The following is a 56,143-nucleotide window of genomic DNA, read 5'->3' as shown; positions in this document are numbered from 1 at the left end:
AGCTCGGACATATGCGAGATTTCGGCCTGCGCCACTTCTAACGCGGCTTCAACCGAAGGCGCGCCGTAGAATTGCACGAAATGCTCGGCCAGATATTGCGTGATCTGGTTAATCTCGGCCTGCTCGACCCGCGTAACGGCAACAAATGTAACGCGCCCGAAGGTTTCAAGCCCCAGCCATCCATTGGCAAAGGCCTGACGCGCCTTACCTTCCAGATCAGCCTCACTCCAGTTCGAAAACTCGAATCCGCCCGAGATGCACCATTCACCGGTTCTTGCGGGTGAATGAAACACGTTCATATCGCTTTCATCAAAATGGATAGCACGGGCGAGTTTCATCTGGCGGTCTCCAATAATTCTGTCAGCGGGCGTATATGTGTGTCCGCGCCGTCGCGGATCAGCATACCGAAGCGCTCATCGGTGCCCAGAAAGACACCCCCTTCTCCAATAGGTTCTCCGACACCGCGCAGCAGCCCCATCCACTCAGCGTGAAGCGGCGCGTTACCGTCCTCGTTCCAGCGGTTCAACCAGGTCAACATGTGACGCGACCAGCTCTCGACCAACTGCGTCGCAGAAACCTCGGCGCATCCTTCATCATAGAGCGAGGTAACATCCGGTGTTTCCCCCGGTGCATCGCTGGTTTGAAGCAAGGCCAGTTCCCAACCAACGATCAGCCAATCGGGAACCTCATCCACCTCGGCAGACGAGGCTGAGACTTTTATTGTCCCACATTTTGCACCGTTTACACAGATCAGCCCATCCCAACCAAAGTGCACCGCGACCTCGGGCGGGGCCAGCGCGCCCAGCGCATTCTGGAACCCAACAACACAAAGCGGCAGCATCGCCATAGCATCCTGCAACGGAACCTCGGGCGCGAATACAATCGCAACGCGCAGACGATCCGCCTGAATATTGTGGACCACAGTTCCCGCGTCACAGCCCAGCGCTGCCATCGCCTGGGCACGCTCGAACGGGTCTTCGCCAGCCTTGGCAGGTTGCCCTTTGAGCAATGGGGGAAAGACCGGCTGGGTCACGCGTTGCCCTTGGCAATCATGTCGCGGGCGATCTTGCGGAAGGCTTCGGCTTGCGGGCTGTCAGGTTTGCTGACAACGATGGGGGCACCCCCGTCGGCGGCAACTCGGATATCCAGATGCAGCGGAATTTCCCCTAGCAATGGCACGCCCAGCGCCTCGGCTTCTGAGGCAACACCGCCATGGCCAAAGACATGTTCTTCGTGTCCGCAATTCGAGCAAATATGCGTCGACATATTTTCGATCATCCCAACAATGGGCGTCTTGAGCTGGTTGAACATATCGATCCCCTTGCGGGCGTCGATCAAAGCAACATCCTGTGGGGTTGAGACGACAATGGCTCCATCCACCTGAAACTTTTGGCTCAGCGTCAGTTGCACATCGCCGGTTCCGGGGGGCAGATCAACGATCAACACATCCAATGCGCCCCATTGCACCTGACTCATCATCTGCTGCAAGGCGCCCATCAGCATGGGGCCGCGCCAGACAACCGCCTGCCCTTCGTTGGTCATTAACCCCATCGACATCATGGTGACACCGTGATTGCGCAGCGGCAGGATCGTCTTGCCATCTGGGCTGGCCGGTCGCCCCGACACACCCAGCATCCGGGGTTGTGAAGGGCCATATACGTCTGCGTCCAACAGGCCTACGCGGCGGCCTTCAGCGGCCAGCGCGCAGGCAAGGTTGGCCGACACTGTGGACTTGCCCACTCCACCCTTGCCCGACGCAACCGCGATGATCCGGTCCACACCGGGAACGGCCTGCGGTCCGGTTTGCGAGGGCTTTGGCTTGGGCTTCAAATCAGGCGGTGCCTTGTCCGAATGCGCGGTCAACATTGCCGAGACCTTTGAAACACCATCAACCATCTGTGCCGCCTGTTCGGCTGTGGCGCGTACGGGCTCCATCTTCTCGGCCTGTTTGGGATCGATCTCCAGCACAAACCGAACGGTATCGCCTTCAACATTCAATGCACGCACGATACCCGCGCTCACAATATCCTGACCAGAAACCGGGTCGGTAATCTTCTTCAAGTTCGCTAGAACTGTATCACGGATGCTCATGCCGTATTCCCCTTGATCCGCCCCACGCTGGGCGCCTTGCGTATCGACAGAATATAGTCGCCGCTCATTGCATGTGTCTCCGTCTCATTTTGTACATTTGACGCATCGGGTCAGCCACCGTTAGGCTTAACCATGCGCTTTGTCCTGTTGTGCCTGAGCCTGACGCTCACCGCCACCCCCTCTTGGTCGCAAGAGGCATTGGGCCTTGCCGCCCCGGATGAGGTGACAAACTCAGGTCTTTTGCAACATATTCTTCCGCGCTTTTCTCTCAAGACCGGAATACGTGTTGTTGCGGATGAAAGCGGCGTCATGTCACTGGCCCCGAGTTCGCCCGGCGATCCGGTCTTTGCCCGTGACGGGGTGGTCTATCATCTAAGAATCGACGACAGCGCCAAGCAGGTAAGGTTTCGTGAATGGCTACTTTCCGACATTGGCAGACGGACGGTTGAAAACTTCATCCCCGACGAGGGCACGCCCTTTAGCGCAAGTTTCGAAACTGCCACTGTTACCAAAGAGGTCGTGGTCGACGGAAACGCGCTGCTTGGCGAAGATCTGTCGATGACCCATTGTGGCCGGTGCCACGTAATCGGCCCAAAGAATCGGATGAACGGGCTGGGTTCGACCCCGTCTTTCGCAGTGCTGCGCGCAATGCCCGACTGGTCGGAACGGTTTCAGGCGTTCTTTGCCCTGAACCCACACCCAGCTTTCACGCAGATCGAGGGCGTCACCGAACCTTTCCCGCCCGAGCGCCCCTCGCCGATCCATCCGGTCGAGATGAGCCTGGATGACCTCGAAGCAATTCTGGCTTTCGTGACCGCCATGCGCGCCGCCGATCTGGGCGCGCCACTGCAACTTCAGTGATCCTTGCGCTTTGAAAGGTAATCATCCGTTGTGACAACCCGTGGTCTGGGGGCGGATTGAAATGGATTGTCAGCGCTATGGAACTGGGCGTTCACCCGGCAATTGTCGCACATCTGGATCATCCGCGCCTGATCCGAGGTCGCGAACATCGGATGTGTGCCCGACAACTTTTCCATGATCCGCTCAACCGTTGATTTAACGCCAAACGCTGCGCCGCATTCGACGCATTCAAAGGGTTCCTCTTCATTCAGCACCTGTTGTGACAGCGCTTGGTCGCTCAGATCAAGCTGGGGCACTAGTGTGATCGCCTGTTCTGGGCAGATCGTTCGGCAAATCCCGCATTGCAGGCAGGCGTCCTGCTGGAAATTCAACTGCGGCTTGTCCGGGTTATCGATCAGCGCCCCCGATGGGCAAAGGGACACGCAACTCAGGCACAATGTACAGGTGTCGGTATTCACTGCAATCGCGCCATAAGGCGCGCCCTCGGGCAAGGCCAGCGGCACCTCGACCTCCGGGTTCAAAGCTTGCCCCGCCAGACGCGCTATTTGACGACGATTACCCAGTGGAAGCACCGGATCAATCAATGGCTGCGGAACATCTTGCGCATAAAGCAGATCTGCCAGCGCATCCGGGTCGGTTTCATCGATCAGACTCAGTGCGTCTTGCACTGCGATAGCCCGAGCCAGCTCTAATTCACGATCAAGCGCGTCCCGTTCGGTCTTAGGGCTAATCAGGATATCGGCGCGCGCAAAGCCATGCGCCAGCGCTGCGAGCATCTCGGCATGTCCAAAGCCCGAAACCACGTTCAGCTCCAGCGGAATGACATCCGCTGGCAGTCCTCGTCCAAACCGGGCCGCCATCCGGATCATCTGCGCCCCATGGGCGTCGTGCACCAGCAGTCGCGGTGCAACGCCGCCCGCGCGCCGGAAGGTCCGGGCCAGTATGTGCATCCGCGACAATACCGCCGAGACCGGAGGATCTTCATATGTGATGGCAGTCGACGGGCACAACGCCGAACACTCACCGCACCCGGCGCAAATCATCGGATCAATGGCTACATGATCGCCAGCCGGTGTGATCGCACCGGTCGGGCAGACGTCCAGACAGTTTGAACACCCCGTTTGTTCCGCTCGCGAATGGGCGCAAAGCGTCTCATCCAATCGGACATAGAGCGGTTTTTCAAAGGTCCCGACCAGTTGCACCGCTTCAAAAGCAAGACGCGCGACGGCCACCGCATCTCGGGGATCAGCGCGCAAGTACCCCTCGCGCTTTTCGGGGGCATTAACCAAAGGTGTTGCTCCGGTCAGATCAACAACAATGTCGCAACGCGACGTTGCACCGTCACGGGGTGCGCTCCAACCAAATTCTCCGCGTCCGCCGGGATCCAGTTGCTGCACTTCATCCAGATGCCAAACAAATCCACCCAGCGCGCCGGTCAGTCTGCGTATTCGTGCGCGCGCAACGTCATAGTTGCGGCTTAGCGGTTCTGCATCGTCAACCAAAAGCACAGTCACGGCCAACACAGCGGACAGCTGTTCGGCCAACGGAAAGACAACCTCTCCGGGCCCCACAATACAGCAGGTACCTTCACTGATGACATCGAAACTTGGGGTCACTGGCTGCGGCAGTAATGCCTCAGCCGCGAGCGCAGCCATTTTGGGGGTTGCATTGGTCCCCTGTTCGGACCAGCCAGCTCGGTCGCGCAGATCGACAAATCCGGGGGCTTCAACACCCAGTTCCTCGGCAAGCTCGCTAAAAACTGCACTTTCCTGAGCGCAAGCAAACACCACCTGCTCATCGCCCGTCATAAACTCGGCGGCAGTTTGAATCTGGCGCGTACAAAGAGCGGTATGCACCTTCGAGCACTCCGTATCGCAGGCTGCAGTAATACCATCTGCGTCCAGGGGCTGCGTCCCCTCGCAATCACACAATATGAGCTTGCTGGCCATTTCCCCTCCCGACGCTGCGTTCTGCCCCATCAGCAGCTTAGACCCAATCCGCGCCGAGGCAATGCGAAGCATCAGAGAAAATCCGGATATGTGCATTATTTTTCATCACAAATCGCCATCAAAACCTGAAGTTGGAAATAAACTCTAAGTGAATGTCTCATATTAGGCGAAACTAGACTTGGCAGGTCGCCAATTTATGTAACATAGTACATCAATGGAAGGCAGGGGAGAGCCTTCCGGGGAGGAGCCAGTGGCCAAGGCCGCAAGCCGGACTGAAATGACAATTGGCGTCGTCGTGCGCAGAACACCCGGGGTGACACGCTGGGCGCGTTGGAACTGGCGCGCGGTCGCTGTTTTGCCAGGTGCAGGGCCTGCCGACTGGCAAGAGTTGCGACGTGAAGGTGAGGCCATCGAATACCATGCAGCCACCCTGCCCCTCACCCTCTGGGCCGATGAAACCGAAGCCTACATGGTCAACCTGTCGGACGGTCAACCTTCGCTGTACCTGGTTTTGCGGGATGAGCTGAAAGGCGAAACACCCCTGAATGCCGTATTGATCACCGCCTCACCGTTCGAGGGGCAAGATTATGCGGATACCGGCGAAGAGATCGTTGAGAAGATTCCGATGACCGAAGGGTTGATTGCATGGCTCCGCGATTTCACCCTGCAGCATCATCAGGACGAGGTGTTCATAAAACGTAAACGGGACAAGAAACGCACCGATCTGGTGGAAGACGGCAAGGGCGATGCACGAATCCGGCAGGATTCAGATGTCTACCGGGCTCCGCGTCGGGTGCTGCAATGACCCAGGCCCGCGATTTCTGGTCCCGCCGCAAGGCCGCCGTTCAGGCCGAGACCGAAGCAGAAGCTTTGGCCGCAGAGGAACAGATTATCACAACGCGGCAAGCTGAGCTGGAGGAAAAAAGCGACGCCGAAATTCTGGCCGAGTTTGATCTGCCCGATCCCGACACGCTGGAAGCCGGCGATGATGTCTCGGGCTTCATGGCCAAAGCTGTACCTAACCGTTTGCGCCGCCGCGCCTTGCGGCGCCTATGGCGGTTGAATCCTGTTCTGGCCAATGTCGACGGGCTGGTCGATTACGGCGAGGATTATACCGATGCGGCCTGCGTGATTGAGAACATCCAGACCGCGTATCAGGTTGGCAAGGGTATGTTGGCGCATGTCGAAGCGCTCGCTGCCGAGGCAGAAGTGTCCGAAGCAGAAACAGAAGCTGACATGCCCGAGGCGATCGAGTCAGGTGAAGAACCGATCAACGCCGTCGAACCAGAACCGAAAGCCCCACAGATGGTTGAAATGGAAGAGCCAGAGGAAATCGAACTCACCCCTGCTCCACGCCGTATGAAATTCGAGTTCGAAGGATAACTCTATGACCGCAGACAACGCGCAAACATTGGATATCTCAACTGAGGATCGTCTGCGTGCGGATTTCTATAATTTTCTTGGCCTGCTATTGGCCGGTCCACCCGATCAGTTGCTTTTGGATCAGATGGCCGGGCTAAGCGGTGATGACTCGGATCTAGGTCAGGCCATTCAGGCAATGGCACGGGTGGCCAAGGTGACCAAGCCTGCCGCCGCAGAGCGCGAATTCAACGCACTTTTCATCGGATTGGGCCGAGGCGAACTGCTGCCTTATGCCTCTTTCTACCTGACGGGATTTCTGAACGAAAAACCCCTGGCGCAGCTGCGCAATGACATGGCCGCGCGGGGCATCACCCGGGCGCAGAATGTTTATGAACCCGAAGACAACATCGCCTCGCTAATGGAAATGATGGCGGGCATGATCGTCGGTCGGTTCGGCGCGCCCGCCGCGCTGGAAGATCAAAAGGCGTTCTGGAGCAAACATATCGGGCCCTGGGCCGCGCATTTCTATTCGGATTTGGAAGGTGCCGAGAACTCGGTTCTCTACGCCTCGGTCGGCACGGCTGGTCGGGTGTTCATGGAGATCGAACGTGAAGCCTTTCGAATGACGGCGGCCTAGCCCGCCACTCGCCGGTGCCATTAGGCACCAAACCGCAATTGGGACAGGAGGAGCCCATGAGCAAGACCAAGGAAGAAGGCGCAACCCGCCGCGACTTCCTGAAACTGGCCGGTACCGCAGCGCCCGCTGCTGTAGCCGCCGCCAGCCTGTCTGGGAAAGCCGAAGCAGCCGAACTGCCGACGGACGAAACCCGGATGCAGGACACCGCGCACACGCGCGCATACCTCGACAGCGCCCGGTTCTGACCCGGACGTAGTCATACCCGACTGACGGTTGCGATTGGCCCTGAAGTCGGTTTCGCGAAGTACCAAGCCAGCCATGGGTTACATGGCCAGCAAGGGAGGAAAGAAATGCTTAGGAAAAAGACCAACGGGGTTGCGAGACGCCCCCAGCGGACAAGTATCCTGTCCCAGGTCGGCGAGAAAACCGTCGATCGCCGCGCATTCTTGCGTGGCTCGGGCCTGACGATCGGCGGCCTTGCCGCGATCAGCGCCACGGGTGGAACCGTGACGCCCGCCAGTGCCCAGACAGCGGCAAACACCGCCGTTGAGAATATCAAATCCGTATGCACTCACTGCTCGGTCGGCTGCACGGTCGTTGCCGAGGTACAGAACGGAGTCTGGATCGGGCAAGAACCCGGCTGGGACAGCCCATTCAATCTGGGTGCACACTGCGCCAAGGGGGCCTCGGTCCGCGAGCACGCCCATGGCGAGCGCCGCCTGAAATATCCGATGAAAAAGGAAGGTGGCGAGTGGAAGCGCATCAGCTGGGAAGAGGCGATCAACGAGATCGGCGATGGCATGATGAGCATCCGCGAAGAATCCGGGCCGGACAGCGTGTACTGGCTGGGGTCTGCGAAGCACAATAACGAACAGGCCTATCTGTTCCGCAAGTTCGCCGCCTATTGGGGCACGAACAACGTGGACCATCAGGCCCGTATCTGCCACTCGACCACTGTCGCGGGTGTTGCGAATACATGGGGCTACGGCGCCATGACCAATTCGTACAACGACATGCACAACAGCCGGGCCATCTTCATCATCGGTGGTAACCCGGCCGAGGCGCACCCCGTCTCGCTGCTGCATATCCTGCGTGCGAAAGAGCAGAACAATGCGCCTTTAATCGTCTGCGACCCGCGCTTTACGCGCACCGCGGCCCATGCGGATGAATATGTCCGCTTCCGCCCCGGCACAGACGTTGCGCTGATCTGGGGTATCCTGTGGCATATCTTCGACAATGGCTGGGAGGACAAAGAGTTTATCCGCACCCGTGTCTGGGGGATGGACCAAATCCGTGAAGAGGTTGCCAAGTGGAACCCGGATGAGGTTGAGCGCGTCACCGGTACGCCCGGCTCGCAGCTGCGCCGCGTCGCACGGACCATGGTGAACAACCGCCCCGGTACCGTTGTATGGTGCATGGGTGGTACGCAGCACACCAACGGCAACAACAACACTCGCGCCTACTGCGTGCTTCAGCTTGCGCTTGGCAACATGGGCACCTCGGGTGGTGGCACCAACATCTTCCGCGGCCATGACAACGTGCAAGGCGCGACAGACCTTGGTGTTCTGTCCCATACCCTGCCCGGCTACTATGGCTTGTCAAAAGGCGCATGGGGTCACTGGGCCCGTGTCTGGGGTGAAGAGCCCGAGTGGCTTGCAGGCCAGTTCGCCACGATCAAAGACAAGGAAGGCAAGGATAAACCGCTGCAGAATGAGCGCGGCATCCCGGTCTCCCGCTGGATCGACGGTGTTCTCGAAGATCCGGCCAACATGGATCAGGACAACAATGTCCGCGCCATGGTTCTGTGGGGCCACGCGCCCAACTCGCAGACCCGGATGACGGAAATGAAGACGGCGATGGAGAAGCTGGACATGCTGGTCGTGATCGACCCGTATCCCACCGTCTCGGCCGTGCTGCATGACCGCACCGATGGCGTCTATCTGCTGCCCGCCTGTACGCAGTTCGAAACCCGTGGCTCGGTCACGGCCTCGAACCGATCGCTGCAGTGGCGGGACCGCGTGGTCGAACCTCTGTTCGAAAGCCTGCCGGACGAGGTCATCATGGCCAAGTTCGCCAACAAGTTCGGCTGGGCGGATCGGTTCTTCCGCAATATCGAGATGGAAGATCCCGAAACCCCGAATGTTGAAAGCATCACGCGTGAGTTCAACAGCGGCCTTTGGACAATTGGCTATACCGGTCAGTCGCCGGAACGTCTGAAAAGCCATATGGCCAACCAGCACACGTTCGACAGAACCACGCTGCAAGCCATTGGTGGCCCCAACGACGGCGAGTATTACGGTCTGCCCTGGCCTTGCTGGGGAACGGCTGAGATGGGTCATACGGGGACACCAAACCTGTATGATATGTCCAAACCGGTGGCCGAAGGCGGCCTGACCTTCCGCGCCCGTTTCGGCGTGGAACGGGATGGTGACAACCTGCTGGCCGAAGGGGTCTATAGCGTTGGGTCGGAAATTCAGGATGGTTATCCGGAATTCACGATGCAAATGCTGATGGACCTTGGCTGGGACGGTGACCTGACGGCTGAGGAACGTGCGGCCATCGACGCCGTTGCGGGACCAGAGACCAACTGGAAAACCGACCTTAGCGGCGGTATCCAGCGGGTCGCGATTGCCCATGGCTGTGCGCCCTTCGGGAACGCAAAGGCACGCGCGGTCGTATGGACCTTCCCGGATCCGATCCCACTGCACCGCGAGCCGCTCTATACAAACCGGCGCGATCTGGTGGAGGACTATCCAACCTACGATGACCGTCAGGCCTATCGTCTACCTACCCTTTATGCGTCGATCCAAAAGAACGACTTTTCAAAGGATTACCCGATAATCCTCACGTCTGGTCGTCTGGTCGAGTATGAGGGTGGCGGCGATGAGACGCGGTCGAACCCGTGGCTGGCTGAACTCCAGCAGGACATGTTCGTCGAGATCAATCCGCGCGATGCCAACAACCTTGGTATTCGGGACGGATCACAGGTCTGGGTCGAAGGTCCTGAGGGCGGCAAGGTCAAGGTGATGGCGATGCTGACTAACAGAGTCGGCGCCGGTGTCGCCTTCATGCCCTTCCACTTTGGCGGCCATTTCCAGGGCGAAGACCAGCGGCACAAGTATCCTGCTGGTGCAGACCCCTATGTGCTGGGTGAAAGTACCAACACCGCCCAGACCTATGGCTATGATTCAGTGACCCAGATGCAAGAGACCAAAGCGACTCTCTGCAAAATCTGGTCAGCGTAAGGAGGACGATAATGGCTAGAGCAAAGTTTCTCTGCGACGCTGAACGCTGCATCGAGTGTAATGCCTGCGTAACCGCGTGTAAGAACGAGCACGAGGTGCCGTGGGGCATCAACCGCCGCAGGGTGGTGACGATCAATGACGGCAATCCGGGTGAACGCTCGATCTCGGTGGCCTGTATGCATTGTTCGGATGCGCCCTGTATGGCGGTGTGCCCGGTCGACTGCTTCTATCAGAACGAAGAAGGGGTCGTCCTGCACTCCAAGGACCTGTGCATTGGCTGCGGCTATTGCTTCTATGCGTGCCCCTTCGGCGCGCCGCAATACCCGCAGGCGGGCAACTTCGGATCGCGCGGCAAGATGGACAAATGTACCTTCTGTGCTGGCGGCCCCGAGGAAACGCACTCGACGGCAGAGTTCGCCAAATACGGTCGCAACCGGATCGCAGAGGGCAAATTGCCCATCTGCGCCGAGATGTGTTCTACCAAGGCCCTGCTCGCCGGCGATGGCGATGTGGTCTCGGCTATTTACCGCGAGCGTGTCGTCGCGCGCGGATTTGGTTCGGGCGCTTGGGGTTGGGGCACGGCCTACGATCAGAAAGACGGCTGACCCCGTCTACCAAAGCAAAACGGATGACCCGCAGATGTGGGTCATCCTGCATTGGATTTTTATTGAGGTTCCGATGTTGCGCTTATTCATCGCTTTCCTGCTTTCGCTAACGCTGACCCAAGTTGCGGGCGCTCAAACCAGTGAGGGGGCCGCCCGTGCGGATCTCGACCGACCGGTCTACAACCGGCGGTGCGACCACGCTTGAGGACATTCTGGCCCGCCAGCGTGGCGAGAAGGTCGACAACAGCTACAGGTCTGAAAACACCGGTCAGGGCAATGTTGAAGGCCTACTGGGACAGTTCGGCACCCGCGGTGTTGCCTCTGACAGTGACGTCTACCGCGCGCTGCGTTACGGATCTGCGGACGTCACCGTTTCATCCCAGGGACCTGCGGACAGCGTGCTGATTCAAGACGGCGGCATGTGGTGGTTGAACTTCCGAACTGGCCCGTTGCGTGAATATGGAACCTACATTCTGGGCGGAATGCTTGCGATCATTGTGCTTTTCTTTCTGATCCGAGGAAAAATCCGCATCGACGGAGAAAAAACCGGCCGCACGGTCCTTCGTTTCAACAGTTTCGAACGTTTCGGTCACTGGCTCTTTGCCGGGTCGTTCCTTGTGCTCGGCATCACAGGCCTGCTGACCCTTTATGGCCGCGATTTCTTGATCCCGGTCTTTGGCAAAGAAGGGTTCGCCACTTTCGCGCAAGGGTGCAAGTGGCTTCACAACAACCTCGCATGGGCCTTCATGTTGGGTCTGATAATCATCACCATAAATTGGATTGCCCATAACATCCCCAACAAGACCGACCTGAAATGGTTGGCCGCCGGAGGGGGCTTGTTCACCAAAGACAGCCATCCACCAGCCAAGAAATTCAATGCGGGTCAAAAGATAATCTTCTGGGCTTGCATTCTACTGGGTGTCTCTATCAGCCTGTCAGGCCTGTCGCTGCTATTCCCGTTCGAGCTGCCGATGTTCGCCAAAACCTTCTCAATCGCCAACTCGACAGGTATTCCGCAGGCGTTGGGTCTGAACCTGCCAGTGCAGATGTCACCGCAGGAAGAGATGCAATATGCCCAAGTCTGGCATGTCATGGTCGCCTACGTGTTCATCGCCATCATCATCGCCCATATCTACCTTGGCTCGGTTGGCATGGAGGGTGCGTTTGACGCCATGGGCACCGGTGAAGTCGAAGAACAATGGGCACGCGAGCACCACTCGCTGTGGCTGGAAGAGGTGCAAAAAAAGAGGCGGGCAAGGCAGCGGCCTCACCTGCAGAATAGATGCGCTGGCTCGCTCTTGCGCTTGTTTTGACCCCCCTGCCCGCCTGGTCCGAGTTTTTCACGCTCAAAGGCCATGGCGGGCCGATCATGGGGATCGCTTCGGCACCGGATGGGCGCATCGCAACGGCCAGTTTCGACAATTCGGTCGGTCTCTGGACCGGACAGACACCGGAATGGCTGGAGGGGCACGAAGCGGCAGTGAACTCGGTCGTTTTCAATGGCACTGCAATCTATTCTGCCGGGGATGACTTCACCCTCCGCCGCTGGCCCGGCGGGGATGTAGTCGGGCAGCACAAAGGCAAGATTATCGGCATTGCAGCGTCGAAAACTCATATCGCGACGGCCAGCTGGGATGGCACCATCGGCCTGTGGCCGGTGGACGGGTCCGAGCCGACCCTGCTTGGGCCAATCGGCAGCGGGGTGAATGCAGTTGTTTTTACGCCGGACGGAAAGCAGCTTTATTCGGCAGGTGTCGACGGAGCATTGCGTATCTGGGATGTCGCCAGCGGTCAGGAAACAAATCGCCTGATCGAGCATGGTTTTGGCATCAATGAATTGGTCCTGAACGCACAAGACAACTGGATCGCCTACGGTACCGTCGATGGAGTGACACGCATCCTGAGCCTCACCACCGAAGAAGAACATGACTTTACGTTGGATCGGCGCCCGATCCTCGCCATGGCACTGAGCCCCGATCGCAAGCTGTTGGCTGTCGGCGATGGTGAAGGCTTTATAATGGTCATCAACACTTTCGAATGGCGCATTGCACAAGATTTCCGTGCCACCCTGCGCGGTCCGGTTTGGGCGCTCGCTTTTTCTGCAGATGGTCAAAATCTTCACGCAGGCGGCATTGATGAGGCAATGTACAGCTGGCCCGTTTCAGCGCTGGGCGATCGCGAACAGATGGCCGCTGCCGAACCCAGCTTTCTGAAAGACCCAAGCGAGATGGGCAACGGAGAACGGCAATTTGCGCGCAAATGTTCGATCTGTCACAGCCTGACGCCGGATGGGGGTCGACGTGCAGGCCCTACCTTGCACGACATCTTTGGGCGGAAAGCGGGCACATCGCCCGGTTATTTGTACTCGGATACGCTGCAAGACTCTGATATTATTTGGAATGAAGAGACAATAAATGCTCTTTTCGACGAAGGCCCGGACCACTACATTCCGGGGTCAAAGATGCCAATGCAGCGGATCACGCAAGCACAGGACCGGTTAGATCTGGTCGCGTTCCTGCGCAGCGCCACCGCACCGCAGGATTGAGCCGGAGGAGAACATGAAAGCCTTTCTGACCGCCGTCGCCGCGATGGTCGTGATCACTGTCGCCGCTCCTTACACGCTGGATCAATTCGGTTTCAGCGCCGCCGACAAGACGTCCGGTTCGGCTGTACGCCTCGACTGAATGCCGCAATACCTGACCACCCGCGAATTGGCGGATCTGCTGCGCATTGGCGAGCGGAAGGCCTATGATCTGGCATCCTCGGGCGAAATCCCGTGTGTACGCGCCATGGGCAAGCTGTTGTTCCCAAAAGCCGAGATCATAGCGTGGCTCAACGCCTCACGCTCTGGCCCCGATGTCGTCGAACCACCCCTGCCGCCGATCGTGGCAGGTAGCCACGATCCCCTGTTGGACTGGGCTTTGCGGGAAAGCGGCTCTGGGCTTGCGACTTACTATGATGGGTCTTTCGACGGGCTGAATCGTCTTGCGGAGCGCAGCGCACAGGCGGCGGCCTTGCATATCCACGAACCAGAAGGCTTCAACACTCAGACCCTGCGCGACACGATGGGCGAAGCACCTGTGATCCTCTACCAGATTGCCAACCGGCAGCGCGGCCTGTTGCTGGCACCCGGCACTTCGGACATCTCGGGGTTTCAGGATCTGAAAGGCAGACGGATCATTCTGCGGCAAGACAGCGCCGCCAGCCAGCGTCTGTTCGATACACTGCTCGACGCCCACGGTCTGGGTCGTGATGATCTGAACACCCTGCCTGTTTGTGCCCGCACCGAAGAAGAGCTGGCCACCGCCCTGCGTGACGGCAAGGCAGAGGTTGGTTTTGGCCTCGGTGCACTGGCGCGCCCGTACGGGCTAAGTTTTGTGCCCACCCATTCCGAGCGTCTGGACCTTGCAATCTGGCGCCGCGCCTTCTTCGAGGCCCCCATGCAGACGCTGACCCAGTTTTTGAAATCCGAGCGTTTTATCGAACGCGCTGATGAACTAGGCGGCTATGATCTCGCAAATCTGGGTCGGATCCACCACAACGGCGCCAGTGGCTGATCCGTCGTCCATTCCTTGTTGCGCCAACCCAAGGCGAACTTACTGTGCGTTTGGAAAAAACAACTGCTCACCATCCAGCGTGTAAGACGCAATCGCCGCCTGTCCATCAGGGCCGATAAGCCAGTCGATAAACCTTTGCCCGGCAGCGGCGCGAACGCCGGAGTGCTTTTCAGGGTTCACGAGGATTACACCATATTGGTTAAACAGGCGCGGATCGCCCTCGACCAAGACCTCCAGATTGCCCCGGTTTCCGAAAGACAACCAGGTTGCCCGGTCGGTCAGAGCATACGCGTCCATGCCGCTGGCCACGTTCAGCGTTGCCCCCATCCCCGATCCGGTCTCGCGATACCAAGTCCCCGAGGCCTCCGTCGGGTCAACGCCGGTCGCCTCCCAATAGCGCATCTCGGCTTTGTGAGTGCCGCTGTCATCACCGCGCGAGGCAAACGGCAGTTTCGCTTCGGCCAAAGCGGTCAAAGCGGTTAAAATGTCGTTGCCACCGGCAATTTCGGCTGGATCAGATTTCGGGCCAACCAATACAAAATCATTGTACATGACATCGAACCGTTCGACGCCCCAACCGTCTGCCACAAACTGCTCTTCGGCGGGCTTGGAATGAACCAGAAGAACATCGCCATCCCCGTTGATTGCATTCCTGATTGCCTGACCGGTCCCGACGGCTACAACGCGTACATCGATACCTGTTTCAGCCTCAAACCCTGGCAGGATATAGTCCAGCAGACCCGAGTTCTGCGTCGAGGTCGTTGATTGCACAACGATAAAGGGTTCTTCGGCCAAACCTGCGCCTGCGGTCAGCCCAAGCGCGACAATTGATGCCCGAACGAAATCAGGGATCATTCGAAGTCTCCATCTCTGTTAATCAGGTTACCAGACCGCCAGCCAGATACCGGCGCGACTCGTTGCTTTTTGGGGTTTCCAGCACCTGCTGTGCCCCCCCATGTTCAACCACATGCCCTGCCTGCATCATCACGATGTCAGATGCCAGGCGCCGCGCCTGCCCGATGTCATGCGTCACCATCACGATGCGCACACCCCGGGCCGAGGCACGCAGGACCATCCGCTCGATCATCTGCATGGCGCTTGGATCTAAAGCGCTGGTGGGTTCGTCCAGAAACAAGGTCCTGGGGTCTAAGGCCAACGCGCGCAGGATCGCCAACCTTTGCGCCTCGCCACCAGACAGCGAACGCGCGGATTGACGTGCCTTGCCATCCAGTCCACCTTCGGCCAGCAAAGCTTCAATACGATGCCTGCGCAAGGCACGGGGCATCGATTTCCGCTTTAGCACAAAGTCCAGATTGGCCGCGACCGAGCGGCGCAGCAACACGGGGCTTTGAAACACCATCGCCTGCCGCGCTTTGTGGGCTGCATTCAACACAACACCGTCCTGACAGACACGCCCGCTGTCGGGTTGAATCAGACCATGCAGACAACGCAGCAACAGACTTTTGCCAGCGCCGTTTGGACCCAAGATCATGGTCGGACCCGCGCCATCCAGGCACAAATGCGGGACATCGAGCAGCACCTTGCCTTCGCGTGCAATGTGCAACCCTTGGACCTCTAACATGCCTGGCACCTCGGTCACGACATCACGCATGGCGCAGCCCTTCCCGCTCGGCCCGCAGGGTCAATGCGCTGACCATCGCGTTTACAGCCACGGCCAAACCGATCAGGATCACACCCAAGGCCAGCGCCAGCGCCAAGTTCCCCTTCGAAGTCTCAAGCGCAATCGTGGTCGTCATCACGCGCGTCACGTGATTGATATTGCCGCCGACGATGATCACTGCGCCTACCTCGGCGATTGCCCGGCCAAACCCGGCCAGTAATGCGGTGACCAGAGCCAGACGCGCGTCCCACAACAGCACCGGGATCGAAGCCAACCGCGATACGCCGAGCGAGCGAAGCTGTTCAGAATACTCTTCGGCCAGCATCTCGACTACCTGCCGGGTAAGTGCGGCCATGATCGGCGTCACCAGCACCACCTGCGCTATGATCATTGCGGTGGGTGTGTAGAGAAGTTCCAGCACCCCCAGAGGACCGGATCGGGATAACATCAGGTAGACCAGCAAACCGACGACAACTGGTGGGAACCCCATCAGAGCGTTCACAAGGATAATCAGCGCCCGCCGTCCCGGAAACCGCGCGACGGCCAAAGCTGCCCCAATAGGCATCCCGATGACCGCCGAAATCAGAACAGCAAAGATCGAAACACGCAGCGACAACAACACAATTGCCCACAGCTCTGCATCCCCTTCGAGGATCAGCGAGAGCGCCTGAGTGAATTCTGATGCAAATCCCTGCATTTTCTACCATTCATGCCGTATGCTGTGACAAAATGCTATAAATTACAGGGAAATACTAGAGGTTCTGGCCAGCAAGTACAGGCACAAATTCGACATTCAAAACTAAGAACGCGGCCCCGTCAGGGCCGCGTTTGATTGGCACGTCTTTTGCTGTAGCTGGTTCAGTTCAGCGCAGCGTCGGTGATCTGATGTGTCCATGCCCCTTCAGGCTTTTTGGTGATAACCGGATCAGATCCACCCGCCAGCAGGGTATCAACCGTGCGGTCGAAATCGGCTGGATCCAGCGCCCCGTTCGACCCTGCGGTCAGCTTGGCAATCTCGCCCATCATGCGCTTTTGATGCTCTTCGGTCTGGGCACCGGTCGCATCGTTTTCGAGAACGATCTCGGCGGCTTCATCCGGGTTCTCTTCGGCGTATTTCCAACCCTTCATCGAGGCACGGACAAACCGTTCCATCTTGTCGGTGAAGGCCGCATCGCTCAAATTTTCTTCAAGCACATATAGACCATCCTCAAGCGTGGCGACGCCCTGATCTTCGTATTTGAAGGTTACCAGTTCTTCAGGCGTGACACCGGCATCAATGACCTGCCAATACTCATTGTAGGTCATGGTGCTGATGCAATCGGCCTGACGCTGCAGCAGCGGGTCGACGTTAAAGCCTTGTTTCAGCACTTCGACACCGCTGTCGCTTTTGCCATCGGTACCGATTCCCAGCTGACTCATCCAGCTCATGAACGGGAATTCGTTGCCGAAGAACCAGACTCCCAGCGTGCGATTTTTGAGATCTTCGGGCGAGGCAATCCCCGCATCTTTCCAGCAGGTCAGCATCATGCCCGAGCTCTTGAAAGGCTGTGCGATGTTCACCAGAGGCAGACCCTTTTCGCGCGCAGCAAGTGCAGCCGGCATCCATTCCACCGTAACGTCTGCTCCACCACCTGCGATCACCTGTGTAGGCGCAATATCAGGACCGCCGGGCAGAATGGTGACGTCCAGCCCCTCTTCTTCGTAGAACCCTTTATCTTTTGCCACATAATAGCCCGCAAACTGCGCTTGCGTGACCCACTTCAATTGCAGTGTCACCTCATCCGCAGCAAGTGTCGCACTGGCTGCCAGGCTAAAGGCCGCAACCGCCCCACTGAGTAGCTTCTTCATCTTCATATCTCCTAGTTGCTTATGTTTGCCCCGTTTATGGGGTCTGTTGAGTTATTCCTTTATCCTCGCTGCGACGGATGCCAGAAGGTCACCGCCTTTTCGATCATCGCCACTACGCCATAGAAGGCCGTCCCCGCCAGCGCGGCCACCACAATCTCGGCCCACACCATATCCAGCGACAATTGCCCGACGCTGGTCGATATCCGAAAGCCCATGCCCAATGTGGGGGAGCCAAAGAACTCAGCCACGATAGCGCCGATCAGCGCCAGAGTGGTAGAAATCTTTAGCCCGTTGAAAATAAACGGCATCGCGGCGGGGAGGCGAAGTTTCAGGAAGCTCTGCCAATAGGTGGCGGCATAGGTCTCCATCAGATCGCGCTGCATCGTTGTGGCTTCGCGCAGCCCTGCCACCGTGTTCACCAGCATCGGGAAGAACACCATCACTACGACGACCGCCGCCTTGGAATGCCAGTCGAACCCGAACCACATCACTAGAATGGGTGCGGTGCCCACGATCGGCAGCGCTGCAACGAAGTTGCCGACGGGAAGAAGCCCGAGGCGCAGGAAATCCCATCTATCCACGGCAATTGCCATGAGAAAGGCCGAACCGCAGCCGATGATGTAGCCGCTGAGTGCTCCCTTGATGATCGTTTGAACAAAGTCAGCCCAAAGTGTCGGCAAACTGTCCCAGAAACGGTCCCAGATGACTGATGGCGCAGGCAGAATGACCAAGGGCACTTCTAGTCCACGCACCACCAGCTCCCAGATGCCAATCACGGTCAGACCGAAGATCAGGGGCGCAAGAAACCGCACCATCCGTGTGTCAGAATAGGGTCCGCTGGCCAGACGGCTGTTCAACCACCAGCCCAATAACCAGACAGCGATTGCACCAAGAATAGGTATCATTGTGCCATCCCCATTCGCTTCAGGACGGTCCGCTCGATCAGCCCCAGCAACCCGACGAGACAGGCGGCGAGAATGGCCGCAGCAAACAGCGCCGACCAGATCTGTACCGTCTGGCCATAGTAGCTACCGGCCAGCAGCCGTGCACCCAACCCGGCAACAGCCCCGGTCGGCAGTTCTCCAACAATGGCCCCGACCAGCGAAGCAGCGACGCCAATTTTCAGCGATGTGAAGAGATAGGGCATCGAGGCCGGCAGGCGCAGTTTCCAAAACCCCTGCGAACGGCTGGCATTGTAGGTTCGCAGCAAATCCAACTGCATAGCATCCGGGCTGCGCAGCCCTTTTACCATGCCTACGACGACGGGGAAGAAACTCAGATACGCCGAAATGATCGCCTTAGGAATGATCCCCTGAACCCCGACAGAATACAGAACGACAATGATCATCGGAGCCAGCGCAATGATAGGAATGGTCTGGCTGACGATCGCCCAGGGCATCACCGACAGATCCATCACCCGACTGTGCACGATCCCGACCGCCAGTAGGATGCCCAACCCGGTTCCGATAGCAAAACCCAGCATCGTGGCGCTCAGCGTGACCCAGCCATGATAAATCAGAGAGCGTTTCGAGGTGATTTTTTTCTCAATCGTGGTTTCCCACAGCTCAATCCCAACTTGATGCGGTGCAGGCAGCCGCGGGCGGTCCTGCTCCCATGTGGCTGGGATTGCAAACGCGTTGTTCAAGGCCAGACCGATCTCCCCCATGTCCCGGCGATCCTTGGCTGAAGGTGGTTGGACTTCAGCACCCGCGCGCTCCTGTTCAGTCAGAACCCCTTTGATATTCATAGGAATACAGGCCGCGTACCAGACAACGACAATGGCGGCGATCACGGTGAGGACTGCAATGATCTGCTTCATGCGTGCCACTCCATCCGAATGACAGGCACCGTGTCAGGTGGCACCGGAGGCTCTCTTCCCGTCTCAACAAAGCCCTCGCGCCGATAAAACCGTTGCGCGTCGACATTTGGCACATGTGTGGTCAGCCAAAGATGGTCGCGCCCCTCCTTCGCCTTATCCAGCAATTGCTTGCCGATGCCCTGCCCAGTGCGCAAACAATACAGCGCACCAACCTTATGTTCGACCGGATCGACAGACATATAGCAATCAATCGGATCACCTGCGATCCAGATGTCCCTGTTCGGAAACGCCTCAAGGATCAGATCCGCCAGCTTTTCTTCTGGCAATTCCTCGGGTATCCAATCGGTCTGGGCGGCCCAGGTCGCGATGATGCGCGCGCAATCCCCCACATCTTCGCGGGATGCCCGCCTGATGCCTTTACCCGCCATCACACTTCATCCCCATGACCCGCTCGCAATCCTTCTCGCACGCGGTGGGCGACTTCGATAAACTCGGGCGTGTCACGGATATCCAGAGGCCTCTCTTTCGGCAGAGGGCTATCGATCACATCCGTGATCCGGCCAGGCCGAGGGCTCATCACCACGATCTTGGTGCTGAGATACACCGCTTCGGGGATCGAATGTGTTACGAAACCGATGGTCTTCTCGGTGCGCGCCCATAATGCCAGAAGCTGTTCGTTCAGATGGTCGCGCACGATCTCATCCAGCGCACCGAACGGTTCGTCCATCAGCAGAATATCCGCATCAAATGCCAAGGCCCGCGCTATACTGGCCCGCTGTTGCATCCCGCCCGAGAGCTGCCAGGGGAACTTACCGCCAAATCCATCAAGATCAACAAGTTCCATAACCTTTCTAACGCGTTCCTCCTGCTCGGCGGAGGAATAGCCCATGATCTCAAGCGGCAGCTTGATGTTCTTTGCAATGGTCCGCCACGGGTAGAGCCCGGCCGCCTGAAACACATACCCATAAGCGCGCTTTCGCCGTGCTTCGTCAGGCGTCATGCCATTCACGGTCAGGGTCCCGCCGGTCGGTGTTTCCAGCGCTGCGATACAGCGCAGGAACGTCGTCTTGCCGCAGCCCGAGGGGCCGATAAAACTAACGAACTCCCCCTTGCCAATCGACAAGTTCACATCTTTCAGCGCATGAATAGGCCCATCATTCGTCTGAAATGTAAGATCCAGCTGCCTTGCCTCAATAACGGGCTGAGTAGTATTTTCTGTATTCATTCCATTGCCTTGAAGAAGCTCAGACCCGGATCGCCGGAAAGGCGACCCAAGGGGTTTATACACCCGTTGCCGGAATACCCGTCCGCTCAACCGGTCGAGGCGCGGTCAGCTCTTTCCAGGTGCTTAGCGCCTTGTTCACATGGGTGTTGGCCTCGCGCGCAACGAACTTCCCGTGCCCTTCCTGAGTCTGAATCTCGCCATCATGTACAGCCACCGCACCGCGGGTCAGCGTGAACCGGGGCAGCCCTCGCACCTCTTTGCCCTCGAAGACGTTGTAGTCGATCGACGACTGCTGCGTATCAGCCGAGATCACCTTGGCCTTATCCGGATCCCAAACCACCAGATCAGCATCCGCTCCCACGAGAACCGCACCTTTTTTCGGATAACAATTCAATATCTTGGCGATGTTAGTTGAAGTAACAGCCACGAACTCATTCGGCGTCAATCGCCCGGTATTCACCCCATGGGTCCACAGCATCGGCATCCGGTCCTCCAACCCGCCGGTGCCGTTCGGGATCTTGGTGAAATCCCCAACGCCATAGCGTTTCTGCTCGGTCGTAAAGGCACAGTGATCCGTGGCCACCACACTCAGTGTTCCGGACTGCAAACCGTTCCACAAGCTATCCTGATGCTGTTTGTTCCGGAACGGAGGGCTCATGACCCGACGTGCCGCGTGCTCCCAATCGTGGTGGAAGTATTCACTCTCATCCAATGTCAGGTGTTGGATCAAAGGTTCGCCCCAAACCCGCTTGCCCTGCATCTTGGCGCGCCGGATGGCCTCGTGCGCCTCCTCACAGGAAGTATGCACCACATAGAGCGGCACACCCGCCATATCTGCAATCATGATCGCCCGGTTGGTTGCCTCACCTTCCACCTGCGGTGGGCGGGAATAAGCATGTGCCTCTGGTCCAGTATTGCCTTCGGCGAGCAGTTTCGCGCTCAGCTCAGCAACCACATCGCCGTTCTCGGCATGCACCATCGCAGTGCCGCCCAGCTCGGCCAAACGCTTGAACGAGGCAAAAAGCTCATCGTCGTTCACCATCAGTGCGCCTTTATAGGCCATGAAATGCTTGAACGTGTTGATGCCGCGCGTCTCGATGACGGTCTTAATGTCATCAAACACCTGCTCACCCCACCAGGTCACCGCCATGTGGAACGAATAATCACAGTTCGCCCGAGTCGATTTGTTGTCCCACCGCTTCAGCGCATCCAACAGGCTTTCACCCGGATTGGGCAACGCGAAATCCACCACCATCGTGGTTCCGCCCGCCAGCGCCGCCCGGGTACCGCTTTCAAAATCATCGCTGGAGTACGTCCCCATGAACGGCATCTCAAGATGAGTATGAGGATCAATCCCACCCGGCATTACATAACAGCCCGCCGCATCCAGTTCCTTGTCACCTCGCAGGTCCGGCCCAATCTCAGTAATCACACCACCTTCTACCTTCACATCCGCCTTGTAGGTCAGATCAGCGGTCACAACGGTTCCGTTCTTGATTACAGTGCTCATGTTAAACTCCCTGATGCGGTCTGCGCCGCTTGCTTCATCTGGCTAAAAATACCTCGGGGGAGTCGCCCATAGGGCGACGGGGGCAGAGCCCCCTATTCCACGATCCCAGCCGTCTCGACGACCGCATGCAACAGAACATCCGCCCCGGCTGCAGCCCAATCCTTGCTGATCTTCTCAGCTTCATTATGGCTCAACCCATCAACGCATGGGCACATCACCATCGCCGTTGGCGCTACCCGGTTGATCCAGCAGGCATCATGCCCGGCGCCGGAGATGATATCCGTATGCGAATAGCCCAAACGCTCAGCCGCATCGCGCACCGCCGCCACGCAACCTTCATCAAACTTCACCGGATCAAAACCGCCCACTTTCTCGAATTCGATCTGCAGCCCCATCTCTTCGACGATATCTTCAGCTGCGAGTCGCAGACGGTTCTCCATATCAGTGATAACGTCCAACTCGGGCGAGCGAAAATCGACCGTGAACACTGCCTTTCCGGGGATCACATTGCGTGAGTTCGGATAGACATCGATATGTCCCGCCGCACCCACGGCATGAGGTGCATGCGACCATGCAATCTCGTCCACTTTCTCAAGAATACGCGCCATCGCCAGCCCGGCATTCTTGCGCATCGGCATCGGTGTAGACCCAGTATGCGCATCCTTGCCGGTCACGGTAACCTGGGTCCAGCTCAAACCCTGACCATGGGTTACAACGCCAATATCCTTACCTTCAGCTTCCAGAATCGGGCCCTGTTCAATGTGCAACTCAAAGAAAGCGTGCATCTTGCGCGCACCAACCTCTTCATCGCCGCGCCAACCGATGCGGTTCAGTTCATCTCCGAACTTCTTTCCTTCGGCATCCTCACGTGCATAAGCCCAGTCCTGTGTGTGCATTCCGGCAAACACTCCCGAAGACAACATCGCCGGGGCATATCGCGTCCCTTCTTCGTTGGTCCAATTGGTGGCCACAATAGGGTGCTTGGTCTTGATGCCTAGGTCATTCAGCGTGCGAATGATCTCCAGCCCACCAAGCACGCCAAGAACGCCATCATACTTGCCACCTGTGGGCTGCGTATCCAAATGCGACCCTACATAAACCGGCAGAGCCTCGGGGTCCGCTCCCTCTCGTCGGGCAAACATATTGCCCATCTGGTCCAGCCCCATCGAGCAACCGGCATCCTCGCACCATTTCTGAAACAGCGCGCGCCCGTCGGCGTCTTCGTCCGTTAGCGTCTGACGGTTGTTCCCACCCGCGACGCCTGGGCCGATCTTGGCCATCTCCATCAGGCTGTCCCATAACCTGTCGCCATTGATCCTGAGATTCTGCGCCGGAGCTGCCATCTTGTTCTTCCCTGTTGCTTGCGATTTGGCTCGCTTTTGGTGTCTTGATTTGACCATCTGGTCAAACTCACGCTATCACGGGTTCGACATCAGTCAAGAAATTGCAGTGGCCTGCCGGAATTTTCGACATAATTGACGCCCAACTGGCCGAAAAAAGGACAACAGGTGAACATGCCCAAAGACCGCGCCCCAACCCGGATTCAGCAAAAGAACCGAGCAGCGATTCTCGAGGCGGCCCTGAATGTGTTCTCAGCCCACGGTTTTCGCGGCGCAACCGTCGACCAAATTGCAGCTGAGGCGGGGCTGAGCAAGCCCAACCTGCTCTATTATTTTCCATCGAAAGAAGCGATCCATACAGCCCTGTTGTCGGGTCTGCTTGAAGTCTGGCTCGCTCCCCTGCACGCGTTGAATGAGGATGGCGACCCGCTGGAAGAAATACTGTCTTATATCCAACGCAAGCTTGAGATGAGCCGCGACCTGCCGCGCGAGAGCCGCCTCTTTGCCAATGAGCTTGTTCAGGGCGCGCCGCGCATTCATGAAGCTTTGTCCAGCGATCTCAAAAAACTGGTCGATGAAAAAACCACGATTCTGACAAGCTGGATGGCTCAGGGCAAAATTGCACGAGTCCATCCCTATCATCTGATTTTTTCGATCTGGGCGCTGACACAGCATTATGCGGATTTCGATGTTCAAGTCCGGGCAATTCTTGGGGAAGAAGACCCATTCGAAGGCGCGGTTCCGTTCGTGGAAACGCTCTATCGAAAACTGCTTACACCTTAAGAAACGCTTAACCCTATTGAGAAATAGCTCCGGCTATGAAGACGTATCGCCCAGATCCCGAGCCTTGGATCACCCAGCTTTTCTCGTCCCGATCTGCTCGAACGGGAGCTGTTGTGCGACGCCCAGTTGCTTGGGTCGAACGCGAGGTTGGTCACGCGGCTTTTCAGGCAGAAGTGAAACGGCGCGGATACCATTTGATCCGCACCGCCAATCAATATGTCATCATCTGCCACAACGGACCCATCGACATTCTGTTCTGAGAAAATTCGCCGAATTTTCTCCACCAAGATTTTTCGACAAAAAATCTCTGACTACTCCGCCGCTTTCGCCATGGGGTTGTTGGGGTGTGTCGTCCAATTGGCATATTCAGGATCAACAACCTTGCCTGTGCGCGGATCAACCGCTCCGGCGGCCATCGGCTCCATGGAAATACACCCCTCTACAGGGCACACATCCACGCAAAGATTGCAGGCCACGCATTCCTCGTCGATAACCTCGAACACCCGATCCGCCGACATCGAAATCGCCTGATGGCTGGTATCTTCACAGGCTGCAAAACAGCGACCGCATTTGATGCACTGATCCTGATCGATCTTCGCTTTGGCGATGTAGTTGAGGTTCAGATATTGCCAATCCGTCACATTGGGCACTGCGCGTCCGATCACTTCGTCGATATTGGCATAGCCTTTCTCATCCATCCATTCTGATAAGCCAGCCGTCAATTCATCGATGATTTTGAACCCATAGGTCATCGCTGCAGTGCAGACCTGAACATTGCCGCAACCCAGCGAGATAAACTCTGCTGCATCGCGCCAAGTGGTGACGCCACCGATGCCTGAGATCGGTAGCCTATGCGTGGCTTCAGCCCGCGCAATCTCGGACACCATCGACAACGCGATTGGTTTCACCGCCGGTCCGCAGTAGCCACCATGGCTGCCTTTACCGTCAATCGAGGGTTCGGGGCTGAACGTGTCCAGATTGACACTGGTGATCGAGTTGATCGTATTGATCAGCGATACCGCATCCGCGCCCCCATTCTTCGCCGCCGCCGCAGGTTTGCGGATATCCGTAATGTTCGGCGTTAGCTTCACGATAACTGGGCGGTCGTAATACTGTTTGCACCAACGGGTCACCATTTCGATGTATTCCGGCACCTGCCCGACGGCAGACCCCATACCCCGTTCACTCATCCCGTGCGGACAGCCAAAATTCAGCTCGATCCCGTCCGCACCGGTTTCAGCCACACGCGGCAGAATGGCCTTCCAAGCAGCCTCCTCACAGGGCACCATGATCGAGGCGATCAGGGCGCGATCTGGATAATCCGCCTTTACGCGGGCCATTTCCTCAAGGTTCACCTCAAGCGGCCGATCTGTGATCAGTTCGATGTTGTTGAGCCCCAACAACCGGCGGTCCGCGCCATAAATCGCGCCATAGCGTGGGCCGTTCACATTCACGACCGGAGGCCCCTCGGCCCCCAAGGTCTTCCACACTACGCCGCCCCATCCGGCCTCGAAGGCGCGGCGAACATTGTACTCCTTATCCGTCGGTGGCGCGGAGGCCAGCCAATACGGGTTCGGGCTTGATATTCCAATAAAGTTTGATGTTAAATCAACCATTTATCCGGCCTCCCTGATGCAGTTCTGCATCTTTGTCTTTGAGTTTCACGCGCTCAGAGCAGCGTGGATATCCATCGCGGCATCGCGACCTTCGGCTACGGCGGTCACGGTCAGGTCTTCGCCTCCTGCCGCACAGTCTCCGCCAGCCCACACACCGGTCATTGAAGTGCGTCCCGCCCCGGTCACGGCAATCTTATTGCCATCCAGCGTTAGGCCTTCCGGCGCACCGTCAAGCGTCTGACCGATGGCCTTAAAAACCTGATCGGCGGGCACACGGACAGTTTCACCCGTTCCGGTCAGTCGACCATCATGGCTAGCAGTATACTCCAATTCGATCTCTGCTGCGGCACCATTTCCGTGAATAGCCACCGGCTGAACATTGCAGAGAATCCGAACACCATGCGACGCCGCCAAATCCTGTTCGTACCGGCTTGCACCCATCGCGTCGCGACCTCGGCGATAGGCGATGGTGACGTGCTCAGCGCCTAGCAGTTTCGATTTCACTGCCGCATCTACGGCAGTCATACCACCGCCAATCACAACGACATTGCGACCCACAGGTAGATCAACCAGATCGCTGGCCTGTCGCACATCCGAGATAAAGTCGACCGCCGGGCGCACCCCGTCTTTATCGACCCCATCAGCCCGCAGTGCGTTCACCCCCGCAAGTCCTATTGACAGGAAAACAGCGTCATAGTTCTCCTGCAACCCTTCCAGAGAAATCGTCTCTCCCAGAATCGAACCGGTCTCGATCGCGATCCCGCCTATTTTAAGCAGCCAATCGACCTCGGCCTGTGCAAAATCATTGGTAGATTTATACGCCGCAATCCCGTATTCGTTCAGACCGCCTGGCTTGGGCTTGCCTTCGTGGATCACCACATCATGCCCCAGCATCGCCAGACGATGCGCACAGGCCAGACCGGCGGGCCCTGCCCCGACCACAGCGATTGTCTTGCCGGTTGACGTGGCGCGCTCGAACGGATGAACGCCCGAAGCCATCACATCGTCGGTTGCATAACGCTGCAGGCGTCCGATCTCGACCGGCTTGCCTTCTGCCGTCTCACGCACGCAAGCCTCTTCACACAAAGTTTCGGTCGGACAAACCCGGGCACACATGCCGCCCAGAATGTTCTGCTCCAGAATGGTCTGCCCTGCCGCCTGCGGTTGCCCGGCCTGAATCTGGCGAATGAACAACGGAATATCGATATCCGTAGGACAGGCCGTCACACATGGCGCGTCATAGCAGAAATAGCATCGATCGGCGGCCACAGCGGCCTCGTGCGGGGCTAGTGGCGGATGCAGATCGGTGAAATTCGAGGTCAGCTCATCGCTGGAAAGCCGCCCGGAGACGATCCCGGGTGCCATCTGGCCCTGTGCCATCACTCTACTCCCTGTAGATATGTTTGTTATGGACCCTAGCTTGCCACAATCTGATTTTTTATCAATTGGTAAAATTTGCCAAATGGTCAAAAAATGAAAAATCCGGGCGGAATGGCCCGGATTCAGTCAGAAATTGCCTATTTTGTTGGCAGCGGCGGCTCAGACCATCCCGCCCAGGTGGCCGGATTTGATCCAAACACGGGCTCCGCCCTCTCCTGCTACAGCAGCAAAGCGTGATCCAGGCGGCAAGCGCAACCAGTCCCAAGTGCCAAATTCTTCGCCCGCCTCGGCAAAGCCACCTTCGATAACAAAGACCTCAAACCCCTTATCGGCGTCCAATTCAATATGTTCGCCCGCGCCCCAGGTTTGCACCTGGACATCCTCATGCACATCCTTGAACAAATCGATATCTCCGCCCCCGTTGATCGAGCGCCGAACCTCGGTGCGGTCATCGGGGTCGAACTGATGCAATTTGACCAGAATAGTCGCGCCTTCGCTGGCCGAGGGTGTATGGGAGGACGTCGGGGGATTGCGTACATAGCTGCCGACAGGGAAATCTCCGGTTTCATCCTGGAACACTCCGTCCAGCACCAGATATTCCTCACCCCCGTCATGAGTATGCGACGAAAACGCGCTGCCGGGGGCAAAGCGCACGATGGTTGTGGCACGCGCCACTTCCTCGCCAATGCGGTCCAGCATCTTGCGTTCGACGCCAGCAGCCGGTGACGCGACCCATTCGGTCTGATCAAAGTGAACGGCGACCCGCTGTGTGAAATCTGCATTGACCCGCATATGCAATCCTCCTGCGTTGCTGTCACATTAGATGGGAGCACGAGCCGGATTTGCAAACCGGTCATGTTTGGGGTTTTGACGCCCTTCACAGCTTGTTGTACTTCCGATTGAGGCAGCGGCCGAATACCGGCCCGATCAGAAAGCGCAACACGATGCAGGCAAGCCCGGCGACATTCAACATCCTCATCATCGGGCAAAACAACCGGCTGCAATACGAGGCTCTTTTGTTCGCCGCCTCGCTGCGCCACAGCTCACCAGGGTTCAAAGGTCGGCTGTTCGTCGGGGTGCCTCAGCCCGGCCCTCTTTGGCCTCAGAACCCCAGCATTCAGGATGCCGAAGTTCTTGAAGCCCTGCAGCATCTGGGTGCCGAGATTCTGCCTTTTGAATCTCATGCTTTTGGCTCGAGCTATCCCAATGGCAACAAGATCGAAGCTTTGCTGGCGATGCCAGAGGGCGAGCCCTTTGCCTTTTTCGACTCCGACACTCTGATCACCGGCGAAATTTCCGACGTCCCGTTCGATTTCGAACAGCCCGGCGCCTCACTTCGGGTCGAGGGAACATGGCCCAAACCCACGCTCTACGGCCCAGGATATGAGGGTATCTGGCGCGCACTGTATGACCGGTTCGGGCTAGATTTCGAAAGCTCTCTCGATCCCAGCCAGCCCGAGGGCTATTGGCGGCGCTACCTGTATTTTAACGCCGGTTATTTCTTCTACAAATGCCCCCGCCAATTTGGTGAGCGGTTTATGGGCTATGCCCGCACCATTCGCGACGAGGAAATCCCCGAACTGACCGGGCAAGTTCTGAACCCGTGGCTAGATCAGATCGCCTTGCCGCTGGTCATCCATTCCTTCGGTGGCGGACGGGATGCCCTGCCCGAGGGCCTGCTGGATGGGTCGGTCAGCTGCCACTATCGCCTGTTCCCGATGCTCTACGCCCGCGAAAGCGATCATGTGGTCGAGGTATTGGAAACCGTCGTGGCCCCGAACAAGATCAAAAAAGTGCTCAAAGGCTATGATCCACTGAAGAAGCTCGTGATACAGCGCAAGGGTGCGAAGATCCGGGCATTGTTCGACCGAAACAACCTGCCCGCACGCGAACAGGTCATTCGCAAAACGATCAAGTCCAAGGGGCTTTGGCTACGGTGACGCGAACATTGTGCCGGGCGAGCCAATGTCCTAGAGATTCAGCAACACACATTCCAACAGGAGATTTCCTCGATGTCTGACGGACCCACCTACGGTTTTGACACGCTGCAAATTCACGCCGGGGCCCGCCCCGACCCTGCCACAGGCGCGCGCCAGACACCGATCTACCAGACCACCGCTTATGTCTTCCGCGACGCTGACCACGCCGCCGCGCTGTTCAATCTGCAGGAAGTGGGGTTCATCTATTCCCGCCTGACCAACCCGACGGTTGCCGTGCTGCAGGAACGTGTGGCGACGCTTGAGGGCGGCGTTGGCGCGGTGTGCTGTTCCTCGGGTCACGCGGCGCAGATCATGGCGCTGTTCCCGCTGATGGGACCGGGCTGCAACGTGGTGGCTTCGACCCGTCTGTACGGCGGCACGGTCACGCAGTTCAGCCAGACGATCAAACGCTTTGGCTGGTCGGCCAATTTTGTCGACACCGATGATCTGGACGCCGTCAAGGACGCTATCGACGAAAACACCCGCGCGGTGTTCTGCGAATCCATCGCCAACCCGGGCGGTTATGTCACCGATATCCGTGCGCTGGCGGATGTGGCGGACGCAGCAGGCATTCCGCTGATCGTCGACAACACCTCGGCCACGCCCTACCTGTGCCGCCCGATTGAACACGGCGCGACTCTGGTCGTTCACTCGACCACCAAGTACCTGACCGGCAACGGCACCGTGACCGGCGGCTGCATCGTGGATTCGGGCAAGTTCGACTGGTCGGCGAATGACAAGTTCCCCTCGCTCAGCGAACCCGAATCCGCCTATCACGGCCTGAAATTCCACGAGACCTTCGGCCCGCTCGCCTTTACATTCCACGGCATCGCGATCGGTCTACGCGATCTGGGCATGACGATGAACCCTCAGGCGGCGCATTACACACTGATGGGGATAGAAACGCTATCGCTACGGATGGAGCGCCATGTCGAAAACGCGCAGAAAATAGCAGCGTGGCTCGAGGCAGACGACCGTGTGGATTACGTGACATATGCTGGCCTGCCATCCTCGCCTTATAGCGACAGGGTAAAAAAGCACTACCCGCGCGGCGCGGGCGCCCTGTTCACCTTTGCGGTCAAGGGCGGCTATGACGCCTGCGTAAAGCTGGTGAACGCGCTTGAGATCTTCAGCCACGTGGCCAACCTTGGCGACGCACGGTCGCTGATCATCCACTCGGCCTCGACCACACACCGTCAGTTGACGCCCGAGCAGCAGGAAGCTGCAGGCGCAGGCCCTGGAGTGGTGCGCGTGTCCATCGGGATCGAGGATGCAGACGATCTGATCGCTGATCTCGATCAGGCTCTGTCCAAAGCCAGAGCCTGATCCGATGACCGGGCACAACACAAATGAACTGGGTCAACCCATCGGTTTTTCGGTCACGGGCGAGTTCCCTCGCCCCACGCCACCTTACACACCGATGCAGGGCCGGTTCTGTTCCGTTGTGCCATTGGATGTAAACAGGCACGCGCCCGGCTTGTACCGGGCGTTTGCCAATGACATGGACGGCCACAATTGGACTTACCTTCCCTACGGCCCGTTCGACTCTGAGGCGGATTTCACCGCATGGGCGCAGTCAAATTGCATGGATGCGGACCCGATGTTCCATACAGTGTTCGACGCGGATGAGGTACCCGTCGGGATGGCCTCGTACCTTCGAGTCGAACCAGCCGCGGGTGCAATAGAAGTGGGCCACATCCATTTCTCACCCTTGCTGCAGCGTAAACCGCAATCAACCGAAGTGATGTATCTGATGATGCGCCGGGTGTTCGATGAGCTTGGTTATCGCCGCTATGAATGGAAATGCGACGCCCTGAACGCGCCATCAAAACGCGCAGCTGAACGTTTGGGTTTCACGTTCGAGGGCGTCTTCCGGCAGGCGACCCATTACAAAGGGCGCAACCGGGATACGGCGTGGTTTTCGATTATCGACAGCGAGTGGCCGCGCATTCGCGCGGCATTCGAGAACTGGCTTGCGCCGGGGAATTTCGATGCATCGGGCCAGCAGCGCCAACCGCTGCAAGCCCGCGTTGGATCGTAGCTTACTCCGCGATTTCGAACTCCATCGCGATATTGACCGAAACGGAAATCTCTCCGCCTGCGACCGGCACGCCACCGGCGTCCGACATCGCCATCTCGCGCATCTGAGCCATCGGGCGAACACCTCCGCCGTGGTCGTTGATCGATAGGATGGGACCCAGCGTAACCCCGGACGCCTGCGCTAGTTGCTGCGCCTTCTCGGTCGCATCTGCCACAGCTTTGGTCCGTGCTTCAGCCTCAAGCGGTTTGGGCTCTTGCACGCCAAAGCTCAGACCGCCGAAATCATTCGCACCATCCTTGATGACCGCATCCATGATCTGGCCCAGATTATCCAGATCCCGCACGCGAACCGAAACGCGGTTGGACGCGGTGAACCCAGTGATCTTGGGTGGCTCATTGCTGGAATTGCTGCGCCCCGACCAGACCGGTGAAAGCGAAAGATCGCGCGTCTGAACATCGCGCGCCTCCAATCCCATTTCGTCCAGTCGTTTGAGGATCTGCGTCACCGCATCCGAGGTCGCCTGCATCGCTACCGATGCCTGCGCATCCTGATTGGTCACGCCCAGTGTTATCGTTGCCATATCGGGTGCAACCAGAGCCGTACCGGTCCCGCTGACCGAGATGCGACGTTCTTCCGCATGGGCGGGCAGAGTCGCGGTGGCAGCGGCCATGGCGGCCAAAAAAGCAAGTGTCTTCAAGATGATCCCTCCTTGATGCTTGCTCTCAAGATGGGTGGTCGGGCCCGTACACGGCAAGGGGGAAACGTGCCTTTTTCTTTCCCTCGGCGAGTTCCTGCTCTAATCTCGGCGGGCAGACATCTAAGCGTTTGCATAAAAGCCGACAATTATGGTTCATCGCGATTATGAAACCCGCCTTTGCGCTGTCATTTTCTGAAAACGGCATTTCCTTGCATCATCAGTCGGATGGAGACTGGTACTGCATTGGAACCGTTCCGTTAGATGCGTCGGATTTCGCGGACCAGATGCAGGCCCTTCGGGATCAGGGATTCGCGCTGGAAAATGACCTGAGTTGCAAGCTTGTGATTCCATCAGATCAGGTGCGCCTCTTGGTTGTCGATACCGATGGTTTGGACACCGATGCAGCGGCGAAAAAGGTCAAGGATACGTTGGCCGCAGCCACGCCCTGTGAGCTATCAGAGCTGGCCTATGTCGCGGGCGACGTGGGGACTGAGACCCCGGTTGCCGCTGTGGCCCAGCAAACGCTGGACGAAGCCAGCGCATTTGCCACCGATCATGGCTTTATCCCCGAGGCATTCTGGGTCAGCGCAACCAGCAACGATGCTCTGGACGCGCCATTTCTGGAACTGCCGATCATTGTGGATGAGGACACTGTGATTGCGGCCCCCAAACCCGTTGATACGCCGGACATACCGGTTCACGCCATCGCTGAAGATGCAGCCCCCCTGCATTTGAGCCTGCTACCAAAGCACTGCCCTCGTCTGCCAAGACAGGAACGGATCTGAAACGCTTTGCAATTCCTGCGATCGCAGCGTCGGTTGTGTTTGGAATGTTGCTGGGTGTCTGGTCTTACAACAGCTCTGACCCCGAAATTGTCGAAGTGGCCGAACCGTTAGAGCCCGAGCTGCAGCCAGAGCCAGAAACTGCAACTGCAGAACCGCAGGCACAACCCGAACCTCAGGAAACCGAGATCGCAAGCCTCCCACAAGAACCTGAAGTGGCAGAGGAAGAACCGGTGCTCACCCCCACGGACGAGGCCATTCTCGAAGCACTGAAGATTGAACCGGAGCCGGTCGAAGACATCGCTGATCTGCCAGAGAGCAGAACCGAGTTTCGTGAGTTTACCGGCACCGCCCCTGTTGAACCTTCAGATCTGGAGCCAGCGCCTGTGGCTGGCGTGGATAATCAATATCTCACATCGGTCGATCGCTCGGACCTGTCGACCGATTCCGTCGCACTACCCGAACTTGCCAGCCTCGACACAGATGCGTCTTTTGAGTCGATCTCTTTGCCAGGCCAAGCGGGGCAGCGGTTCAACCTGGATGAACGCGGACTTGTGACGCCAAGTGCCGAAGGCACGCTGAACCCGGCCGGCGTGATGGTTTATCTGGGTCGTCCCGCATCCGTGCCCCCCGAACCCCCAACCAGGTTCGAAACAGAACCCGTTTTCATAGAAGAGGTCGATGAGAGACTCGCAGCGTTTCGCCCACGGCCACGCCCGGAAAATCTGGTGGATCAATTCGAACGCCAGCAACTTGGCGGTCGATCCCGGCAAGAGCTGGCCTCGGTCCGGCCTAAGCTGCGGCCCGAGTCTCTGCAAACCCCTCCGCAGGTCGATGAAACCCCGACTGCGCTGGCTGTTGTACGGGTACCCCGTCCAAAAATCAGGCCTGCCAGCATCACGGCGCGCGCGACACGGCAACCTAGTTCTGGGAGTGCAGCGCTGGCCTCGACCGCAAATGTGGCCAGTAATGCCGATGAAGTTGGTTCGTTCCAACCCAGAACGGTCAATCCCAAAATTCCGTCTTCCGCGTCAGTTGCGCGACAAGCAACCATCGACAACGCGATTAACCTGCGCAAGTTGAACCTAATCGGCGTGTACGGCACCCCGGCAAACCGCCGTGCTTTGGTCCGCCTGCCCAGCGGACGCTACAAAAAGCTGAAGGTGGGCGATCGCATCGACGGAGGTAATGTCATCGCCATCGGCGACAGCGAGTTGCGCTATCAGAAGCGCGGCAAGAACATCACGCTCAAGATGCCGCGCGGGTAAAGAAAAAGCGCCATGTCGGTCAGACACGGCGCTCGGTTGATTTCATTGATTCATGTTTAGACTGCCGAGATTTCACCCGACTCGATCTGCTCGCGTTCGATCGATTCAAACAGGGCTTTGAAGTTGCCCTCACCAAACCCGTCATCCCCTTTACGCTGAATGAACTCAAAGAAGATCGGGCCAATGACTGTTTTCGAAAAGATCTGCAGCAGAATCTTGGTCTCACCGCCATCAACTACACCTTCGCCGTCGATCAGAATGCCGTGCTTCATCATCCGATGCTTGGGCTCATCATGGCCGGACACACGGTCGTAAGACATGTCATAATAGGCCTCGTTCGGACCGGGCATGAACTTCAGACCCTTCTCGGCAATGGCATCGGTCGAGGCGTAGATGTCGTCGCTGCCCACCGCGATATGCTGGATGCCTTCGCCATTGTACTTCTTCAGGTAGGAGACGATCTGTCCGGTCTCTCCACGATCTTCATTGATCGGAATGCGGATGCGACCACAAGGTGAAGTCAACGCGCGACTGTAAAGCCCGGTGAACTTACCTTGAATGTCGAAAAAGCGGATTTCACGGAAGTTGAACAGGTCGCCATAGAATTCGAACCACTTGTCCATGTTGCCCTTGAACACGTTGTGGGTCAGGTGATCGAGATAGTAGAACCCATCGCCGCGCGGTTTTGACTGCTCCAGCCATTCAAATTCCTCGTTGTAGGGCGAGGTGTCATAATACTGATCGATGAAGTAGATCAGCGAACCACCAATGCCCTTGATCGCCGGAACATTCATGGTCTTGTCTGCGCCATCATAAGGCTCAGCCCCTTTGGCGATCGCGTGCTCATAGGCCTTCTGAGCATCAACAACGCGCCAGCCCATGGCAGGGGCGCAGGGGCCGTGCTCGGCCACGAATTTGGCTGCAAAACTGTCAGGATCCGCGTTCAGGATGTAGGTTACATCACCCTGTTGCCAAAGCTCGACCTTGGGGGTGTTGCGGTGATAGCCGACATAGTCGAAGCCCATTCGCGCAAACAGGTCTCGCAGCTCTTGCGGCTCGGGGTGTGCGAATTCAACAAACTCAAACCCGTCGGTACCGGCTGGGTTTTCTTCGCTGATGACAGATTTCGGGGCGTTATGCGGGAAAGGACCCATGGCGCGTCTCCTCGGAAAACAGGAATTTCTTTGCTGATTCAAAAATACGCCTTAATGAGTGCTGTTTCTGCGCATTGTTTTCGTATAAACTAAGTTTAGATGCGTACTTTCCGCATATTGATTGCAAATCTTGAGGAAACGCCGCACGTGCTGGATCGGATTGATATCGGAATACTCGCAGCTTTGCAGCGCGACGCGCATCTGACGTCGCAGCAATTGGGTGATGTGCTGAATCTATCCGCCAGTCAGGCGGGCCGTCGCCGACAGCGCCTTGAGGCCGAGGGTTATATCACTGGATACACCGCACGACTGGACCCGCTGAGGCTGGGGCTACAGGTTCAGGGGTTCATTCAGGTGCATCTGGGCACTCATGGCCCCGAACAATCCGCAGGCTTCGCCCGCATGGTCAACACCCGCCCCGAGATCACCAGCGCCTGGACGATGACAGGTGAGGCAGATTACCTGCTTCATGTCTATTGTGAAGACTTATCCGCACTCAATACCTTGCTTCACGAAGTGATCCTGCCGCATCCTGCAGTTGCACGGGTGCAAAGCCAGATCGTGATGGACCAATTGAAACGCGACGCGCCGCTCCCGACCTGAGCGGATTTAAGAGGACAATAATGAACGAGTTCCTTTATCAGGCATCGATCTATCTGGCAGCTGCGGTGATCGCAGTGCCGCTTTCCGCCCGTCTGGGTCTGGGATCGGTGCTGGGTTATCTGGCCGCAGGCATCGCGATTGGTCCCATTTTGGGCCTTGTCGGGGCCGAGACGGAAAGCCTGCAGCATGTGGCCGAATTCGGCGTCGTGATGATGCTGTTCCTGATCGGGCTCGAGCTTGAGCCCCGTGCCTTGTGGGATATGCGGGACAAATTGTTAGGCTTGGGCGGGCTGCAGGTCGGCCTGTCGACCGCCGCAATCGCAGCTGTGGCGTTCTATGCGGGTCATCAGTGGTCGGTGGCGCTGGCGGTTGGATTAACCTTGTCACTTTCTTCCACTGCAATCGTGCTGCAGACCCTATCCGAAAAGGGCCTGATGCAAACCAACGGAGGTCGAGCGACCTTCTCGGTCCTGCTGACGCAGGACATTGCCGTAATCCCGATCCTAGCTTTCCTGCCGCTGCTTGCCCTGCCCGCAAGCATCCACATCGAAGATGACGGCTCCATCAGCCGTGGCGTAGGCATAGCCAAAGACGCGGATTATCACGCCAAACTCTCGCTGGTCGAAGGTCTGCCCGGCTGGGCCGTTACACTTGTCACCATTGGCGCCGTCGCGTTTGTCGTATTGGCCGGCATCTACCTGACCCGCCCACTGTTCCGTTTCATCCACGCCACCCACCTGCGCGAGATGTATACGGCACTGGCGCTAATGATCGTGGTCGGCATCTCGTTCCTGATGACCCTTGTGGGCCTGTCGCCCGCTCTTGGCGCGTTTCTCGCCGGAGTGGTTCTGGCCAGTTCGGAGTTCCGACACGAAATGGAAAGCGACCTTGAGCCGTTCAAGGGGCTGTTGCTGGGCCTGTTCTTCATCACCGTGGGCGCTGGGATCGATATCGGGTATTTCTTCGCCGACCCGTTTGACCTGATCGGTTTGGCCTTGCTGGTCATACTGGCCAAGGGGATCATCCTGTTCATCGTCGGGCGCGCCTTCAAGCTGCGCGGGCGCGATCACTGGCTGTTCACGCTGGGTTTGGCCCAGGCCGGTGAATTCGGCTTTGTCTTGTTGGCGTTTTCTACGCAGCAGAACGTGATTCCGCCGGGTTTGTCGCAAAAACTGTTGATGATCATTGCGCTGACCATGTTGATCACACCGCTTCTGTTTATCGTCTACGACGTACTTTCGCGCTTTCTCGGCGAGAGCAATCCGCAGGTTGAACCCGATCAGATCGACGAAAAAGGCCCTGTCATCATCGCCGGGATCGGTCGCTTTGGGCAGATCGTCAACCGGCTGGTACAGGCAAGTGGGTTTAAAACAGTTGTTCTGGACCACGATATCGAAACGATCCAGCTGATGCGACGGTTCGGTGTCAAAGGCTTCCTTGGCGACCCCACTCGCCCCGAATTGCTGCGTGCTGCTGGAATCGAAAAGGCAGCGGTCCTTGTCGCGGCCATGGATGACTACAAACAGGTCACCCGTCTCGTCGGATATGCCCGCCGCCAGCGGCCCGATCTGCACATCATCGCCCGCGCCCGCGACCGCAACCACGTCTATGAACTCTATCAGGCCGGGGCCAACGACATTGTCCGCGAGATGTTCGACGGATCGCTACGCGCGGGCCGCTATGTTTTGGAGAACATTGGCCTCAGTGAATACGAGGCCGCACAAGCTGAACAAACCTTTTATCACCACGACCGGGGATCGGTGCGCGAGCTTGCAGAACTGTGGATCCCCGGCATGCCCACAGCCGAAAACAAGAAATACATCGAGCGTGCGCGGCAACTGGAAAAAGATCTGGAAACCGCGCTGCTGGAACTGGCCGAGGAACACGCCAAGAAGTCGGCTTAACCGTCCGACACACCCGCTTCAGCGAATGTCGCCATGCCGGTATGGCAAGCAACCGCGCTTTTCAGAATGTTGATCGCCAACGTCCCGCCCGAGCCCTCGCCCAAGCGCAGGCCGAGGGTCAGCAATGGCTCCTTGCCGAGCTTGCCCAGCATCGCGGCATGTGCGCCCTCGGCGCTTTGGTGGCCCGCGATGGTGTGATCAAGCGCTGTTTCCGAAATCTGCGCCAGACAGGCTGCAGCTGCGGTGCAGATGAATCCATCCAGAATAACCGGTATCCGCAATACGCGCGCGGCGGCTATCGCGCCAGCCATAGCCGCAATCTCGCGTCCGCCGAGACACCTTAGAATATGAAGTCCATCGCCCTGACCATGCAGAGCGACGCCTTCCGCAACAACCCGGGTTTTGTTCGCCAGTCCGGCATCATCCACACCGGTCCCGCGCCCGGTCCAGTCGGCGGCATCCCCGCCAAATAGCGCGCAAGCGATGGCGGCAGCCGGCGTGGTATTTCCGATCCCCATCTCTCCAACAACCAGCAGATCGGCCTGCGGATCAACCGCCTGCCATCCTGTGCGCAGTGCGCTTAGAAATTCCTCTTCGCTCATCGCGGGGGCTTGGGTAAAATCTGCGGTCGGACGGTCCAGCTCCAGCGCGTGCACGTCCATCTTAGCGCCCGCAGCCTTAGCCAACTGGTTGATCGCCGCGCCGCTATGTTCGAAATTCATGACCATCTGCACCGTCACTTCGGGCGGGAACGCCGAGACACCTTGAGCAGTTACGCCATGGTTGCCAGCAAACACGATGACCTGCGGCGCATCGATCCGAGGCCGCGCATCCCCGCGCCAACCTGCATACCAGATCGCCAGATCCTCAAGCCGCCCCAACGCGCCGGGCGGTTTGGTTAGTTGACCGTTGCGCTCTTCCGCGCCCTGCTTGGCAGCGGTGTCCGGACCGGGTGCGCCGGTCAGCGCATTTCGGAAACTGTTCAGGTCATTGAGTTCGGGCAGCATGGAAAGCCTCGTTGCATCAGAGTGGTTGTGTGTGTTTAACCAATGCTGGCAAAGCAACAAGACCCGGAAAGGCCTGGGAGTGACCAAAAACGACACCGCCCCGTTTTCCCTGTGGGATATCCCGCTGGCTCTGGTCCTTTTGACGCGCCTGCCCCTACCGCGCCTGCCCGATCAAGCGTTCACCCGCCAGTCGCGTGCGGCTTGGGCCTATCCCCTTGCCGGGCTTGTTGTGGGGGCGCTGGCTTGCGGCGTCGCCTGGATTGCAATCTGGGCGCAGCTGCCAACCCTTGCCGCCGCCGCCCTGCTGGTCGCCACGTTGATCATCGCAACCGGAGCGATGCACGAAGACGGGCTAGCCGATACGGCCGACGGGCTTTGGGGCGGCTTCACAACCGAACGTCGACTGGAGATCATGAAGGACAGCCATATCGGCACTTACGGCGTACTGGCCCTGTTGCTGGGCCAACTGCTTCGAATTGCTGCTGTCATGGCACTGATCGGTGCGGGTCTGTTGACGGGCATATTGGCCGCCTGCCTGTTCTCACGCGCCGTGATGCCCGTGCTGATGCGCGCGCTACCCAACGCTCGCAAATCGGGGCTGAGCCATTCGGTTGGTGCGCCCCCCTTGTCTGCGGTGCTGGCCGGTATCGTGTTGGCTATCGTCCTGTCGCTATTGCTGCTGGGTGGATCAGCCATCACGCCGATGCTCTGCGCCCTGCTTGCAGCGGCTTTTGTCGCTCGCATCGCCAAGACCAAGATCGGTGGCCAAACCGGTGATATTCTGGGGGCCACGCAGCAGGTCTCGGAAATCACCTTCCTCCTGGCGCTGTCAGCCTCAATCTAAGACGCCCCACCGGTTTCAATGCGCAGCGTCGCGCCACAGTGTTTGCAATGCACAGCATCCGGATCGTGCCGGAACAGGCCGCAGCTTGGGCATTTGTAGCGCACTTTCTGCGGCATGAAGATCGCCTGCGCCAGACGGACAAATAACGCCACGCCAACAACCATGATGAAAACGGAAAACAGCTTTCCCGCTGGTGTGCCCAGCGTGATATCTCCGAACCCCGTTGTCGTCAGGGTCGCCATAGTGAAATAAAGTGCGTCGATATAGGGGGTCTGCGCATCTTCGGGGACGAAAAAGACCAGTACTGCAGTCGAGGTTGCAAAAACAAAGACCATCAGATTGATCGCCGCAATCACCGCGTCCTCGTGGGTTCGGAAGAAAGGACTATCTCGGCGCAAATCCCGCAGCAGATGATAGGAATGGATCAGCCGCAAAGCGCGCAATATCCGAAGAAACGCGAGATTGCCGGTCAGGAACGGGTCAAGCAGCAGCGACACGATCACAACGATGTCTGCCATCGTGTAAATCTGGCGCAGCAGTTTCCAGCGGTCTTTGGAAATCCACATCCGCGCGCAGAAATCCATTAGGATGATCAGCCCGACACCCAAACTTGCCGCCGTCAGCCCAGGCCCATGCGGGATATTCGCCGTGGAGACAAAAAAGATGATCGAGGCGATATCGAACAGGATCAGCCCATAGCGAAACCAGACCGAGACCGGCTCGTGGCTGATGTAGAGAAACTTGACAGTTTGCTTCATCATGTCCCCGTATCTTCCTGCAGTTACAGAAAAATACCCGACACACACCACAAGACCAAGCGCCTAGTCACGAAAAAGGGCCGCCCCGGATATCGGGACGACCCTTAAATTGGCTTGAACGCGATCAGGCTGCGCGTGAGGTCAGAACCTCATCGACCTGTTTGGCAGCCGAAATCTCATCGGCGCCAGAAACTGCGGCCACTTCGCGTGTCAGACGTTCCAGCGCGGCTTCGTACAGCTGACGTTCGGAATAACTCTGCTCGCGCTGGTCGTCGGTGCGGTGCAGGTCGCGGACCACTTCGGCGATCGAGATCAGGTCACCCGAGTTGATCTTTTGCTCGTATTCCTGCGCTCGGCGCGACCACATGGCACGCTTGACCTTGGCTTTGCCCTTCAGCGTCTTCATTGCCTGGCTGATCACATCCGGTGAGCTGAGCGACCGAAGCCCCGATTCAGTGACCTTGTTAGTCGGCACGCGCAGGGTCATTTTGTCTTTTTCAAAAGAAATCACGAACAGCTCAAGCGAGAAGCCCGCAACTTCCTGCTCTTCGATTGACACGATCTGACCTACGCCATGAGCCGGGTAGACGACATAATCGTTCGGGCGGAACTCAAGCTTTTTCGATTTCGACATTCATATTCATCCTTCATTACTGATCGGGATATGAGACGACAAAAGCACCACAGCCGAGGCCCTGCATGGCCCCGTCAGGCGGCTTATTTGTCATAAATTCAGAACTCCAAAGCGAGCATACTTACGGAGCACATCCCAATCACAGTCATCATTCGGTCCTAAGTATATCACAAATTTGCGACACTCAAAAGACCGCGCCGAGGTAAATGGGAAATTCCCTTTCTACCTCAACTAATTAATGCACAGATTGATGCCAAATGAACGGTAACCGGCTGCCGAATCGGTCAACCGCCCTCGCCTGGGGCTTCCGAGAAATATTTCTCCATCTTGCCTTCTTCGCCGTCGCGTTCCTCGGCCTCGGGTAAGGGGTCTTTTTTGGTCACGATCACCGGCCACATTTCCGAGTATTTCCGGTTGAACTCGACCCACTGCTCCATCCCCGGCTCGGTATCGGGGCGGATGGCGTCGGCGGGGCATTCGGGTTCGCAGACACCGCAGTCAATGCATTCGTCGGGGTGAATGACCAATGTGTTTTCACCTTCGTAGAAACAATCCACCGGACAAACCTCGACACAGTCGGTGTATTTGCAGCCAATGCAGTTTTCGGTGACAACGTAGGTCATGTTGGATTTCCCGTTTGCGCTTTGGCGACTAGCTAATCCAGTCTGACCGCCGCTTCAAGGTCAGATCACCCCTTTGGGATGCGAGAAAGATCAAGCGCGCGTCTTTCTTTCTTGGTTGGACGACCTTTTCCCTCAAACGCAGGATTCTTGGGCGATACGTCCTGCTTTTCGGTCATATCGAAGTACAAAGCTTGCGCCTCGGGGGCCGGGCCGCGACGCACGCCAAGCGCTTCGATACGTACAACCCGAACAATACGCCCCTGCGGAAAGGTCAGGACATCTCCGGGTGCCACGGCTTGCGCCGGTTTCAGCACCCGATTTCCGTTCAGACGCACATGGCCGCCGCTGACCTGTTTGGCGGCCAGGCTACGGGTCTTGAAGAACCGCGCCTGCCACAACCATTTGTCGATCCGCAGCTTGGCCTCGGCCATCGCGGATCAGTTGCCGTCCTTCAGACCCATCAACGCTGCCGCAAACGGGTTATCGGGATCGATTGCCTTTTCCTTTTGGGTGGCCGTGACGAGAAGGTCTTGGCGCCCTGAGGCTTGCCCCCCTTCTTGCCATGCGGCTTGCCCTGAGGTTTACCACGCGGCTTGCCCTTGCCCTGCCCCTGCTCGCGACGCGGACCACGGTTTTGCTGACGTTGGCGCCCCCAAGTGAAGGTGTAGAACACCTCAATTTCGGGCTCATCCAATTTGGACTCTGCTGATTTCTCAGTGGCCGTAGCCTCTGCTGCCGCGTCGGTGCTTTCGGAGGCTTCGGCTACTGCCTCGGTGGTTATACCGACGTCATCCGCTTCGGCATTTGCGGTCGGTGTCTCATCGACGACGGGTTGTTCCTCAGCTTCCGCCACAGGCTGCTCCGTGGGGACCGGCTTGGCCTTCTCACGTTCGCCGCGTTCGGCCTTGTAACCCAGTCCCTGCATCAGGTCTGCAAACTGTTCCAAGGTCATGCCGGTAATTGACAACATGTCGGGTTTGGCTTCGAACCCACCGCGGCTATCCTCGGACCGCAGCATGTCGGCCAGCCGTTCCAGCATATCGATCCGGATCGAGCGTTCGCCCGCATCGCGGTAGCCGCACATGGTGTCATAGCCCTGCGGCGCATCCTTGGCGACCGGAACGGTAACCAGACCCGGAGGTGGTGCTTCGGGGAACTCCTGCAAGCCGCCGGACAATGCCCATAGTACCAGACGCAGGCGCGTTGGCGCGGGTTTCAGCAGCAGCGGCATGAAGATGGTGAATTGACCGAACCGGATGCCATGTTTACGCAGCGCGCCACGGGCGTCCTGATCCAGATCCTTGACCTCTTGCGCAACCTGCACACGGGGCAGCACGCCCAACGACTCGACCATACGGAAGGCAAAGCCCTTCGCCAGGCCCGTCAATTCTTCATCCCGCGACAGGTTCAGCAGCGGCTCGAACAGGGCTGCCACTTTGCGGTCGATGAAATGCTGCAGGCGGCGCTGAACCTTCTGTTCCACGTCCGGCCCGGCGGCCTCATCGACAAAAACCTCGACCACAGGCTTGAGAGGCTCGGCACCGGCAACAAGTTTGCCCACGGCATACTCGCCCCACATCAGGCCACCCTGATCGGTGAAATCAATTTCGGTATCGGGCGCATTGTAGAAGCGATCGGCACGCAGATGGAATTGCGGCGCGAGTGCTTGCAGAGAGGCTGACTTCAAGGCTTTCGCTTCAGTCCCCTGCGCGCTTTTGTCCGGGGTAAACCGGAACCCTTCCAGACGACCGACGAATTCGCCTTCGACGGTCACTTCACCCTTATCATTTACTTCGGCCAAAAGGGCCTCCTTCTGTTTGAGCCGGCGCAGCAACACTGACGTGCGCCGGTCCACAAATCGCTGAGTCAAACGGTCGTGAAGAGCGTCCGACAGCCTGTCTTCTACAGTGCGCGTTTCCTCGCGCCAATGGGATTCGTCACGCACCCAACCGTTTCGTTGCGCAACATATGTCCAAGTGCGAATATATGCCAACCTTTTGGACAATGCATCAATGTCGCCATGGGTTTGGTCGATACGGCGGATTTGCCGCGCCATGAAATCATCGGGGATACTTCCGCGCTCATGCAGATGGCCATAGATCACCTCAAGCAGGCTGGCATGTTCGGCATGGCTGATGCCACGAAAATCGGGGATTCTGCACACATCCCATAGCAAACGGATCGACGGTCCATCGCTGGCACGGGCAACAACTTCGGTGACTTGGGACAGAGATTTCAGGACGTTCAGATCGTCAGCTGGCCGCGCTTTGATCAGGTGCTCATTGTCTGGGCTGACCTCAAGCGAGTCGATTAGTGCGTCGATTGAGCCGAACCGCAAAGCGGCATTCCGCCAATTCAACTTTTTCATAGGCGTGAACCGGCTGTCCATAATGGCTTGGGCTACGCCCTCATCCAGCGGCGGAGCCTCGCCCGTCACACCAAACGTGCCATCCGACATTCCGCGCCCGGCCCGTCCTGCGATCTGGGCCAACTCGTTGGGGGCCAGAGGCCGCATTCGGCGGCCATCAAACTTGGTCAGAGATGAGAACGCCACATGGTTCACATCCAGGTTCAACCCCATACCGATGGCATCCGTAGCCACCAGATAATCAACCTCACCGTTTTGATAGAGGTCAACCTGCGCATTCCGCGTGCGAGGGCTGAGCGCCCCCATGACGACCGCCGCCCCGCCCTTTTGGCGACGAAGCAGCTCGGCGATGGCATAGACGTTATCGACCGAGAATCCGACGATCGCACTGCGCGCAGGCATTCGGCTGATCTTTTTCGAACCGGAATAGACCAGCTGAGACATCCGTTCACGCCGGATGAACTGCGCTTCGGGCACAAGGGCCGCGATGGGGCCGCGCATTGTGTCAGAACCGAGAAACAGCGTTTCATTGGTGCCGCGCGACCGCAACAGGCGATCAGTAAAGACATGGCCGCGTTCGGGATCCACGCAAAGCTGAATTTCGTCAATCGCTACAAAATCAGTGCCCATGCCTTCTGGCATCGCCTCAACTGTACAGACCCAGTATTGGGTGCGCGGCGGTACGATCCGTTCCTCGCCTGTCACCAGCGCCACCACAGACGGACCGCGAATAGCGACAATCTTGTCATAGACCTCGCGCGCGAGCAGCCGCAGCGGCAGACCGATGACACCGGTCCGGTACCCCAGCATACGTTCAATCGCGTAGTGAGTTTTACCTGTGTTCGTCGGGCCAAGTACGGCCACGATTCGGGATGACCCGCTCACCTTTGCCCCCTGCGCCCTGAGACTTACAGCGCCTTGCCTTCAACCTGAGGCTTCAGCCGATTCACGGCATTGGTTACTTCTTCATGATGGGGATGTATAGACAGCGCACGTGAATAGGCCTCAAGTGCTTGTTCTGGCTTACCCACGATCTCAAAGATGAGGCCAAGGCCGTAGATAGCGTCGTAGTTGTTCGGATTCAGGGTCAATGCCTGTTCAAGATCCGCCGCAGCCATGCCAAACCTGTCAATGCCGAAGAAAACCGAAGCGCGCACATGCCAACCCTCGGCAAATTCGGGTGCGTGATCGGTAAGCGCCGTCAAATGATCAAGCGCGGCCTCGACATCCCCATCATCCAGCGCTTCGCGTCCGCGTTCCAACAGCAAATCCGCCGAAGCCGAACCTGATTGTGACCACAGCGCCTGCAATTGCCGATCCAATCCGATGGCCTGTTCGGGCGTCGATTGCGCCAGTTGCTGCAACAGTGATGCCTCGTCCCGCGAATCCGCCTGCTGCGCGATGCAACTGGTGGAAAACGTGACTATGACGGCAAGTGCCGCGACGGTACGTTTGAGATTGGTGATTGCAATACCCATAACAATGGTCAGTGTAGCGTAGCGACCGGGGATGTCCATTCACGGCGCATGAACAATATGAGGAAGACCATGAGCGATATTCTGGAAAAAGCCGCGGCGGCATTGAATGAGAAACTGTCGGGCGGCGATTTCGATGCGTCAGCCAAATTTGCCATTGCCGATCTGGGTTCTATCATTCTGGATGCAAGCGGTGCGCGGGTAAGCGACGAAGATGCTGATGTGACCCTCAGCGCCGATGCGGACACCTTTGAACAAATCCTCAGCGGTGACCTGAACCCAACCGGCGCGTTTATGTCCGGCAAGCTGAGCGTTGACGGAGACATGGGTATCGCCATGAAACTCGCCTCGGTGCTGGCCTGATGGAGTTTTCGCCGGCCCCCTTATTCGAAGACGTGGCCGGCGGCCCTGCCGATGGTGCGGCGCATTGGCTGATCACCGAAGATGGCAAACGTATCCGCGTGGCACATTGGCTGCCCGACGGCGATGCGCACGGCACGGTGATGCTTTTCCCCGGTCGCACGGAATACATCGAAAAATATGGTGATACCGCCAAGGAATTTGTGAACCGGGGCTTTGCAAGTCTCGCGGTCGATTGGCGCGGGCAAGGGCTTGCAGATCGCCTGCTGGATGATCCGCGGATCGGTCATGTCGAACAATTCACCGATTACCAGCACGACGTTCGCTCAATACTGAAACTGGCCGAACAACTGGAGTTGCCCAAGCCCTGGTACGTCATAGGCCATTCCATGGGCGGAGCTATCGGGCTTCGCGCCGTTTTGGAGGGGGCTGATTTTGCGGCCAGCGCCTTTACGGGCCCGATGTGGGGGATTTTCTTTACACCAATCATGAAGCCACTCAGCCAGCTAACTGCCTATTGGGGGCCACGCTTGGGCTTGGGCGAGAAAACCCCGCCCACCACCACGCTAGAGAGCTATGTGGCCTCACAGCCCTTCGAAGGAAACGTGCTGACACGCGATCCGGCGATGTACCGAATGATGCAGGATCAGTTGGCCGCACACCCTGAACTTGCTTTGGGCGCACCGTCTACCATCTGGCTGCGTGAGGCGCTGGATGAATGCACCTGGCTGATGGAACAGACCGCGCCCGAGATCCCTGCCCTGACCTTCTTGGGCAGCCACGAACAGATCGTGGACCGCAAGGCCATTCGGGCACGTATGGCCAACTGGCCTAGCGGTACTCTGGTCGAGATTCCCAACGGCGAACACGAAGTTCTGATGGAGGCACCCGAGGTGCGCGGGCCGGTCTTTGATCAACTTGCTGCACATTTCGCGGCAGCCGCGGCGAAACCAAAACCCGAGCCCTGTCATTAAGGTTTGACCAGACAGCTTGCTTGTGATCCGGACACGCCGCGCCTAAATGTTTGCCAACGCAGTTTATTCGAGGTGTTCCATGCGCGACCTTCCCTTTCCCGTCCGTGACGCAAATGCAGGCGGCGGTGCCGATGATCTGGGCAATTTGCCGGAATGGGATCTGACGGACCTCTATGCCTCGGAAGATGCACCCGAACTGGCCCGCGATCTGGACTGGTTGGAGGGCGAATGTGCGTCCTTTGCCGCAGATTATGAGGGTAAGCTGGCCGAATTGGACGCAGCTGGACTACTGACCTGCGTGCTGCGCAACGAAAAGATCAACGCCATCGCCGGGCGGATCATGTCCTTTGCCGGATTGCGCTATTACCAACTGACCACCGACGCGGATCGCGCCAAGTTCCTGTCTGACATGCAGGAGAAGATCACCGTCTTCACCACGCCTCTGGTGTTCTTCACGCTGGAACTGAATCGCATCGACGATGACGCGCTGGCTGCTCATTTTGCCGCCAATGCCGATCTGGCGCGATACGAGCCCGTGTTCCGTCGCATTCGCGCGATGAAACCCTATCAACTGTCTGATGAGTTGGAAAAATTCCTGCACGACCTCGGCGTTGTCGGCGACGCGTGGGAACGCCTATTCGACGAAACAATCGCGGGCCTGACCTTTACCGTTGATGGTGAAGAGCTGAACATCGAAGGTACGCTGAACCTGCTGACCGAGCAGGATCGCGCCAAGCGTGAAGCCGCAGCGCGCGAACTCGCCAACGTTTTCCAAAGCAACATCAAAACCTTCGCGCGCGTTCATAACACGCAGGCCAAAGAAAAAGAGATCGTTGATCGCTGGCGCAAAATGCCATCTGCCCAGACCGGTCGTCACCTGTCGAACGATGTCGAGCCCGAAGTGGTCGAAGCCCTGCGCGAGGCCGTTGTGGCCGCCTACCCCAAGCTGAGCCATCGTTACTACGAACTGAAACGCAAATGGCTTGGTCTGGACGTGATGCAAGTGTGGGACCGTAATGCTCCGTTGCCGATGGAGGACACCCGCATCGTCGATTGGTCCGAGGCCGAGAAGACGGTGATGGACGCCTACAACGCCTTCGATCCGCGCATGGGTGAAATTGCAGCCCCATTCTTCTCGAAAGGTTGGATCGATGCGGCAGTGAAACCCGGCAAAGCCCCCGGCGCCTTTGCGCATCCCACCGTGACCGAAGTTCATCCCTACGTGATGCTCAACTATCTGGGCAAACCGCGCGATGTGATGACCTTGGCGCATGAATTGGGCCACGGGGTGCATCAGGTATTGGCCGCCAATCAGGGCGAGATGCTTTCATCGACCCCACTGACCTTGGCCGAAACTGCTTCGGTCTTTGGTGAAATGCTGACCTTCCGCAAAATGCTGGATCAGGCCGAGACAGCGGAACAGCGAAAGGTGCTTCTGGCCGGTAAGGTCGAGGACATGATCAACACAGTCGTTCGCCAGATCGCCTTCTACGACTTCGAATGCAAACTGCACGCCGCCCGTCGTGAGGGCGAGCTGACACCAGACGACATCAACGCCCTTTGGATGAGCGTTCAGGCTGAAAGCCTTGGCCCCGCATTCGAATTCATGGACGGGTACGAGACCTTCTGGGCCTATATCCCGCACTTCGTCCACTCGCCGTTTTACGTCTATGCCTATGCCTTCGGTGATGGCCTCGTGAACGCGCTGTATTCGGTCTACGAAAGCGGTGCGGACGGGTTCGAGGACAAGTATTTCGAAATGCTGCGGGCTGGTGGCTCCAAGCACCATAAAGAGCTTCTGGCCCCGTTCGGACTGGACGCCAGCGACCCTGAGTTCTGGGACAAAGGCCTGTCGATGATCTCGGGATTTATTGACGAACTGGAAGCGATGGAAAGCTAAAGTAGAAAGGCAGCCTGTATGGCTGCCTCATTTCTCTTTGGCGGATTTCATGGTCGTCACGAAAATGGCCGTAACAATCAATACTGCGCCGACAATCGCAAGCGGTGTGATCGTTGCGCCCAGAAACAGTGCCGAGTTGACAAAGGTAAACACAACCGAGGCGGCGAATAGCAACGTCGCCGTCAATGTCGACACGCGGGCGGCGGCCTCGTACCAAAGATAATAGGCAAGCGCGGTCGGCAAAACGCCCAGAAGGATCAAGAAGATCACGTCGTTTGCGGTCGGCATCTGAATAGAAAAAGCCGCCAGTGGCACCAGCAAAACGCCCGAACACAAAAAGATGCCAAACAGAAAGTTCAACCTTTCGGCAGTGGTCTCAGATGACTGCATCGCGCGGCTGCTGGAAATCAGGAACACCGCCCAGCTAAGTCCCGCCCCGATTTCCATCAGATCGCCCAGCAGGGGTTCTCCCCCGCCTTGAAAATCCCGATAGACGGTCAGAAACACACCGAGGATCGCCAGCAGGGTCGCCAATACATCAGTCCGGCCAACGGTGGTATCCGCGAAGAAATACAGGAATATCAACACAAAAAACGGCGCGGTATTCTCAAGCACCATCGCATTCGCGGCACCTGTATGCTCCAGGCCGATATGGAACAAAATATAGTTCACCACCGTCGACAACACCGCCAGTCGGAAGTTCCAATCCCTGTACTGGATTGAAACCCGTGCACCCATCACCCGCAACATGCAGTAAATCGCAAAAGCAGCAATGAACAGGCGCGACACGGCAATCTGTAACCCGCCGAGATCACTAGTCAAATATCGCACGATAACGCTGTGCGTGCCCCATAGAAACGCGGCTAGGAACCCAAGAACCAACCCGTTTTGCAGTACTGATCTCTGCGGCTGATCCTTCACCGGGTGCTCCTCGCGTTATTTCAACTGACTGTCTTTCGAACCCCGCCGATTGATCCCGCCGCGGGTCTTGAAGCTGCTGTCACGCTCTTGCTGGCAATCCAGGCACAGCTTTACGCCGGGCAGAGCAAGGCGGCGTTTTTCGGGGATCGGTTCTTCGCATTCAGCACAATGGGTAAGGCTTTCGCCCACAGGTCGCTTTTGTGCCTGCATCCGCGCGAGTTCATCTGAAATCGAAGCTTCGATCTGTTCACTCACCGCGCCATCGCGCGCCCAGCCGCCCGCCATTTAGCCCTCCTGATCCGGTCGGGACAGGATACGCGAGACACCACAGGGGTGGCAAGCTAGAGCGAAACGGCGGCGTCAAAGACCTGATCGATAACCTCTTGTGTGCCCCTCACGAATTCCAACGAACAGGGATATTCAACCCCTTCGCGAACCGATCGGCAGAACGCTTCGACCTGCAATTGATAGTGGTTGTCCGCTGGAAACCGGGGCACCAGAACTTCAAGGCCCGGTCGGTGCAGTTCAACACGCGCCTCGCCGAACACACGGGCATTGAACGGAGCAGTCAAACGGATCATGCCACCTTCTCCGTGAAACACCATTTCCTGATGTGGATGCATGCGTGTTGAGACGTAGGCGGAATAGGTAAATTCGGGAAACTGCGCGCGTATTTCGGTGAAGACATCCACGTCATTTTCCCACCGGATCGCACCGCTGACCGAGACCGGCTCTTGCCCAGTCGCAAACCGAGCGCTGCCGATAACATACACCCCGATGTCACGCAGCCCGCCCCCACCGGTTTCCGCACGGTTGCGGATGTTGCCCGTGTCCGCCCGGTTGTCATAGCTGAACGCCCCGGTGACATGGACCAGCCGGCCGATCGCTCCGTCCGCGATCAGTTTATGGGTCAGATGCCACTGAGGGTGATGCACGATCATATATGCTTCGGCAGCCAGCAAACCCGTCTGGTCCCTCTTTTCGATCAGCGCGTCAAATTCATCAGCCCGCATGGTCATCGGCTTTTCGCACAGCACATGCTTGCCCGCATCCAGCGCCTTCAGGCTCCATTCGACATGAAGATGGTTGGGCAGCGGGATGTACACCGCCTCAATCTCAGGATCGGCTAGCAATGCCTCATAGCTGTTGTAGACATTCAGATCAGGGCAATATCTGGCAAAGGGCTCGGCCTTAGCCGGATCCGAGGTCGCCAACCCCGCCAGCCGCGCGCCCTCTGCCGCATGGATGGCGGGCGCCATGTGTTGTCGTGCGAGATCTGGCTGCACCCAGAACACCCCAATTGACCGGTTTATGCATGCGCGCCCCCTAAAAATTGATGTAACCCGCTCACGGCGAGCTCAATGTAATGCAGTTCCTGATCTGTCTATCAACCACCTGCCAATAAGTCAGTCCTTTCTCTATCTATTTGAAAATCATACGCCTCGGTAAATTTTTTGACGAGATTAAAAGGCCCCGATAACCTTATACTTTATATCGATAATCTAAAATCGATCGGCGTCAAACCTGCCCTCGCAAATCAGTTTTGTTGATCCAGTCTGATACTGCCGCCGTAGCTCAAACATCGACTGAATCATGCTCGGATGGTGCTCTGGCAACATCCGGAGCAACGGCAAACAGGGTGGGAGGCTTACTGAAATGCCAGCAACACATACGATTACAGGAACAGTGCTAAAAAGCGGTGCTCCCGGAACGTTTGACAGCGACAATCAGGATTTCGACATTCTCCGCGAAGCGGTGATTGCAGCCGGGCTGGCGGAAACGCTGGACAATCCTGAGGCAGAACTGACTGTCTTTGCCCCAAATGACGCCGCCTTTATTACTCTGGCACAAACACTTGGGTATCAAGGGGATGACGAGGCCGGGGCATTGGGCCACATCATCAAGGCGCTCACCCTGCTTGGCGGCGGAGACCCTATCCCTTTGCTAACCAACATTTTGAAGTATCACGTGGTCGATGGTGAGTTCGACAGCACGACAGTGGTCGGTCTAGGCGACGGGGCTGAAATCCAAACTCTGCTTGGGTCGTCAGTCGAACTGAACCTTAAAAGCGATCCCCCCAGTCTGGGCGATGCCGATCCGGGCATCGACGATCCCGGCTTGATCGCGTTCGACGTGGATGCGTCAAACGGTATCATTCACGTACTTGACGGCGTACTTCTACCCGTCTCGGTGTCGGGAATTCTGGGCAAAAAGAACACGGACTTTATCCTGGGTGACAGCAGCGATGAATTCATCTTTACCGGACGCGGAAAAGACTTTGTTCACGGTGATGGTGGCAATGACGTGATCAACACCGGCTCGGGCAATGATGTGGCGCTTGGCGGTGCCGGGAACGACATAATCTTCGGGGGGCGCGGAAAGGATATTCTGCGTGGCGATGAAGGCCATGACAAAATCTTCGGAGGTCGTGGAAAAGACATCATCGACGGCGGCGAAGGCAATGACAAACTCTTTGGTGGGCGCGGTAAGGACACGTTTGTGTTCGATGAAGGCGACGGTCACGACTGGATTGTCGATTTCCGCGTCGGCAAGGACAAGATCGACCTATCCGAATACGATGGCATCACCGGCTTTGAGGACATCGAAGACGATATCGACGGAAAGTTCTTCGGGACCAAGATCGAATTGGACGACGGAGACAGCATCTATCTATCAGGCGTCTGGGCAAGCCACCTGTCCGAGTCCGATTTCATTTTCGCATAACAAAAAAATCAGCCCGCTCATATGGCGGGCTGATATCTGACTGGGGTCAGTTTGAACCCAGCATTCCTTTTTCGCGCGCAAGCTCTCGCATCTTCTTTTGCAGCTTCTCGAACGCGCGCACTTCGATCTGACGAATACGTTCACGGCTGACATTGTACTGCGTGCTCAGCTCTTCCAGCGTAACAGCCTGGTCCATCAGACGGCGCTGAGTCAGGATGTCTTTCTCGCGATCATTCAGAACATCCAGCGCAGCGGCGAGCAATTCGCGCCGGGCTTCCAATTCATCGCGCGCTTCGTAGTCGCCAGCCTGATCGGCATCTTCATCTTCCAGCCAATCCTGCCACTGCATGGTGCCTTCGCCTTCGGACCCCACGGTCGCGTTCAACGAAGCATCGCCACCGGACATCCGACGGTTCATGCTGATCACTTCTTCCTCGGTCACTCCGAGGTCTTCTGCAATCTTGGCCACGTTTTCAGGACGCAGATCACCCTCTTCCAGCGCGCCAATGCGTGCCTTTGCTTTACGCAGGTTGAAGAACAGCTTTTTCTGCGCCGATGTTGTACCCAGTTTCACCATCGACCACGACCGAAGGACGTATTCCTGGATCGAAGCGCGGATCCACCACATGGCATAGGTCGCCAGCCGGAAGCCTTTTTCGGGGTCGAATTTCTTGACCGCCTGCATCAGGCCCACATTGGCCTCGGAAATAACCTCGGCCTGCGGCAGGCCATAACCGCGATATCCCATGGCGATCTTGGCCGCCAGACGCAGGTGTGACGTGACCATTTTATGCGCGGCCTCGGTATCCTGTTCCTCGACCCAGCGCTTGGCCAGCATATATTCTTCCTCCGGCTCCAGCAGAGGAAACTTGCGAATCTCCTGCATATAGCGGTTCAGCCCACCCTCGGGTGTCGGCGCTGGAAGATTTGAGTAATTTGCCATTTATTTCTGCCCCTTGGACAAATGTTTAAGCCCTTAACATGGGATATGGGTACCAGACCCGATACATTCAAGAGGATCTGTTAACAGTCTGAGATTAACCCTATGTAAAGGAAAGCTGAAAAGGCCTTTTTCACAAGCCTTTGCAGTTTATTTCAGTGGTTTTCTGAGATTTTCCAGCAGGTCCGCCATATCCTGCGGCAGCGGTGCTTCAAAACGTAATGCCTGGCCCGAAACCGGGTGTTCGAAGCCTAACACTGCTGCGTGCAGAGCTTGGCGGGGAAAGCCTGCACCGCCTCGGCGGCCTCAGGCGTGAATGCCCGCGCGGCCAGTTTGCGCTTTCCGCCGTAAACCGGGTCTCCGACAAGCCCGTGGCCGGCATGGGCCATATGGACACGGATTTGATGCGTTCGGCCCGTCTCAAGCCAGCATTCGATCAGAGAGAGGCTGCCCGGCGTTCCAAAAACCTCGACAATCCGCGCCCGTGTCACTGCGTGGCGGCCTCCGTGAAACAGCACGGCCTGCTTTTGCCGATCCGTCTTGTGCCGCGCCAGTTGAGTTGTTAGGCGCATGATGTTGCCGGGCTCAAAGCTGACACCCTTGATCCCACGCAACCGAGGGTCATTGGCATCTGGCACACCATAGCAGATCGCGCGATAGTAGCGCTCGACGCTATGCGCCTCGAACTGGGCAGCCAGCCCGTGATGCGCCGCATCCGATTTCGCCACAACCAGCAACCCGCTGGTTTCCTTGTCGATCCGGTGCACGATGCCCGGACGCTTGACGCCCCCAACGCCCGAGAGATCATCCCCGCAATGATGCAGCAGCGCATTGACCAGCGTACCGTTCGGAGACCCCGGAGCCGGATGTACCACCATTCCCGCAGGTTTGTTGATCACGATCAGATCGTCATCCTCAAAGACGACCTCCAGCGGGATATCTTCGGGACCGATGTGGCTGTCCTCGGCCTCGGCCACGGTGATCCCGATCTGCGCACCTTCGGCAATCTTGGCTTTGGGGTCTTCGACTACCGCACCATCGACAGTCACGGCCCCTTCATTGACCAGTCGGGCCAGCCGGGTGCGCGACAGGTTCTCTTCCGCTGGCACATCCCGCGCAAGCGCCTTATCAAGGCGGGGCGGCGGAGCGGCCGCGATATGAAACTCTATCAGGCGGGTGCCCATGACTGTCCCTTCCGAACCTCAGGAACCGCAGGAAACACCGCAGCTTCGACTGCTGCGGCGTATGGTCATGCTGTTGACCGCGGTAATGATTGGCGGGGTTCTAGTGACATTCGCCCTGATTGTCATCCGCCTATCGGACCGCACTCCGAAGCTGCCCGACCAGATCGAACTTCCGGACGGCGCAAAAGCGCAAGCGTTGACCATCGGCAACAACTGGTATGCGGTCGTGACCGAGGACAATCGGATTCTGATCTTCGACAAGACAACCGGAAAACTACGGCAAGAGGTCGCGCTGGATTAGCGTCAGGCCTGACCCGAAAGCCGGTTCAGCTGATTGGTAAAGCGCTTGTGAGGCGGATAGAGATCGCGCGCTTTCTCAAGATAGGGACGTGCCTTGTTCTTGTTCCCGCGCCGCATGTGTATCTGGCCCGCCATGCCCTGAATAACGACGGTCACGTCATCAAGATCGGCAGCTTTCAGAATAAGCTTCTCGCCCTGCCCGATCTTGCCCGTCCGCTCAAGCAAGCGACCCATGGCGAACATGAGAAACGGGCTTTCCGGGTCACAAGCCAGCGCCTCAGCCATCGTTCGATGCGCAGCTTCGGTATCGCCTTCTGCTTCGTAAAGTTCGGACAGCCGCTTTTGGTACAAGGCACTTTCCGGCACTCCAGCCACGATCTGGCGGATTTTATCGATCGCCTGAGCTCCGGATATTTCCCCTAGATGCCTCTGTAGTATCACCCTCGCGCCCAACAATCGCGGGTCGTCTGCTGGTACGTCGTGAACCTCATCGAGTGAGGTAGAAAGCGCTTCCAATCTTTGTTGGTGATCAAAGATACGACTTGCGCGTTGATCCAGCGCCAACTCGGCCCAATCCAAGAGTATGAAATCGAAGTTGCAAGGACGCCTGACAACAACATTGCGCTGAACCAGATACAGGTTATTGAACGGTGGAAATCGGCGTTGCCGAACGACCTTCTGCAACGACCAATCCACAGGCGGCATTAGCCTAAGCGCAAGTTGGGCGCGGTAGAGCATTCTGGACCCCAGCACCACAACATCCGGCCGTAAGGGTTTGGACCAGAACGCTTTAGCAAAGTGCAGCGTCGCCGCACCGCGCTTGCCCTGCATGCCAAGAACAGCGCCGCGCAACGCGCACAAAACAGAATAGTCTTCGGGCCAGAGATGCGGGTTCTGCAATCCCTCCTTGGCATGTGCCTCGCTTTCCTGCCACTTCGATAGGTAAAAACAGTTCAGGGATTGCAGAAGTGGCATAAAGGCGTTGTCGGCCCCGGCGTCCAGAATAGGTTTCGCACTATCATACGCCTCTTCGCAGCGATCCTGCGCTGACAGATGTTGCACCGCCTTTGAATAGATATGCGCCGCCTCTGAGGGATTCAGAAAGGCCGATGGCCCCTTCGCAACCCGTTCGATGAACCGCGCATTGGCCGCCTGCATCTCATCCTTGGACAATACATCGCGGAACACTTTACGCTGCTGCCCCGAAATCCGGGCTGCAGCCATTGAAAAGCCAGATATGTGTGGCGCGATCAC

At 57.7% G+C, this 56,143-nt stretch carries 55 protein-coding genes and 3 pseudogenes (2 of these 58 running past the window's edge); 26 read left to right on the top strand and 32 right to left on the bottom strand.

Annotation, left to right across the window (positions count from 1 at the left end; all coding sequences use genetic code 11):
- The 3 genes in view from AC1DFB_RS04910 to AC1DFB_RS04900 are tightly spaced (each overlapping or abutting the next) and all read right to left on the bottom strand, a layout consistent with a single transcriptional unit that may run on beyond the window.
- Positions 1-338 carry the 5' portion of a DUF6505 family protein gene (locus tag AC1DFB_RS04910; protein WP_170405182.1) on the bottom strand. The gene continues 142 nt to the left of window position 1, outside the view, so the window shows 338 of its 480 coding nt (coding positions 1-338); its start codon is at positions 336-338; its stop codon lies beyond the left edge, outside the window.
- A complete protein-coding gene (locus AC1DFB_RS04905) occupies positions 335-1,033 on the bottom strand; it encodes a biotin/lipoate--protein ligase family protein (protein WP_170405178.1) in 699 nt (232 codons plus the stop codon). The genes AC1DFB_RS04910 and AC1DFB_RS04905 overlap by 4 nt, the downstream gene beginning before the upstream one ends.
- Entirely contained in the window at positions 1,030-2,091 is a 1,062-nt protein-coding gene (locus AC1DFB_RS04900) for an Mrp/NBP35 family ATP-binding protein (protein ID WP_480922239.1), read from the bottom strand. The genes AC1DFB_RS04905 and AC1DFB_RS04900 overlap by 4 nt, the downstream gene beginning before the upstream one ends.
- Positions 2,092-2,223: 132 nt before the next feature.
- On the opposite strand from AC1DFB_RS04900, the gene AC1DFB_RS04895 reads away from it, so the two are divergent.
- Positions 2,224-2,952, top strand: a complete 729-nt coding sequence (locus AC1DFB_RS04895; RefSeq protein WP_170405173.1) for a cytochrome c family protein — start codon at positions 2,224-2,226, stop codon at positions 2,950-2,952.
- Here AC1DFB_RS04895 and AC1DFB_RS04890 read toward each other — a convergent pair.
- On the bottom strand, positions 2,946-4,901 hold the full coding sequence (locus AC1DFB_RS04890) for a 4Fe-4S binding protein (RefSeq protein ID WP_480922587.1): 1,956 nt from the start codon (positions 4,899-4,901) through the stop codon (positions 2,946-2,948). The two genes, AC1DFB_RS04895 and AC1DFB_RS04890, sit on opposite strands and share 7 nt — an antisense overlap.
- Positions 4,902-5,151: 250 nt before the next feature.
- On the opposite strand from AC1DFB_RS04890, the gene AC1DFB_RS04885 reads away from it, so the two are divergent.
- From AC1DFB_RS04885 to AC1DFB_RS04840, 10 genes are all read left to right on the top strand, one after another.
- Positions 5,152-5,706: a DUF3305 domain-containing protein gene (locus tag AC1DFB_RS04885; RefSeq protein WP_170510438.1), complete on the top strand. Its 555-nt coding sequence runs from the start codon at positions 5,152-5,154 to the stop codon at positions 5,704-5,706.
- A complete protein-coding gene (locus tag AC1DFB_RS04880; protein WP_480922238.1) occupies positions 5,703-6,284 on the top strand; it encodes a DUF3306 domain-containing protein in 582 nt (193 codons plus the stop codon). The genes AC1DFB_RS04885 and AC1DFB_RS04880 overlap by 4 nt, the downstream gene beginning before the upstream one ends.
- Before the next feature lie 4 nt (positions 6,285-6,288).
- Positions 6,289-6,900 carry a TorD/DmsD family molecular chaperone gene (locus tag AC1DFB_RS04875; protein ID WP_480922237.1) on the top strand — a complete coding sequence of 204 codons (612 nt, stop codon included), beginning with the start codon at positions 6,289-6,291 and terminating at the stop codon, positions 6,898-6,900.
- A gap of 56 nt (positions 6,901-6,956) precedes the next feature.
- Positions 6,957-7,145, top strand: a complete 189-nt coding sequence (locus tag AC1DFB_RS04870; protein WP_170393361.1) for a ubiquinol-cytochrome c reductase iron-sulfur subunit N-terminal domain-containing protein — start codon at positions 6,957-6,959, stop codon at positions 7,143-7,145.
- Positions 7,146-7,250: 105 nt separating this feature from the next.
- Positions 7,251-10,145, top strand: coding sequence for a formate dehydrogenase subunit alpha (locus AC1DFB_RS04865; RefSeq protein ID WP_170393362.1), 2,895 nt, complete (start codon positions 7,251-7,253; stop codon positions 10,143-10,145).
- A gap of 11 nt (positions 10,146-10,156) precedes the next feature.
- Positions 10,157-10,750, top strand: coding sequence for a formate dehydrogenase FDH3 subunit beta (gene fdh3B / locus AC1DFB_RS04860; RefSeq protein ID WP_037307340.1), 594 nt, complete (start codon positions 10,157-10,159; stop codon positions 10,748-10,750).
- A 155-nt stretch (positions 10,751-10,905) separates the two neighbouring features.
- Positions 10,906-12,063, top strand: coding sequence for a formate dehydrogenase subunit gamma (locus AC1DFB_RS04855; protein ID WP_480922236.1), 1,158 nt, complete (start codon positions 10,906-10,908; stop codon positions 12,061-12,063).
- Positions 12,033-13,295 (top strand): c-type cytochrome, encoded by a 1,263-nt coding sequence (locus AC1DFB_RS04850; RefSeq protein WP_170563150.1) that lies wholly within the window; start codon positions 12,033-12,035, stop codon positions 13,293-13,295. The genes AC1DFB_RS04855 and AC1DFB_RS04850 overlap by 31 nt, the downstream gene beginning before the upstream one ends.
- 13 nt (positions 13,296-13,308) lie before the next feature.
- Positions 13,309-13,434, top strand: coding sequence for a hypothetical protein (locus AC1DFB_RS04845; RefSeq protein ID WP_255612119.1), 126 nt, complete (start codon positions 13,309-13,311; stop codon positions 13,432-13,434).
- On the top strand, positions 13,435-14,307 hold the full coding sequence (locus tag AC1DFB_RS04840) for a substrate-binding domain-containing protein (protein ID WP_480922235.1): 873 nt from the start codon (positions 13,435-13,437) through the stop codon (positions 14,305-14,307). It abuts the gene before it with no gap.
- A gap of 39 nt (positions 14,308-14,346) precedes the next feature.
- Here the strand turns inward: AC1DFB_RS04840 and AC1DFB_RS04835 are convergent, their stop codons facing one another.
- The 10 genes from AC1DFB_RS04835 to AC1DFB_RS04790 all read right to left on the bottom strand — a co-directional run bounded on the left by AC1DFB_RS04835 (position 14,347) and on the right by AC1DFB_RS04790 (position 23,673).
- Positions 14,347-15,162, bottom strand: coding sequence for an ABC transporter substrate-binding protein (locus AC1DFB_RS04835; RefSeq protein WP_480922234.1), 816 nt, complete (start codon positions 15,160-15,162; stop codon positions 14,347-14,349).
- A gap of 22 nt (positions 15,163-15,184) precedes the next feature.
- Complete coding sequence (locus AC1DFB_RS04830; RefSeq protein ID WP_480922233.1) at positions 15,185-15,919, bottom strand: ATP-binding cassette domain-containing protein; 735 nt, start codon at positions 15,917-15,919, stop codon at positions 15,185-15,187.
- Entirely contained in the window at positions 15,912-16,625 is a 714-nt protein-coding gene (locus AC1DFB_RS04825) for an ABC transporter permease (protein ID WP_170421167.1), read from the bottom strand. The genes AC1DFB_RS04830 and AC1DFB_RS04825 overlap by 8 nt, the downstream gene beginning before the upstream one ends.
- Before the next feature lie 161 nt (positions 16,626-16,786).
- A complete protein-coding gene (locus AC1DFB_RS04820; protein ID WP_170393369.1) occupies positions 16,787-17,776 on the bottom strand; it encodes an ABC transporter substrate-binding protein in 990 nt (329 codons plus the stop codon).
- 59 nt (positions 17,777-17,835) lie between these two features.
- The gene (locus AC1DFB_RS04815; protein ID WP_170421165.1) at positions 17,836-18,681 is read right to left on the bottom strand and encodes an ABC transporter permease; all 846 of its coding nucleotides are present in this window, start codon (positions 18,679-18,681) and stop codon (positions 17,836-17,838) included.
- Entirely contained in the window at positions 18,678-19,595 is a 918-nt protein-coding gene (locus tag AC1DFB_RS04810) for an ABC transporter permease (protein ID WP_170405143.1), read from the bottom strand. Before AC1DFB_RS04810 ends, AC1DFB_RS04815 begins: the two co-directional genes overlap by 4 nt.
- On the bottom strand, positions 19,592-20,023 hold the full coding sequence (locus tag AC1DFB_RS04805) for a GNAT family N-acetyltransferase (RefSeq protein WP_170405139.1): 432 nt from the start codon (positions 20,021-20,023) through the stop codon (positions 19,592-19,594). Before AC1DFB_RS04805 ends, AC1DFB_RS04810 begins: the two co-directional genes overlap by 4 nt.
- Positions 20,023-20,820 (bottom strand): ABC transporter ATP-binding protein, encoded by a 798-nt coding sequence (locus AC1DFB_RS04800; RefSeq protein ID WP_480922232.1) that lies wholly within the window; start codon positions 20,818-20,820, stop codon positions 20,023-20,025. The genes AC1DFB_RS04805 and AC1DFB_RS04800 overlap by 1 nt, the downstream gene beginning before the upstream one ends.
- Positions 20,821-20,875: 55 nt before the next feature.
- Complete coding sequence (gene hydA / locus AC1DFB_RS04795; RefSeq protein ID WP_480922231.1) at positions 20,876-22,330, bottom strand: dihydropyrimidinase; 1,455 nt, start codon at positions 22,328-22,330, stop codon at positions 20,876-20,878.
- 92 nt (positions 22,331-22,422) lie between these two features.
- Positions 22,423-23,673 carry a Zn-dependent hydrolase gene (locus AC1DFB_RS04790; RefSeq protein WP_480922230.1) on the bottom strand — a complete coding sequence of 417 codons (1,251 nt, stop codon included), beginning with the start codon at positions 23,671-23,673 and terminating at the stop codon, positions 22,423-22,425.
- Between the two features lie 171 nt (positions 23,674-23,844).
- Between AC1DFB_RS04790 and AC1DFB_RS04785 the strand changes: the two genes are divergently transcribed.
- A complete protein-coding gene (locus tag AC1DFB_RS04785; protein ID WP_170393378.1) occupies positions 23,845-24,453 on the top strand; it encodes a TetR family transcriptional regulator C-terminal domain-containing protein in 609 nt (202 codons plus the stop codon).
- A gap of 113 nt (positions 24,454-24,566) precedes the next feature.
- On the top strand, positions 24,567-24,713 hold the full coding sequence (locus tag AC1DFB_RS04780) for a hypothetical protein (RefSeq protein WP_480922229.1): 147 nt from the start codon (positions 24,567-24,569) through the stop codon (positions 24,711-24,713).
- Positions 24,714-24,764: 51 nt separating this feature from the next.
- Here AC1DFB_RS04780 and preA read toward each other — a convergent pair whose 3' ends face one another.
- The 3 genes from preA to AC1DFB_RS04765 form a co-directional block, all read right to left on the bottom strand.
- Positions 24,765-26,069: an NAD-dependent dihydropyrimidine dehydrogenase subunit PreA gene (gene preA / locus AC1DFB_RS04775; RefSeq protein ID WP_480922228.1), complete on the bottom strand. Its 1,305-nt coding sequence runs from the start codon at positions 26,067-26,069 to the stop codon at positions 24,765-24,767.
- A 45-nt stretch (positions 26,070-26,114) separates the two neighbouring features.
- Complete coding sequence (locus tag AC1DFB_RS04770) at positions 26,115-27,449, bottom strand: NAD(P)-dependent oxidoreductase (RefSeq protein WP_480762327.1); 1,335 nt, start codon at positions 27,447-27,449, stop codon at positions 26,115-26,117.
- Between the two features lie 159 nt (positions 27,450-27,608).
- Positions 27,609-28,241, bottom strand: a complete 633-nt coding sequence (locus AC1DFB_RS04765) for a cupin domain-containing protein (protein WP_170610220.1) — start codon at positions 28,239-28,241, stop codon at positions 27,609-27,611.
- A 152-nt stretch (positions 28,242-28,393) separates the two neighbouring features.
- Here AC1DFB_RS04765 and AC1DFB_RS04760 point away from each other — a divergent pair, with 152 nt between their 5' ends.
- From AC1DFB_RS04760 to AC1DFB_RS04750, 3 genes are all read left to right on the top strand, one after another.
- Entirely contained in the window at positions 28,394-29,389 is a 996-nt protein-coding gene (locus AC1DFB_RS04760; protein WP_480922227.1) for a hypothetical protein, read from the top strand.
- A gap of 72 nt (positions 29,390-29,461) precedes the next feature.
- Entirely contained in the window at positions 29,462-30,754 is a 1,293-nt protein-coding gene (locus AC1DFB_RS04755) for an O-acetylhomoserine aminocarboxypropyltransferase/cysteine synthase family protein (RefSeq protein ID WP_480922226.1), read from the top strand.
- 4 nt (positions 30,755-30,758) lie between these two features.
- Positions 30,759-31,469 carry a GNAT family N-acetyltransferase gene (locus AC1DFB_RS04750; RefSeq protein ID WP_480922225.1) on the top strand — a complete coding sequence of 237 codons (711 nt, stop codon included), beginning with the start codon at positions 30,759-30,761 and terminating at the stop codon, positions 31,467-31,469.
- Position 31,470: 1 nt separating this feature from the next.
- Here the strand turns inward: AC1DFB_RS04750 and AC1DFB_RS04745 are convergent, their stop codons facing one another.
- Complete coding sequence (locus AC1DFB_RS04745) at positions 31,471-32,166, bottom strand: SIMPL domain-containing protein (protein ID WP_480922224.1); 696 nt, start codon at positions 32,164-32,166, stop codon at positions 31,471-31,473.
- A gap of 164 nt (positions 32,167-32,330) precedes the next feature.
- Between AC1DFB_RS04745 and AC1DFB_RS04740 the strand changes: the two genes are divergently transcribed.
- Both AC1DFB_RS04740 and AC1DFB_RS04735 read left to right on the top strand, forming a co-directional pair.
- A complete protein-coding gene (locus AC1DFB_RS04740; protein ID WP_480922223.1) occupies positions 32,331-32,951 on the top strand; it encodes a hypothetical protein in 621 nt (206 codons plus the stop codon).
- Positions 32,952-32,986: 35 nt separating this feature from the next.
- The gene (locus AC1DFB_RS04735; RefSeq protein WP_480922222.1) at positions 32,987-34,216 is read left to right on the top strand and encodes a hypothetical protein; all 1,230 of its coding nucleotides are present in this window, start codon (positions 32,987-32,989) and stop codon (positions 34,214-34,216) included.
- Between the two features lie 56 nt (positions 34,217-34,272).
- On the opposite strand, the gene hppD is transcribed toward AC1DFB_RS04735, so the two are convergent.
- Positions 34,273-35,370: a 4-hydroxyphenylpyruvate dioxygenase gene (gene hppD / locus AC1DFB_RS04730; protein WP_480922221.1), complete on the bottom strand. Its 1,098-nt coding sequence runs from the start codon at positions 35,368-35,370 to the stop codon at positions 34,273-34,275.
- Between the two features lie 147 nt (positions 35,371-35,517).
- Here hppD and AC1DFB_RS04725 point away from each other — a divergent pair, with 147 nt between their 5' ends.
- Together AC1DFB_RS04725 and AC1DFB_RS04720 are read left to right on the top strand one after the other, a co-directional pair.
- Positions 35,518-35,973, top strand: a complete 456-nt coding sequence (locus AC1DFB_RS04725; RefSeq protein ID WP_170393715.1) for an Lrp/AsnC family transcriptional regulator — start codon at positions 35,518-35,520, stop codon at positions 35,971-35,973.
- A gap of 20 nt (positions 35,974-35,993) precedes the next feature.
- A complete protein-coding gene (locus tag AC1DFB_RS04720) occupies positions 35,994-37,877 on the top strand; it encodes a monovalent cation:proton antiporter-2 (CPA2) family protein (RefSeq protein ID WP_170393396.1) in 1,884 nt (627 codons plus the stop codon).
- On the opposite strand, the gene cobT is transcribed toward AC1DFB_RS04720, so the two are convergent.
- Positions 37,874-38,884, bottom strand: coding sequence for a nicotinate-nucleotide--dimethylbenzimidazole phosphoribosyltransferase (cobT, locus tag AC1DFB_RS04715; RefSeq protein WP_480922220.1), 1,011 nt, complete (start codon positions 38,882-38,884; stop codon positions 37,874-37,876). The two genes, AC1DFB_RS04720 and cobT, sit on opposite strands and share 4 nt — an antisense overlap.
- 79 nt (positions 38,885-38,963) lie before the next feature.
- Between cobT and cobS the strand changes: the two genes are divergently transcribed.
- A complete protein-coding gene (gene cobS, locus AC1DFB_RS04710; RefSeq protein ID WP_480922219.1) occupies positions 38,964-39,728 on the top strand; it encodes an adenosylcobinamide-GDP ribazoletransferase in 765 nt (254 codons plus the stop codon).
- Here the strand turns inward: cobS and AC1DFB_RS04705 are convergent.
- The 6 genes and pseudogenes from AC1DFB_RS04705 to AC1DFB_RS04680 form a co-directional block, all read right to left on the bottom strand.
- A complete protein-coding gene (locus tag AC1DFB_RS04705; protein ID WP_170406404.1) occupies positions 39,725-40,486 on the bottom strand; it encodes an ion channel in 762 nt (253 codons plus the stop codon). The genes cobS and AC1DFB_RS04705 overlap by 4 nt on opposite strands.
- Positions 40,487-40,610: 124 nt before the next feature.
- On the bottom strand, positions 40,611-41,120 hold the full coding sequence (locus AC1DFB_RS04700; protein WP_010439402.1) for a CarD family transcriptional regulator: 510 nt from the start codon (positions 41,118-41,120) through the stop codon (positions 40,611-40,613).
- Positions 41,121-41,404: 284 nt separating this feature from the next.
- Positions 41,405-41,743 (bottom strand): ferredoxin FdxA, encoded by a 339-nt coding sequence (gene fdxA / locus AC1DFB_RS04695; RefSeq protein ID WP_010439399.1) that lies wholly within the window; start codon positions 41,741-41,743, stop codon positions 41,405-41,407.
- Between the two features lie 65 nt (positions 41,744-41,808).
- Positions 41,809-42,174: an RNA-binding S4 domain-containing protein gene (locus tag AC1DFB_RS04690; RefSeq protein ID WP_170393403.1), complete on the bottom strand. Its 366-nt coding sequence runs from the start codon at positions 42,172-42,174 to the stop codon at positions 41,809-41,811.
- A gap of 6 nt (positions 42,175-42,180) precedes the next feature.
- Positions 42,181-44,996 (bottom strand): annotated as a pseudogene (locus AC1DFB_RS04685) (helicase-related protein).
- Positions 44,997-45,019: 23 nt separating this feature from the next.
- Positions 45,020-45,628 carry a tetratricopeptide repeat protein gene (locus AC1DFB_RS04680; protein WP_170510932.1) on the bottom strand — a complete coding sequence of 203 codons (609 nt, stop codon included), beginning with the start codon at positions 45,626-45,628 and terminating at the stop codon, positions 45,020-45,022.
- Positions 45,629-45,658: 30 nt separating this feature from the next.
- On the opposite strand from AC1DFB_RS04680, the gene AC1DFB_RS04675 reads away from it, so the two are divergent.
- The 3 genes from AC1DFB_RS04675 (at position 45,659) to AC1DFB_RS04665 (ending at position 48,820) form a co-directional block, all read left to right on the top strand.
- Entirely contained in the window at positions 45,659-45,949 is a 291-nt protein-coding gene (locus AC1DFB_RS04675; protein ID WP_170393409.1) for an SCP2 sterol-binding domain-containing protein, read from the top strand.
- Positions 45,949-46,920 (top strand): alpha/beta fold hydrolase, encoded by a 972-nt coding sequence (locus tag AC1DFB_RS04670; RefSeq protein WP_480922218.1) that lies wholly within the window; start codon positions 45,949-45,951, stop codon positions 46,918-46,920. Before AC1DFB_RS04675 ends, AC1DFB_RS04670 begins: the two co-directional genes overlap by 1 nt.
- 79 nt (positions 46,921-46,999) lie before the next feature.
- Positions 47,000-48,820, top strand: coding sequence for a M3 family oligoendopeptidase (locus tag AC1DFB_RS04665; protein ID WP_480922217.1), 1,821 nt, complete (start codon positions 47,000-47,002; stop codon positions 48,818-48,820).
- Between the two features lie 27 nt (positions 48,821-48,847).
- On the opposite strand, the gene AC1DFB_RS04660 is transcribed toward AC1DFB_RS04665, so the two are convergent.
- The 3 genes and pseudogenes from AC1DFB_RS04660 to AC1DFB_RS04650 form a co-directional block, all read right to left on the bottom strand.
- Positions 48,848-49,741 carry a DMT family transporter gene (locus tag AC1DFB_RS04660; protein ID WP_480584754.1) on the bottom strand — a complete coding sequence of 298 codons (894 nt, stop codon included), beginning with the start codon at positions 49,739-49,741 and terminating at the stop codon, positions 48,848-48,850.
- 15 nt (positions 49,742-49,756) lie between these two features.
- Complete coding sequence (locus AC1DFB_RS04655) at positions 49,757-50,026, bottom strand: DksA/TraR family C4-type zinc finger protein (protein ID WP_010439380.1); 270 nt, start codon at positions 50,024-50,026, stop codon at positions 49,757-49,759.
- A 56-nt stretch (positions 50,027-50,082) separates the two neighbouring features.
- Positions 50,083-51,058 (bottom strand): annotated as a pseudogene (locus AC1DFB_RS04650) (Gfo/Idh/MocA family protein).
- Between the two features lie 339 nt (positions 51,059-51,397).
- Between AC1DFB_RS04650 and AC1DFB_RS04645 the strand changes: the two are divergent.
- A complete protein-coding gene (locus AC1DFB_RS04645; protein ID WP_480922216.1) occupies positions 51,398-52,465 on the top strand; it encodes a fasciclin domain-containing protein in 1,068 nt (355 codons plus the stop codon).
- 46 nt (positions 52,466-52,511) lie between these two features.
- Here AC1DFB_RS04645 and rpoH read toward each other — a convergent pair whose 3' ends face one another.
- On the bottom strand, positions 52,512-53,408 hold the full coding sequence (rpoH, locus tag AC1DFB_RS04640; protein ID WP_170393423.1) for an RNA polymerase sigma factor RpoH: 897 nt from the start codon (positions 53,406-53,408) through the stop codon (positions 52,512-52,514).
- A 147-nt stretch (positions 53,409-53,555) separates the two neighbouring features.
- Positions 53,556-54,589, bottom strand: a pseudogene (locus tag AC1DFB_RS04635) (RluA family pseudouridine synthase).
- On the opposite strand from AC1DFB_RS04635, the gene AC1DFB_RS04630 reads away from it, so the two are divergent.
- Positions 54,588-54,890 (top strand): DUF6476 family protein, encoded by a 303-nt coding sequence (locus tag AC1DFB_RS04630; RefSeq protein WP_170563212.1) that lies wholly within the window; start codon positions 54,588-54,590, stop codon positions 54,888-54,890. The pseudogene AC1DFB_RS04635 and the gene AC1DFB_RS04630 overlap by 2 nt on opposite strands.
- Positions 54,891-54,892: 2 nt before the next feature.
- Here AC1DFB_RS04630 and AC1DFB_RS04625 read toward each other — a convergent pair whose 3' ends face one another.
- Positions 54,893-56,143, bottom strand: partial view of a tetratricopeptide repeat protein gene (locus AC1DFB_RS04625; protein WP_480922215.1) — the 3' portion only. The gene runs 750 nt beyond the window's last position; 1,251 of the gene's 2,001 nt are visible here — the last part of the coding sequence; its start codon lies off the right edge, out of view; it ends in the stop codon at positions 54,893-54,895.

Source organism: Ruegeria sp. S84, assembly GCF_056583445.1.
This window is presented reverse-complemented; position numbering and strand designations above follow the sequence as displayed.

Excerpts from the sequence above, each read along its gene's own strand:
- AC1DFB_RS04900 (WP_480922239.1), bottom strand. The coding sequence starts at position 2,091 with ATGAGCATCCGTGATACAGTTCTAGCGAACTTGAAGAAGATTACCGAC.
- AC1DFB_RS04895 (WP_170405173.1), top strand. The coding sequence starts at position 2,224 with ATGCGCTTTGTCCTGTTGTGCCTGAGCCTGACGCTCACCGCCACCCCC.
- AC1DFB_RS04890 (WP_480922587.1), bottom strand. The coding sequence starts at position 4,901 with ATGGCCAGCAAGCTCATATTGTGTGATTGCGAGGGGACGCAGCCCCTG.
- AC1DFB_RS04880 (WP_480922238.1), top strand. The coding sequence starts at position 5,703 with ATGACCCAGGCCCGCGATTTCTGGTCCCGCCGCAAGGCCGCCGTTCAG.
- AC1DFB_RS04875 (WP_480922237.1), top strand. The coding sequence starts at position 6,289 with ATGACCGCAGACAACGCGCAAACATTGGATATCTCAACTGAGGATCGT.
- AC1DFB_RS04870 (WP_170393361.1), top strand. The coding sequence starts at position 6,957 with ATGAGCAAGACCAAGGAAGAAGGCGCAACCCGCCGCGACTTCCTGAAA.
- AC1DFB_RS04865 (WP_170393362.1), top strand. The coding sequence starts at position 7,251 with ATGCTTAGGAAAAAGACCAACGGGGTTGCGAGACGCCCCCAGCGGACA.
- fdh3B (WP_037307340.1), top strand. The coding sequence starts at position 10,157 with ATGGCTAGAGCAAAGTTTCTCTGCGACGCTGAACGCTGCATCGAGTGT.
- AC1DFB_RS04850 (WP_170563150.1), top strand. The coding sequence starts at position 12,033 with ATGCGCTGGCTCGCTCTTGCGCTTGTTTTGACCCCCCTGCCCGCCTGG.
- AC1DFB_RS04845 (WP_255612119.1), top strand. The coding sequence starts at position 13,309 with ATGAAAGCCTTTCTGACCGCCGTCGCCGCGATGGTCGTGATCACTGTC.
- AC1DFB_RS04840 (WP_480922235.1), top strand. The coding sequence starts at position 13,435 with ATGCCGCAATACCTGACCACCCGCGAATTGGCGGATCTGCTGCGCATT.
- AC1DFB_RS04835 (WP_480922234.1), bottom strand. The coding sequence starts at position 15,162 with ATGATCCCTGATTTCGTTCGGGCATCAATTGTCGCGCTTGGGCTGACC.
- AC1DFB_RS04830 (WP_480922233.1), bottom strand. The coding sequence starts at position 15,919 with ATGCGTGATGTCGTGACCGAGGTGCCAGGCATGTTAGAGGTCCAAGGG.
- AC1DFB_RS04825 (WP_170421167.1), bottom strand. The coding sequence starts at position 16,625 with ATGCAGGGATTTGCATCAGAATTCACTCAGGCGCTCTCGCTGATCCTC.
- AC1DFB_RS04820 (WP_170393369.1), bottom strand. The coding sequence starts at position 17,776 with ATGAAGAAGCTACTCAGTGGGGCGGTTGCGGCCTTTAGCCTGGCAGCC.
- AC1DFB_RS04815 (WP_170421165.1), bottom strand. The coding sequence starts at position 18,681 with ATGATACCTATTCTTGGTGCAATCGCTGTCTGGTTATTGGGCTGGTGG.
- AC1DFB_RS04810 (WP_170405143.1), bottom strand. The coding sequence starts at position 19,595 with ATGAAGCAGATCATTGCAGTCCTCACCGTGATCGCCGCCATTGTCGTT.
- AC1DFB_RS04805 (WP_170405139.1), bottom strand. The coding sequence starts at position 20,023 with ATGGCGGGTAAAGGCATCAGGCGGGCATCCCGCGAAGATGTGGGGGAT.
- AC1DFB_RS04800 (WP_480922232.1), bottom strand. The coding sequence starts at position 20,820 with ATGAATACAGAAAATACTACTCAGCCCGTTATTGAGGCAAGGCAGCTG.
- hydA (WP_480922231.1), bottom strand. The coding sequence starts at position 22,330 with ATGAGCACTGTAATCAAGAACGGAACCGTTGTGACCGCTGATCTGACC.
- AC1DFB_RS04790 (WP_480922230.1), bottom strand. The coding sequence starts at position 23,673 with ATGGCAGCTCCGGCGCAGAATCTCAGGATCAATGGCGACAGGTTATGG.
- AC1DFB_RS04785 (WP_170393378.1), top strand. The coding sequence starts at position 23,845 with ATGCCCAAAGACCGCGCCCCAACCCGGATTCAGCAAAAGAACCGAGCA.
- preA (WP_480922228.1), bottom strand. The coding sequence starts at position 26,069 with ATGGTTGATTTAACATCAAACTTTATTGGAATATCAAGCCCGAACCCG.
- AC1DFB_RS04770 (WP_480762327.1), bottom strand. The coding sequence starts at position 27,449 with ATGGCACAGGGCCAGATGGCACCCGGGATCGTCTCCGGGCGGCTTTCC.
- AC1DFB_RS04765 (WP_170610220.1), bottom strand. The coding sequence starts at position 28,241 with ATGCGGGTCAATGCAGATTTCACACAGCGGGTCGCCGTTCACTTTGAT.
- AC1DFB_RS04760 (WP_480922227.1), top strand. The coding sequence starts at position 28,394 with ATGCAGGCAAGCCCGGCGACATTCAACATCCTCATCATCGGGCAAAAC.
- AC1DFB_RS04755 (WP_480922226.1), top strand. The coding sequence starts at position 29,462 with ATGTCTGACGGACCCACCTACGGTTTTGACACGCTGCAAATTCACGCC.
- AC1DFB_RS04750 (WP_480922225.1), top strand. The coding sequence starts at position 30,759 with ATGACCGGGCACAACACAAATGAACTGGGTCAACCCATCGGTTTTTCG.
- AC1DFB_RS04740 (WP_480922223.1), top strand. The coding sequence starts at position 32,331 with ATGAAACCCGCCTTTGCGCTGTCATTTTCTGAAAACGGCATTTCCTTG.
- hppD (WP_480922221.1), bottom strand. The coding sequence starts at position 35,370 with ATGGGTCCTTTCCCGCATAACGCCCCGAAATCTGTCATCAGCGAAGAA.
- AC1DFB_RS04720 (WP_170393396.1), top strand. The coding sequence starts at position 35,994 with ATGAACGAGTTCCTTTATCAGGCATCGATCTATCTGGCAGCTGCGGTG.
- cobT (WP_480922220.1), bottom strand. The coding sequence starts at position 38,884 with ATGCTGCCCGAACTCAATGACCTGAACAGTTTCCGAAATGCGCTGACC.
- AC1DFB_RS04705 (WP_170406404.1), bottom strand. The coding sequence starts at position 40,486 with ATGAAGCAAACTGTCAAGTTTCTCTACATCAGCCACGAGCCGGTCTCG.
- AC1DFB_RS04700 (WP_010439402.1), bottom strand. The coding sequence starts at position 41,120 with ATGTCGAAATCGAAAAAGCTTGAGTTCCGCCCGAACGATTATGTCGTC.
- fdxA (WP_010439399.1), bottom strand. The coding sequence starts at position 41,743 with ATGACCTACGTTGTCACCGAAAACTGCATTGGCTGCAAATACACCGAC.
- AC1DFB_RS04690 (WP_170393403.1), bottom strand. The coding sequence starts at position 42,174 with ATGGCCGAGGCCAAGCTGCGGATCGACAAATGGTTGTGGCAGGCGCGG.
- AC1DFB_RS04680 (WP_170510932.1), bottom strand. The coding sequence starts at position 45,628 with ATGGACATCCCCGGTCGCTACGCTACACTGACCATTGTTATGGGTATT.
- AC1DFB_RS04675 (WP_170393409.1), top strand. The coding sequence starts at position 45,659 with ATGAGCGATATTCTGGAAAAAGCCGCGGCGGCATTGAATGAGAAACTG.
- AC1DFB_RS04670 (WP_480922218.1), top strand. The coding sequence starts at position 45,949 with ATGGAGTTTTCGCCGGCCCCCTTATTCGAAGACGTGGCCGGCGGCCCT.
- AC1DFB_RS04665 (WP_480922217.1), top strand. The coding sequence starts at position 47,000 with ATGCGCGACCTTCCCTTTCCCGTCCGTGACGCAAATGCAGGCGGCGGT.
- AC1DFB_RS04655 (WP_010439380.1), bottom strand. The coding sequence starts at position 50,026 with ATGGCGGGCGGCTGGGCGCGCGATGGCGCGGTGAGTGAACAGATCGAA.
- AC1DFB_RS04645 (WP_480922216.1), top strand. The coding sequence starts at position 51,398 with ATGCCAGCAACACATACGATTACAGGAACAGTGCTAAAAAGCGGTGCT.
- rpoH (WP_170393423.1), bottom strand. The coding sequence starts at position 53,408 with ATGGCAAATTACTCAAATCTTCCAGCGCCGACACCCGAGGGTGGGCTG.
- AC1DFB_RS04630 (WP_170563212.1), top strand. The coding sequence starts at position 54,588 with ATGACTGTCCCTTCCGAACCTCAGGAACCGCAGGAAACACCGCAGCTT.